The sequence below is a fragment of the Pseudomonas sp. GL_139_B genome, from assembly GCF_057834475.1.
Genome location: NZ_CM174403.1, coordinates 2,196,580 through 2,254,250, shown reverse-complemented (window position 1 = coordinate 2,254,250; position 57,671 = coordinate 2,196,580). Strand labels below are relative to the sequence as shown.

The 57,671-nt window shown below is 59.7% G+C and carries 50 protein-coding genes and 1 pseudogene (2 of these 51 only partly in view); 28 read left to right on the top strand and 23 right to left on the bottom strand.

Features of this window, described 5'->3' with window-relative positions; translation table 11 throughout:
• From AC3ISI_RS10400 to AC3ISI_RS10380, 5 genes are all read right to left on the bottom strand, one after another.
• On the bottom strand, positions 1-228 hold the start of the coding sequence (locus tag AC3ISI_RS10400) for a DUF1329 domain-containing protein (RefSeq protein ID WP_489336812.1). The gene continues 1,131 nt to the left of window position 1, outside the view; 228 of the gene's 1,359 nt are visible here — the first part of the coding sequence; the start codon lies at positions 226-228; its stop codon lies off the left edge, out of view.
• A gap of 36 nt (positions 229-264) precedes the next feature.
• Positions 265-2,271, bottom strand: coding sequence for a DUF1302 domain-containing protein (locus AC3ISI_RS10395; protein WP_489336810.1), 2,007 nt, complete (start codon positions 2,269-2,271; stop codon positions 265-267).
• A gap of 251 nt (positions 2,272-2,522) precedes the next feature.
• The gene (locus tag AC3ISI_RS10390) at positions 2,523-2,999 is read right to left on the bottom strand and encodes a 2,4'-dihydroxyacetophenone dioxygenase family protein (RefSeq protein WP_489336809.1); all 477 of its coding nucleotides are present in this window, start codon (positions 2,997-2,999) and stop codon (positions 2,523-2,525) included.
• 114 nt (positions 3,000-3,113) lie between these two features.
• Complete coding sequence (locus AC3ISI_RS10385; RefSeq protein WP_489337692.1) at positions 3,114-3,983, bottom strand: TauD/TfdA dioxygenase family protein; 870 nt, start codon at positions 3,981-3,983, stop codon at positions 3,114-3,116.
• Positions 3,984-4,254: 271 nt separating this feature from the next.
• Positions 4,255-5,307: an AraC family transcriptional regulator gene (locus AC3ISI_RS10380; RefSeq protein WP_489336808.1), complete on the bottom strand. Its 1,053-nt coding sequence runs from the start codon at positions 5,305-5,307 to the stop codon at positions 4,255-4,257.
• Between the two features lie 108 nt (positions 5,308-5,415).
• On the opposite strand from AC3ISI_RS10380, the gene AC3ISI_RS10375 reads away from it, so the two are divergent.
• From AC3ISI_RS10375 to AC3ISI_RS10345, 7 genes are all read left to right on the top strand, one after another.
• Entirely contained in the window at positions 5,416-6,438 is a 1,023-nt protein-coding gene (locus AC3ISI_RS10375) for an alpha/beta fold hydrolase (protein ID WP_489336807.1), read from the top strand.
• A 37-nt stretch (positions 6,439-6,475) separates the two neighbouring features.
• A complete protein-coding gene (locus tag AC3ISI_RS10370; protein WP_489336806.1) occupies positions 6,476-8,131 on the top strand; it encodes a 3-(methylthio)propionyl-CoA ligase in 1,656 nt (551 codons plus the stop codon).
• Between the two features lie 141 nt (positions 8,132-8,272).
• The gene (locus AC3ISI_RS10365; protein ID WP_489336805.1) at positions 8,273-9,589 is read left to right on the top strand and encodes an MFS transporter; all 1,317 of its coding nucleotides are present in this window, start codon (positions 8,273-8,275) and stop codon (positions 9,587-9,589) included.
• Between the two features lie 58 nt (positions 9,590-9,647).
• Positions 9,648-10,658, top strand: a complete 1,011-nt coding sequence (locus AC3ISI_RS10360; protein WP_489336804.1) for a YeiH family protein — start codon at positions 9,648-9,650, stop codon at positions 10,656-10,658.
• A 935-nt stretch (positions 10,659-11,593) separates the two neighbouring features.
• A complete protein-coding gene (locus AC3ISI_RS10355; RefSeq protein WP_489337691.1) occupies positions 11,594-12,466 on the top strand; it encodes a TauD/TfdA dioxygenase family protein in 873 nt (290 codons plus the stop codon).
• Positions 12,467-12,574: 108 nt separating this feature from the next.
• Complete coding sequence (locus tag AC3ISI_RS10350) at positions 12,575-13,054, top strand: 2,4'-dihydroxyacetophenone dioxygenase family protein (RefSeq protein ID WP_489336802.1); 480 nt, start codon at positions 12,575-12,577, stop codon at positions 13,052-13,054.
• Between the two features lie 105 nt (positions 13,055-13,159).
• On the top strand, positions 13,160-14,881 hold the full coding sequence (locus AC3ISI_RS10345; RefSeq protein WP_489336801.1) for a 3-(methylthio)propionyl-CoA ligase: 1,722 nt from the start codon (positions 13,160-13,162) through the stop codon (positions 14,879-14,881).
• A 91-nt stretch (positions 14,882-14,972) separates the two neighbouring features.
• Here the strand turns inward: AC3ISI_RS10345 and AC3ISI_RS10340 are convergent, their stop codons facing one another.
• Positions 14,973-16,016: an alpha/beta fold hydrolase gene (locus AC3ISI_RS10340; RefSeq protein WP_489336799.1), complete on the bottom strand. Its 1,044-nt coding sequence runs from the start codon at positions 16,014-16,016 to the stop codon at positions 14,973-14,975.
• 110 nt (positions 16,017-16,126) lie between these two features.
• Between AC3ISI_RS10340 and AC3ISI_RS10335 the strand changes: the two genes are divergently transcribed.
• The 3 genes from AC3ISI_RS10335 (at position 16,127) to AC3ISI_RS10325 (ending at position 18,803) form a co-directional block, all read left to right on the top strand.
• Complete coding sequence (locus AC3ISI_RS10335) at positions 16,127-17,152, top strand: AraC family transcriptional regulator (protein ID WP_489336797.1); 1,026 nt, start codon at positions 16,127-16,129, stop codon at positions 17,150-17,152.
• A gap of 208 nt (positions 17,153-17,360) precedes the next feature.
• Entirely contained in the window at positions 17,361-18,224 is an 864-nt protein-coding gene (locus AC3ISI_RS10330; RefSeq protein ID WP_489336796.1) for a TauD/TfdA dioxygenase family protein, read from the top strand.
• Between the two features lie 183 nt (positions 18,225-18,407).
• Positions 18,408-18,803 carry a hypothetical protein gene (locus tag AC3ISI_RS10325; RefSeq protein WP_489336795.1) on the top strand — a complete coding sequence of 132 codons (396 nt, stop codon included), beginning with the start codon at positions 18,408-18,410 and terminating at the stop codon, positions 18,801-18,803.
• A 35-nt stretch (positions 18,804-18,838) separates the two neighbouring features.
• Here AC3ISI_RS10325 and AC3ISI_RS10320 read toward each other — a convergent pair whose 3' ends face one another.
• Positions 18,839-20,299: an MFS transporter gene (locus tag AC3ISI_RS10320; protein WP_489336794.1), complete on the bottom strand. Its 1,461-nt coding sequence runs from the start codon at positions 20,297-20,299 to the stop codon at positions 18,839-18,841.
• Between the two features lie 479 nt (positions 20,300-20,778).
• Here AC3ISI_RS10320 and AC3ISI_RS10315 point away from each other — a divergent pair, with 479 nt between their 5' ends.
• Both AC3ISI_RS10315 and AC3ISI_RS10310 read left to right on the top strand, forming a co-directional pair.
• Complete coding sequence (locus AC3ISI_RS10315) at positions 20,779-21,141, top strand: DUF6124 family protein (protein WP_489336793.1); 363 nt, start codon at positions 20,779-20,781, stop codon at positions 21,139-21,141.
• Positions 21,142-21,806: 665 nt separating this feature from the next.
• Complete coding sequence (locus tag AC3ISI_RS10310; protein WP_489336791.1) at positions 21,807-22,277, top strand: MarR family winged helix-turn-helix transcriptional regulator; 471 nt, start codon at positions 21,807-21,809, stop codon at positions 22,275-22,277.
• A gap of 17 nt (positions 22,278-22,294) precedes the next feature.
• Here AC3ISI_RS10310 and AC3ISI_RS10305 read toward each other — a convergent pair whose 3' ends face one another.
• From AC3ISI_RS10305 to AC3ISI_RS10270, 8 genes are all read right to left on the bottom strand, one after another.
• The gene (locus tag AC3ISI_RS10305) at positions 22,295-23,539 is read right to left on the bottom strand and encodes a thiolase family protein (RefSeq protein WP_489336790.1); all 1,245 of its coding nucleotides are present in this window, start codon (positions 23,537-23,539) and stop codon (positions 22,295-22,297) included.
• Entirely contained in the window at positions 23,536-25,407 is a 1,872-nt protein-coding gene (locus AC3ISI_RS10300; protein WP_489336788.1) for a feruloyl-CoA synthase, read from the bottom strand. The genes AC3ISI_RS10305 and AC3ISI_RS10300 overlap by 4 nt, the downstream gene beginning before the upstream one ends.
• A 108-nt stretch (positions 25,408-25,515) precedes the next feature.
• Positions 25,516-26,964 (bottom strand): aldehyde dehydrogenase, encoded by a 1,449-nt coding sequence (locus AC3ISI_RS10295; protein ID WP_489336787.1) that lies wholly within the window; start codon positions 26,962-26,964, stop codon positions 25,516-25,518.
• Between the two features lie 68 nt (positions 26,965-27,032).
• Positions 27,033-27,863 (bottom strand): p-hydroxycinnamoyl CoA hydratase/lyase, encoded by an 831-nt coding sequence (locus AC3ISI_RS10290; protein ID WP_489336786.1) that lies wholly within the window; start codon positions 27,861-27,863, stop codon positions 27,033-27,035.
• A gap of 126 nt (positions 27,864-27,989) precedes the next feature.
• On the bottom strand, positions 27,990-29,207 hold the full coding sequence (gene mhpT, locus AC3ISI_RS10285) for a 3-(3-hydroxy-phenyl)propionate transporter MhpT (protein WP_489336785.1): 1,218 nt from the start codon (positions 29,205-29,207) through the stop codon (positions 27,990-27,992).
• A gap of 75 nt (positions 29,208-29,282) precedes the next feature.
• Positions 29,283-30,524, bottom strand: coding sequence for an OprD family porin (locus AC3ISI_RS10280; RefSeq protein WP_489336784.1), 1,242 nt, complete (start codon positions 30,522-30,524; stop codon positions 29,283-29,285).
• Between the two features lie 45 nt (positions 30,525-30,569).
• Entirely contained in the window at positions 30,570-31,352 is a 783-nt protein-coding gene (locus AC3ISI_RS10275; RefSeq protein ID WP_489336783.1) for an OmpA family protein, read from the bottom strand.
• 34 nt (positions 31,353-31,386) lie between these two features.
• Positions 31,387-32,955, bottom strand: coding sequence for a hypothetical protein (locus AC3ISI_RS10270; protein ID WP_489336782.1), 1,569 nt, complete (start codon positions 32,953-32,955; stop codon positions 31,387-31,389).
• Positions 32,956-33,433: 478 nt separating this feature from the next.
• Here AC3ISI_RS10270 and AC3ISI_RS10265 point away from each other — a divergent pair, with 478 nt between their 5' ends.
• The 7 genes from AC3ISI_RS10265 to AC3ISI_RS10235 all read left to right on the top strand — a co-directional run bounded on the left by AC3ISI_RS10265 (position 33,434) and on the right by AC3ISI_RS10235 (position 41,292).
• Entirely contained in the window at positions 33,434-34,153 is a 720-nt protein-coding gene (locus AC3ISI_RS10265) for a GntR family transcriptional regulator (RefSeq protein ID WP_489336780.1), read from the top strand.
• A 155-nt stretch (positions 34,154-34,308) separates the two neighbouring features.
• Entirely contained in the window at positions 34,309-35,898 is a 1,590-nt protein-coding gene (locus AC3ISI_RS10260) for a hypothetical protein (RefSeq protein ID WP_489336778.1), read from the top strand.
• Between the two features lie 28 nt (positions 35,899-35,926).
• Positions 35,927-37,246 carry an MFS transporter gene (locus tag AC3ISI_RS10255; protein WP_489336777.1) on the top strand — a complete coding sequence of 440 codons (1,320 nt, stop codon included), beginning with the start codon at positions 35,927-35,929 and terminating at the stop codon, positions 37,244-37,246.
• Entirely contained in the window at positions 37,233-38,387 is a 1,155-nt protein-coding gene (locus AC3ISI_RS10250) for a 2-hydroxyacyl-CoA dehydratase subunit D (protein ID WP_489336776.1), read from the top strand. The genes AC3ISI_RS10255 and AC3ISI_RS10250 overlap by 14 nt, the downstream gene beginning before the upstream one ends.
• Positions 38,384-39,694: a 2-hydroxyacyl-CoA dehydratase gene (locus tag AC3ISI_RS10245; protein ID WP_489336775.1), complete on the top strand. Its 1,311-nt coding sequence runs from the start codon at positions 38,384-38,386 to the stop codon at positions 39,692-39,694. The genes AC3ISI_RS10250 and AC3ISI_RS10245 overlap by 4 nt, the downstream gene beginning before the upstream one ends.
• Positions 39,691-40,884: a CaiB/BaiF CoA transferase family protein gene (locus tag AC3ISI_RS10240; RefSeq protein WP_489336774.1), complete on the top strand. Its 1,194-nt coding sequence runs from the start codon at positions 39,691-39,693 to the stop codon at positions 40,882-40,884. Before AC3ISI_RS10245 ends, AC3ISI_RS10240 begins: the two co-directional genes overlap by 4 nt.
• A gap of 285 nt (positions 40,885-41,169) precedes the next feature.
• Positions 41,170-41,292: a hypothetical protein gene (locus AC3ISI_RS10235; protein ID WP_489336773.1), complete on the top strand. Its 123-nt coding sequence runs from the start codon at positions 41,170-41,172 to the stop codon at positions 41,290-41,292.
• Between the two features lie 20 nt (positions 41,293-41,312).
• Here the strand turns inward: AC3ISI_RS10235 and AC3ISI_RS10230 are convergent, their stop codons facing one another.
• From AC3ISI_RS10230 to AC3ISI_RS10210, 5 genes are all read right to left on the bottom strand, one after another.
• Complete coding sequence (locus tag AC3ISI_RS10230) at positions 41,313-42,251, bottom strand: SphA family protein (protein WP_489336772.1); 939 nt, start codon at positions 42,249-42,251, stop codon at positions 41,313-41,315.
• A gap of 61 nt (positions 42,252-42,312) precedes the next feature.
• On the bottom strand, positions 42,313-43,506 hold the full coding sequence (locus AC3ISI_RS10225; RefSeq protein ID WP_489336771.1) for an acetyl-CoA C-acyltransferase: 1,194 nt from the start codon (positions 43,504-43,506) through the stop codon (positions 42,313-42,315).
• A 43-nt stretch (positions 43,507-43,549) separates the two neighbouring features.
• Positions 43,550-44,320, bottom strand: a complete 771-nt coding sequence (locus AC3ISI_RS10220) for a crotonase/enoyl-CoA hydratase family protein (protein ID WP_489336770.1) — start codon at positions 44,318-44,320, stop codon at positions 43,550-43,552.
• A gap of 1 nt (position 44,321) precedes the next feature.
• Positions 44,322-45,971 (bottom strand): (2,3-dihydroxybenzoyl)adenylate synthase, encoded by a 1,650-nt coding sequence (locus AC3ISI_RS10215; RefSeq protein ID WP_489336769.1) that lies wholly within the window; start codon positions 45,969-45,971, stop codon positions 44,322-44,324.
• Positions 45,972-46,064: 93 nt separating this feature from the next.
• A complete protein-coding gene (locus tag AC3ISI_RS10210) occupies positions 46,065-46,829 on the bottom strand; it encodes an SDR family NAD(P)-dependent oxidoreductase (RefSeq protein WP_489336768.1) in 765 nt (254 codons plus the stop codon).
• Between the two features lie 135 nt (positions 46,830-46,964).
• On the opposite strand from AC3ISI_RS10210, the gene AC3ISI_RS10205 reads away from it, so the two are divergent.
• Positions 46,965-47,594, top strand: a complete 630-nt coding sequence (locus AC3ISI_RS10205) for a TetR/AcrR family transcriptional regulator (RefSeq protein ID WP_489336767.1) — start codon at positions 46,965-46,967, stop codon at positions 47,592-47,594.
• On the opposite strand, the gene AC3ISI_RS10200 is transcribed toward AC3ISI_RS10205, so the two are convergent.
• The 3 genes from AC3ISI_RS10200 to AC3ISI_RS10190 form a co-directional block, all read right to left on the bottom strand.
• On the bottom strand, positions 47,539-48,843 hold the full coding sequence (locus AC3ISI_RS10200; RefSeq protein ID WP_489336766.1) for an MFS transporter: 1,305 nt from the start codon (positions 48,841-48,843) through the stop codon (positions 47,539-47,541). The genes AC3ISI_RS10205 and AC3ISI_RS10200 overlap by 56 nt on opposite strands.
• Positions 48,844-48,928: 85 nt before the next feature.
• Complete coding sequence (locus tag AC3ISI_RS10195; RefSeq protein WP_489336765.1) at positions 48,929-49,732, bottom strand: enoyl-CoA hydratase-related protein; 804 nt, start codon at positions 49,730-49,732, stop codon at positions 48,929-48,931.
• 1 nt (position 49,733) lies between these two features.
• Positions 49,734-50,573 (bottom strand): amidohydrolase family protein, encoded by an 840-nt coding sequence (locus tag AC3ISI_RS10190; protein ID WP_489336764.1) that lies wholly within the window; start codon positions 50,571-50,573, stop codon positions 49,734-49,736.
• An 86-nt stretch (positions 50,574-50,659) separates the two neighbouring features.
• Here AC3ISI_RS10190 and AC3ISI_RS10185 point away from each other — a divergent pair.
• The 8 genes and pseudogenes from AC3ISI_RS10185 to AC3ISI_RS10150 form a co-directional block, all read left to right on the top strand.
• A pseudogene (locus tag AC3ISI_RS10185) lies at positions 50,660-50,839 on the top strand (transposase); the annotation flags it as partial.
• A gap of 124 nt (positions 50,840-50,963) precedes the next feature.
• Positions 50,964-51,890, top strand: a complete 927-nt coding sequence (locus AC3ISI_RS10180; protein WP_489336763.1) for a LysR family transcriptional regulator — start codon at positions 50,964-50,966, stop codon at positions 51,888-51,890.
• Between the two features lie 124 nt (positions 51,891-52,014).
• Positions 52,015-53,304: a flavin-containing monooxygenase gene (locus AC3ISI_RS10175; protein ID WP_489336762.1), complete on the top strand. Its 1,290-nt coding sequence runs from the start codon at positions 52,015-52,017 to the stop codon at positions 53,302-53,304.
• A gap of 13 nt (positions 53,305-53,317) precedes the next feature.
• Positions 53,318-54,031: an SDR family NAD(P)-dependent oxidoreductase gene (locus AC3ISI_RS10170; protein ID WP_489267345.1), complete on the top strand. Its 714-nt coding sequence runs from the start codon at positions 53,318-53,320 to the stop codon at positions 54,029-54,031.
• An 85-nt stretch (positions 54,032-54,116) separates the two neighbouring features.
• Positions 54,117-55,466, top strand: coding sequence for an MFS transporter (locus AC3ISI_RS10165; RefSeq protein ID WP_489336761.1), 1,350 nt, complete (start codon positions 54,117-54,119; stop codon positions 55,464-55,466).
• An 8-nt stretch (positions 55,467-55,474) separates the two neighbouring features.
• Positions 55,475-55,867, top strand: a complete 393-nt coding sequence (locus AC3ISI_RS10160) for a Rid family hydrolase (protein WP_489336760.1) — start codon at positions 55,475-55,477, stop codon at positions 55,865-55,867.
• Positions 55,868-55,942: 75 nt separating this feature from the next.
• Positions 55,943-57,586 (top strand): acetolactate synthase large subunit, encoded by a 1,644-nt coding sequence (locus AC3ISI_RS10155; RefSeq protein WP_489336759.1) that lies wholly within the window; start codon positions 55,943-55,945, stop codon positions 57,584-57,586.
• 64 nt (positions 57,587-57,650) lie between these two features.
• Positions 57,651-57,671 carry the 5' portion of an SDR family NAD(P)-dependent oxidoreductase gene (locus AC3ISI_RS10150; RefSeq protein WP_489336758.1) on the top strand. The gene runs 816 nt beyond the window's last position, so the window shows 21 of its 837 coding nt (coding positions 1-21); its start codon is at positions 57,651-57,653; the stop codon falls past the right edge of the window.

Sequence of the window (57,671 nt, the reverse complement as noted above, 5' to 3'; positions counted from 1 at the left end):
AAAGGGGTCAGGACGCATAGTGTCGCCCGATTTGAAGCTGGCCGGTGCGGTAGTCAGGCCACCGGCATAGGCAGGAATCGACCCATCAGCGTTGCCGGCCTTTTCAGCGCCGACCATCGTCAGGCTGGTGCCCAGCTTAGCGGCTTCCTCGGCGGTTGCGGCCGCCTGCGCATGTGCGCCCAACGTCATGGCCAAGGAAGCGGCCAGTAAAGTTTTGACGAATTTCATGTTGTTCTCCTGCTTAGTATCTAAGCAATGGGTGTATCAGAAGGTGGTTTTCAGCGTCAGGTACACAGCGCCACGGTCTTCTGTGGTTGCGCCGCCTCCCGAGAAGGCCGAATAGCCACCGGCGTAGCAGGCATAGTTTTCGTTGCCACTGAAGGCGTTCGGGGTCGATCCATCGCCACTTCCGGCGTTGGCTGCACCGGTGCTGTTGCCGCTGACGTTGCACTTGTCAGTCTTGCCAAAGGAATCCACATACTTGAGATCGACAAAGTATTTGTTGTAAACGATGGCCCCGATGCCTGCGGCATAGTTGCCGGTGTCCTTGGCGCCACCGCCGACCACAGGGGAAACACCATCGAGGCCTACGTTGACGGACATCGGCGCGTTCAAGTCCACGCCCGGGAACACTTGGTACCAGGTCGGTGTGAAGTTGACGGCGATACCCCAGTTGTCCCGGGTAGGCGCATCGATACCGCGGTAAGTGCTCTTGCCTTTGTAGAGCGCCGAGTTCTTGTCATCGAGCTTGAGCAGATTGCTGTAATACAGTTCGGCGAGCAGCACGGCCTGGTCATACACCGGCGTCTTGGGCAGGGTCATCAAGCCGTTAAGCGTCCAGTGCAGCGTTTCGCCGGTGGCGCTCATGCTGTCGCCGTTGTGAGGGGCGTCGTAGATGACGCCGGTGGCTGCAGTGCGCGCCGGCAACAGGCCAAGACCTTGCCCGAAGCCCAGCGGGCTGGTGCTGCTGACGATGGCCGGGATACTGGCCAGCGGCATGTTTTCGCGAATGTTCAGGTCGCTGCCGACACTGATGCCGCCGAAATCCTTGGACAGGCTCAACCCGTAGATATCGATATCGTCGGAGTACGCCAGTTGATAGGTGGCGGTGCTCAACGAATTCAGCGTGTTGACAACAGCCGGCACCTGGCCCGCTGGACGCGTGCCATTGGGGTTGGCCGAGGTGACCCCGCGAGTGTCGAGCCAGGCCTGCGGCAGGATGTCCGAGGTCTTGCGGTAGTAGACACCGAGGGTGCCGTCCAACCACTCCGGTGACCACTTGGCCATTACGCCCCAGTCGCCTTGATTGCCAGGGGTCAGGTCATGACCACGAACCACGTTGGTCAATGCGTTGCAGGGGGCGACGCCGCAACCGAGCGGGCTGCCCGGCGTGATGGAGTTGGTGTTGCCCAGCAGGAACGACTGAGCGCCGAAGCCCACCAGGTCGGAACCGCCATAGTAGGTGCCCGCTTCCGGCAGACGCGCAGCATCCCAATTCAGGAAATACTGGGCCCCTACGGTCAACTCGGGGTTGACGGTGAACGACATCGACAGCTGGTTACGCGGGACGAACAGCTCCTTGGCTTCAGTACCCGGCGATGCGGCGAGCTTGGCAAGGTCGAGGCCAGACTGGCCGTAGCTGACCGAATGTACCGGGTTGAGAATGGTCTCGCCCCAGAACACGTTGTGCTGGCCGGCCTTGACGCTCAGCAGCGACTCCTCGCCCACTTCGGTGCTGTAGAACACGAAGGCATCGAGGATTTCCCCGGACGGACCGGTGTAGTAACGCTGGGCGTAGTTGCTCAGGTGCGGGCTGCCATTGCCGACGTTGTCGTTGGTGACACCGGCCAGGCGCGGGTCGTTGGCGACCAGGCCGGAGCGTGCATCATTGCCGTTGACGAACGGGTTGGAGTTGGACCCGGTGTTCTCATAGGCTTTGTCGTACCAACTGGCGGCGCTGACACGAAAGCCCATGTTCTGTTTGTAAACAACATCCATCTCGGTCAACAGGTCGACACGGTTGGTGATGTTGGTCCCGGACTTGCGGAAGTTGTAATCACCATCGTTGTTGTTCGGCGAGCCGAGCATGCGCTTGTCGGCGCTTTCGGTGCGTACGCCGTAGTTGTACTTGACGGTGTTGTCCAGGCGCACAGACCAATCCGGGCTACCGGTATCGAACTCGAACGCGTGGCCGGCAACCGGCATGATTGCAACGACAACAGCTATGGCCAGCGGACTGCGACGCAAGGTGAAGGGCTGACTGTGTTTCATATGGCTGGCTCCACTTTTTATTATTGTTAGGGATGCTTGGATCGACGAAACCCCGCCCACGACCTGACAAACAGGAATTGACCGGTCGACACCAGCGATCGCTGTTGTTGAACCTGACACCTGTTACCGGCAAGCAGCAGAAAGGACGTAGTTACCTGACACCCGAACAGTCACTTGAACTGCCCGGTCACAATGGGCGGCCTCGACGCCAGCTTCGTGGATAGCTATCGGTGTCGAGGGCCCGTTTCGCTTTAGTTGAAGGCCGTGAGGTCCTGGGGTTCGATATCGTTTGCCTCGCAATAGTCCAGGTAGCGCTGCAGTGAAGTTTTCCAGTTCTCGATGGCCATGACCTTGTCGTTTTCATCGACGAAGATGAGGTCTCCGCTCACGATCACCAGTGTCACCATGTAGTCACCGCCTTCAGTGCTGACCACTTCCGGCTGGTGAGTGGATGCGGCGGTCTCGTAGACAATGCTGCCCGGCCCGGCGACCCAGTCGTGCTCTTTATACTTCCAGTGGCCTTCCATGGTGTAGACGATGACGGTGCCAGAGTGATGGTGCTTGGGCAGTACCATGTCGATGGGCGCCTTCATCATCACGATGATTTCGCCACGAATCGGGTCGAGCTTGAAGTACTTGAGCAGGACGTTGTCTGCAAAAGGGGTGAAGGGAACCCAAGGCAGCGACTCGCCGTGCATGACGGCAGTTTCAACTTGTTGAAAAAGCATGACTATCTCCGTTTCTATTGTTTTTTCCAGAAGCTGACCGCTCGGTTTGACCGACGACGATGCGCGCCCTCGACCGATCCGGCACGAGGCGCAGACCTCTGGGAATTGGGTGAATCAGTTAAGAGGGGTACCGGTCAATGTCGCGCGCAGCATCTTGCGCGGTGCATTGCCGTAATCGGCTACGGCGTAGTGCTGGCACAGCAGGTTGTCCCACATCGCGACCGTGTTGGATCGCCACTTCAGGCGCACCTGGTATTCCGGAATCGCCGCCTGGGAAATCAGATAATTCAACAGATTATTGGCTTCCGGCTTGAAGTCCTGGCCGCAGCGGACGTCTTTGAAGGTGTAGAAGTTCGAGAAATGGGTGGTAAACGCCGAGTTGACGAACAACACCTTTTCGCCCGTCTCAGGATGGATAAGCACAACCGGATGCTCGGCGACGGGGTTCTTCGCGGCCATCGCGTGACGATCGGCGATCGGCATCTGGGCGAAAAAGGCGTGCTCGGCATCGTGCTTGGCGTACAAGCCATCAATTCGTTGTTTGATGGTGTCGGGCAGGCTTTCATAGGCCATCACCATGTTGGACCAAATGGTGTCGCCACCGGCCTCCGGACCCAGTTCGCAGCGTAATACTGCGCCGCGCGGAGGTGCCTTCTTGAAGGTGACATCGGCATGCCAAAGGTTTTCGCGGCTGATCTTTTCGACCATGTTCTGCTTGGTGGGGTCGAGATTGCGGTACAGCATCAGCAGCTTGTCCGCTTCCGGATGACTAGGTGCAACGGGATGGGCTTCCAGTTCGGCGAATTGCGCGGCGAAGTTCTGCTGCTCCATCGGAGTGATGTCCTGGTCGCGAAAGAACAGCACTTTGTGCTTGAGCCACAGCGCCCGGATCTCTGCGATCATTTCAGGGTCTTGGGCCGCGTCAGCCAGGCTGATGTTGCTGATCTCGGCGCCGATGTTCGGCGTGCACAGTTCAACCTTGATCGAATGTCGAAGAGCCGAAGGACGGACAATCGCCGGTGATGGCGATGAACTGTTTTGGAAAGCTGTTTTTTTTATCATTGAAATCTCCAGTCTCTGGCGTACGCCGGCATGCAATCGCACGCCCGGCAAATCAGACAGGATCAAAGCGAGCCAGTGGCACCGTTTCGGTTCCTTGGAGAGATGCTAGGGATTGCCGTCGCCCCGGCTTTTGCAAGACGGGACAACTTGTTGGCATTTTCGGACAACGAGGGCGGCTGGGTATCCGGCTTCGTCAAGGCTTCCCGGAAGGGGTCGGAGCGATTTGGGTGGACCCGGTTGCCGCCCGCGCACGATGCTGTATGGCCCACTCCGATGGGGACATGCTGAACTGATGACGGAACCAGCGAGAGAAGTCCGCACCGGATGAAAAACCCACCAGCCCCGCGATTTCGTAGAGCTTGCGCTTGCTGGTCAACAGGTACTCTTCGGCGAGTTCGACGCGCACCGCATTGACCACAGAAAGCCCAGTCTCGCCGACTTCCGCCAAGCGCCGATTGAGTGTGCGGCGATGCAACCCCAAGTGCTCGGCGACACGATCGATCGAACAGGTTCCGGTGGGCAGCAACACCCTTATGACCTGGCGCGCCTGATCCAGAGGCTCATCGCCCTGGTCCGTCAACTGCATGTCCAGCCAGCGCTTCACTTCTCGATTGAGCTTGGGTGTGGCTGCAGCAATGGGCAGGTCCACGTCGCGAGTCCGACAGACAATGCCGTTGAACTCCTGTCCAAAGTCGATTGCCGTTCCGAGCACGCGGCGATGAACGTCCAGCTTGGCTGGACGTTCGTGGCTGAAACAGATGTTCACCGGTTTGAAAGCATCGTGCGCCAGCGCCCGATAGGACCGAACAATAATACCTGTTGAGATTTCGACCACCTGGCGTAAAAGACCCGGGTACTTCTGCTGTATATCGACATGCAGAAGCACCAGACCCCCGGCGTCTTCAAGGCGCAAATGCACACCAGCGTTATGAAGCCGCATATAGCGCGCAGACGACTCCATCGCCGCGCGCAGGGTGGGTTCCTCGCGCATCATCAGGGCAAGCATGCCAAAGTCGGCCAAGTCTCGGCGCTCAGCCATCAACAGGCCGAAGGCTTCCTGGCCGGAAAGCCGGGCCGACTCTTCCAACAGCCAGCAGACCGAATAGCCGTTGATCAGAAGATTCGGATCGTCAAGCACGCGGGGTGGCAATTTGGCCAGCCGCAACATCCGGAACGGGTCCAGCCCGACTGCGTGGGCGATGGACGCGTAGCCGGTCAAACAGGCACTGCGAATCAGGCTGGACATGCGATCACCCCGTCCCGTTTTGATAAGTTGGTGTCCTGAATAGCCAAACTCAACCACCCCTATCTCGTCAAGCTCTTCTCATACAACAACAAGATGACGAGTACTGCGATGAATTTGGAATATTTCCAGGACCAGCCCCTGCGGGACGTTGACGCTGCGCACGCGTTCGCTCACCACTTCGTTGAGATCAACGGCATCCGGATGCACTACGTCGAGGAAGGCCAGGGCCCCCTGGTCATCCTCCTGCATGGATTTCCTTACCTTTGGTACATGTGGCGCCGACAGATCCCGGCCTTGGCCTCTGCTGGTTATCGGGTGGTTGCTCCTGACCTGCGAGGTTTCGGCATGTCCGACAGCCCAGCTGTGGTCGAAGCCTATGACATGAGCCAAGCGGTGGGTGACATCGTCTGCCTGATGGAGGCCCTGGGCGAAACCTCTGCGATCGTCGTCGGCCACGACCTCGGTGCCTGGGTAGCCCAGGCGTGCGCCATGCTGCGCCCCGATCTGTTTCGCGCACTGGTCATGCTTAACACGCCAGTGCCTCCGCGCGGCCGGACCAGGCCCACGGACGGGCTGCGGGCGATGGCCAAGGGCAAGGGCTACCACCACCTGTACTTCCAGCAGCTGGAAAAGCCAGACCGTGAACTGGCCGCCGACACGCGCAAGACGTTGCGCAGCATCTTCTACTCGGTCTCGGGCGATGCGGTCGGTGCCGAGCGCTGGCGCCTGTTCTTCGAGCCGGACGAGCCCATCCTCAATGCTTTCACCGACCCTGTCGTGTTCCCCGCCTGGTTGAGCCCGCAAGCGATTGACTACTACGTGGATGAGTACACCCGTGCCGGTTTCACCGGCCCCCTGAACTACTACCGCTGCCGCGACCGCAACTGGGAGATCTCCGCTTTTCTCGATGGCGCAGTGATAAAGCAGCCCAGCATGTTCATCGGTGGCGCCAACGATCCCTCCATCGAGCCGCCACAGATTCGCGGACTGTATGACCAGCTCGAAACCTACCTGGTCGGGCTGCGCAAGAAGGTGCTGCTGCCCGGTGTGGGCCACGCCGCGGCGGAAGAAACGCCAGAGCAGATCAACGCGTTGCTTCTCGAGTTCCTCGAACAACTGGACGACAACTGAGTCGGTCCCTCGTTGGCTATACGCCAAGGTATTTCACATGAACAACAATAAGACGGTGTCCAACATGAATGGACTGATGCAGCAACAGCAGCTGCTTATTTCGACACTCCTCACCCATGCCGAGCGCCACCATGGCGACCAGGAAGTCGTCTCTCGCCGCGTCGAAGGCGATATCCATCGACAAACCTATCGCGACCTCGGCCAGCGTGCACGCCGCCTGGCCAATGCCCTTGCCACGCTCGGCGTCAGCTTCGGTGACCGTGTCGGCACGCTCGCCTGGAACGGTTACCGCCACATGGAGCTGTACTACGCCGTATCCGGTTCGGGTGCCGTGCTGCACACGTTGAACCCACGCCTGCATGCCGACCAGGTGCAGTGGATCGCCGACCACGCCGAGGACCGCGTCCTATTTTTCGACCTGACCTTCCTGCCGCTGGTGGAGTCCATCGCCGACAAAGTCTCGACCATCACCCGTTTCGTGCTCATGACCGATCGAGCGCATATGCCGGCGGTTACCTCGATCCCCGATCTGCTGTGCTACGAAGATTTGATCGAAGCCCACACCGATGACTTCGTATGGCCCACCTTCGATGAGACCAGCGCATCGTCGCTGTGCTACACCTCCGGTACCACTGGCCATCCCAAAGGTGTGCTTTACAGCCACCGCTCGACGCTTCTGCACACCTACGCCGCCGCCCTCCCCGACACCTTGAACTGCTCGGCGCGCGACACCGTCCTGCCGGTGGTGCCGATGTTCCATGTCAACGCCTGGGGTTTGCCGTACTTGGCCTGCATGGTCGGCGCCAAGCTGGTTTTACCCGGACCGTTGCTCGACGGCGCATCGCTCTACGAGTTGTTCGAGACAGAGAAAGTCACCCTGTCCGCCGGCGTGCCGACCGTCTGGCAAGGTCTGCTCGCCCATGTCGAGGCAACCGGCAAGACATTCTCGACCATGCGCCGGACAATCATCGGCGGTTCAGCCTGTCCTTCGGCCATGATGGCGGCCTTCGAGGACCGCTATGACGTACAGGTACTGCACGTCTGGGGCATGACCGAGCTAAGTCCGCTCGGGACCGTTTGCACCCCCAAGGCCAGGCACCTCGCCATGGACAGCGCCGAACGCCGCGTCCTGCAGGCCAAACAAGGCCGGGTCGTGTACGGCGTCGACATGAAGATCGTCGGCGATGATGGCAAGGAACTCCCCCGCGACGGCAAAACCTCGGGCGAACTGATGGTGCGCGGTCCCTGGATCATCTCTTCTTACTACAAGAGCGACACTGGCGATTCACTGGTGGATGGCTGGTTCCCGACAGGCGATGTCTCGACCATCGATGCCGAGGGCTTCATGCAGATCACCGACCGCAGCAAAGATGTCATCAAGTCCGGAGGTGAGTGGATCGGTTCCATTGATCTGGAAAACATCGCCATGGCGCACCCGGCGGTTGCGATGGCCGCCTGTATTGGAGCCCACCACCCGAAGTGGGATGAACGCCCGCTCCTGGTCGTAACCCGCAAGCCCGGTAGTGAACTTTCGCGCGACGAACTGCTTGGCTTTTATGAAGGCAAGATCGCCAAATGGTGGACCCCGGATGACGTGGTATTCGTCGACAGCATCCCGCTGGGCGCGACCGGCAAGATGTTGAAGAACAAGCTTCGCGAGATGTTCCAGGACTACCGACTGCCCACCGCCTGAGGGTCGGCCTCCCTCAACGCACTCGGGCGGGTAGTAACACGTTCCCATGCTTGCCCGAGCCGCTCGCGACTCAAGGCCCGGTTCACGAGTCCGATCAGGACCGTCCAATAACAACAAGAAGCGCAGATACAAGGAATCGCCATGAATGTTCACCACGCCCTTGCTGACACTATCGAAACTTCAACCGCCAGCACGCCCCGACTGTATGCCTGGTGCGTATTTGCACTCAGTTTCGGTCTGCTGATTTCAGACTACATGTCGCGACAAGTGCTCAATGCAATCTTTCCTCTACTCAAATCCGAGTGGGCACTGAGCGACTCCCAGCTCGGCCTGCTGAGCGGCATCGTCGGTCTGATGGTGGGCCTGTTGACCGTACCCATGTCAATAATGGCCGACCGCTGGGGACGGGTCCGCAGCCTGGTGCTGATGGCCGCGATTTGGAGCCTGGCTACACTGGGCTCCGGCTTTGCACACAATTACCAACACATGCTCCTCGCCAGGTCGTTGGTCGGCATCGGCGAGGCAGCCTATGCCAGCGTCGGCATAGCTGTGGTGCTTTCCGTCTTTCCCAAGCAGATGCGTGCGACCCTTATCAGCACCTTCATGGCTGGCGCCATGTTTGGCTCCGTACTGGGCATGGCGCTGGGTGGCATCATCGCCGCGCACCTGGGCTGGCGCTCTGCTTTCATCGTCATGGCGACATTCGGCCTGACGCTCGCCATCATCTATCCACTGGTCGTAAAAGAGCGGCGCCTTGGCAACTGCACTCAGACCGCAATCCAACACGCCGAAGCAAACGGCAAGAGTCCGCTGCGTTCGCTGTTTGCCAGTCGTTCGGTCATCAGCGCCTATATCGGCAGCGGCCTGCAGATGTTCATCGGCGCCTCGTTGATAGCCTGGCTGCCCAGCTACCTTAACCGTTACTACCACATGGGCACCGATCGGGCTGGCATGATCTCCGCCATCCTGATCCTGGCGGGTGGCGCCGGCATGATCCTCTGCGGCATCCTCAGCGACCGCCTGTGCCGCAAAGCTCCCGAACGCAAGATTTCCCTGGCCGTCGCCTACTGCCTGATCACTAGCCTGTTGCTGTCAGTGGCCATGCTGTTGCCCCCCGGAGTGGCACAACTGGTCGTCATCGCTCTGGCCATGCTGGTGGTCACTGGCACCTTTGGCCCCGCCGGCGCCGCCATCGCCAACTTGACCCACCCCTCGGTGCACGGCACGGCCTTTGCCATTCTGGCCTTGGCCAATAACCTGCTTGGCCAAGGGCCCGGCCCCTATGTCACCGGCCTGCTGGCTGACGCCTTTGGCCTCGATCGCGCTTTCCAGTTGATCCCGCTGATCAGCATCGCAGCAGCCCTCGTGTTCTGCTACGGCAAGCGCCACTACCAACGCGATATCCAGAAACTGATGCCGACAGTCGCAGGTGCGACGCCGGCCGGAAGAATGTCATGAACGCCCCCATCAAACTGCCCGTAACACAACCACTGCCCTGCCCCCAGGAGAGTCTTGCATGAGCTCCGCAACCATTGCCTCGCTGGGGGTACGTAGCCAATTGCTGATGCCCGGCTTTATCGTCAGCGCCATGGTCGCCACTGCGGCCACGTTCCTCTCCGAGCACTACGGTGCGCCGGTGATGCTCTTCGCACTGCTACTGGGCATGGCGATGAATTTTCTATCCGGTGACGGGGTGTGCAAGCCGGGCATCGAGTTCACCGCGCGCGCGATCCTCCGGGTCGGTGTTGCGTTGCTCGGCATCCGCATCACCCTGGAGCAGATCGTTGCCCTTGGCTGGCAGCCAGTGGTGATGGTGGTGACGCTGGTGGTGGTGACCATCCTGGTGTCCATCGTCGCGGCTCGCGCCATGGGCTTCAGCACCTTGTTCGGCCTGCTTACCGGCGGTGCCACCGCAATTTGTGGCGCGTCGGCGGCCCTTGCCCTGGCGGCAGCGCTGCCCAGCCATGAGAAGAAAGAGCGGGCGACGCTCTTCACGGTCATAGGCGTTTCGGCGCTATCCACCATGGCAATGATCCTTTACCCGATGATTGCCCAGTTTTTCAACCTGAGCCCGCTCCACGCAGGCTTTTTCCTCGGCGGCACCATACACGATGTCGCCCAGGTGGTTGGCGCCGGCTACGGCATGTCACACGAGACCGGCGACAGCGCCACGGTGGTGAAACTGATGCGCGTGGCGATGCTGCTACCGGTGATTCTGTGTGCGGCCATGATCACCCGCGCCCGCGGCGTCGAACCAGGCAGCAAGCGACCACCGCTGCTGCCATGGTTCGCGGTGGGATTCGTAATCCTTGCCGCAGTCAACAGCACCGGGTTCATTCCACAGATGGTTCAGGATGCCGGCAACAGCCTGTCACGCTGGTGCCTGGTGATTGCCATCAGCGCACTGGGCATGAAGACGCAGCTCAAGGAGCTGGCCTCGGTGGGGATCAAACCCATTTTATTGATGGTGGGAGAAACCGTATTCCTTGGCGCACTGGTGCTGGCAATGCTGCACTGGGCCATGTAGACCGAACCCCTGCGGGGTCATCGACGCTCTCGTCAAACAGAGCTTTTTGCCGCGTCGGAGTTGTGTACCAGCTGCTCCGTTACGCGGCATTTTTTTGATCGCTATTTGCTGAGAAAGGCCTGTCCCGAGCTTCCAGAAATGTTCATTAGCTTGACGACGAACTGAGGCGGCAGACCGCAACAATCAACAGCGGCGACATGACCAGAGAATAAAACATGCTGGTGGCACAGGCGCTTTCGACAAGCTCGAACAGCGCGCAGTGCCAGCACACACACCGCGCGCCCTCTTGCTGTAATGCGTTGCAATCCGCAGAATTCAAGGCCTGCAAGGCCATTCAAGAATCAACCAAAGTCGAGGATTAAAAATGGCGATTTAGACCGTTTTTAGCGTCCCGGCGATGCTCACCCTCGATGTAGAGAGCAGTACTTTGCGGTAATGGCTCAGGTTGACCGGTGTTAGATCCGGAGATTCTGGTAATCCTCTAGAACCCTTACAGAACAAGGCCTGCAAGGTCTTTCAGAAAACAACCATAGGTAAGGATTTAAAAACGCCTATTGATGCGTGCCAAATTCCATCTGCGGGCCAAACCTGCGCTGCACACGACGAAAAGCTACATCTTGACCGACAACAATCGGCCAAAAGTGGACCGTCCGACCTACCTCGCAGCAATGTTCGTTCCCTTCCTCCCGCGTCCCAGAATGCGAAGAATCTGTCCCGTTGCGCTCATAGCCTTGCGCCTGAAATCACTACTGTAGGACCACCCCCCTCAATAACTGGCAGGGGTCAGGTACCTACACCGGATGCTCATATAGCGCACCGCCGTACAGCTCGGATTGGAGACAACAATGACAACAGTCGCCGCAGCCCAAGACACTCCTTCACCCCTTTCCCCCTCGGCACCCGCCATTATCCGGTCGTCAGTGCGCCAGCATTCGATCAAGGTGGAGATTTGTTCCCCCGCCATCGGCGCCGAACTCAGCAACATCAATCTGGCCGATGCTGCCCAAGACCCTGAACTGATCGCGGAAATCCGGGCGCTGTGGTTGAAGCACAAAGTGCTGTTCTTTCGCGACCAGGACATCACCCCCTTGGAACAACAGCACTTCGCAGCGCAATTCGGCGAGCTGGAAGGTCATCCCCTGGCACCGAGCCATCCGGAAGCGGACAAGCTGTTGATGCTGTACCGCAATCTTGACCCGAGCAAGCCCAAGACCTTTGTTGAAAAGGCCAGCCGCGAAAACCTCTGGCACACCGATGTCACGTTCAAGCCGGCTCCGCCTCGCGGCGCGATATTGCGCTGCGAACAGGGTCCTGAATCCGGCGGCGACACCTTGTTCTCCAACATGGTGATGGCTTACGAAAACCTGCCCGACACCATCAAGCAACGGATCGAAGGCCTGTTCGCAAAACACAGTGCCGAGCACTCCTTTGGTGCCCAGTTGCCGCGTGAACAACGTCACGCCATGGCCCTGAAGACCCCTGCGGCGGAACACCCGGTGGTGCTTATCCATCCTGAAACGGGCGAAAAAGTGCTGTTCGTCAACTCGGCGTTCACCACCCATTTCGCGAATTTCTTCAACTTCGAGGACATCCGCTACGGCCAGGACTTCATGCCGGAGGCTCATCATTTGATGAACTACCTGACGTCTCAGGCCGCGATTCCCGAGTACCAGGTACGTCTGAAGTGGCGAACCAACACGGTTGCCATGTGGGACAACCTGCAAGTCCAGCACTACGCAGTGGCTGACTACGGCAATGCGCCCAGAAAGATGCTGCGCGCCACCCTCGCGGGTACCCCGCTCACCTGATTCGAACCGTCTCCCCAGAGAAAACCAGGACACCCGACCCTCAGAGATTGTCGGGCGATCCTGGCTGCCGACGAATACTCGATCTGAACCGCATCAATGGAGATAAACATGCTCTACGAACACGTCGACACCGCAGTCATCGATGGCGAATCGCTGCCGTGGGTACCCTTTACGCCCTATGCGGAAAACGTTCTGCTGAAGTACTTCAAGCTTGACCCGATTCGTGGTGAATGGATTGTCATGATGAAGTCGCCGATTGACATGCAACTGCCCAAGCACCATCACACGGGGACGGTGATGGTCTACACGATCGAAGGCCAGTGGAAATACAAGGAACACGACTGGATCGCCGGTCCTGGCAGCATCGTGTATGAGACGGCTGGATCGACTCACACGCCTGAAGTCGTCAGCACGGGAAGCACAGACGGATATGTGCTCACCCTGGTTCAGGTCAATGGCGATCTCGCGTTCCTGGACGGCAACGACAACATCGTCGCGCTCGAAAACTGGAAATCAGGACTGCATCGCTATCTGGCTTATTGCGAGCAGCATGACATCGCACCGAAAGACCTGACGGCATTCAACTGATCTGGATTTCAAGGAATCCCGGCATACCCGGAATCAAGGGACAGCCGGGATTGTTATCAGATCAAAAAATTCAGCGGAGAGAACAGGCTGTGTCGGTTCGTGATCTTGACGCGCAATCTGACAAGTGCCCGGCCGCCTGCTCGCTCCCTAATCACAAAAAATAAACGGAGCGCTGTCATGAATGGCCTGATGATGCAAAAGCAGCTGTTGATCTCCTCGCTCATTGAGCATGCGGACCGCCATCACGGCGATACGCAGATCGTGTCCCGCAGGGTGGAGGGCGATATCCATCGCTACAATTTCCGTGACTGTCACCGTCGCGCACGCCAGCTGGCCAGCGCGCTGACCGGCCTGGGTGTCAAACCCGCCGACCGGATCGGCACGCTGGCCTGGAATGGTTATCGTCACCTGGAGTTGTACTACGGCGTGTCCGGTATGGGTGCCGTTGTGCATACCATCAACCCCCGCCTGCATGAAGACCAGGTCGCTTACATCGCCAATCACGCCGAAGACCAGTACATCTTCTTCGACTTGACCTTCTTGCCGTTGATCAAGACCATCGCCGGTCGCTGCCATACGGTCAAGGCGTTCATCGCCATGACCGATCAAGCGCATATGCCGAAAGACACCGGCATCGACAACTTGCTGTGCTATGAAGATCTGGTTCAACAGGCTTCCTCTGACTACGCCTGGCCAATTTTCGACGAGAACGCCGCCAGTACGCTCTGCTACACCTCTGGCACGACAGGCAACCCGAAAGGGGTTTTGTACAGTCATCGCTCATCGGTGCTGCACACCTATGCGGCCGCACTGCCTGACGCCCTGAATTGCTCAGCGCACGATGTGATTTTGCCCGTTGTGCCGATGTTTCATATCAACGCCTGGGGACTTCCCTACATTGCCTGCATGGTTGGGGCAAAGCTTGTACTTCCCGGACCTGCCCTGGATGGAGAATCGCTATTCGAACTGCTCGAAGCCGAGCAGGTGACACTGTCCGCCGGCGTCCCGACTGTGTGGCAAAACCTTCTTGGTTATCTGGAAAAAACCGGCCAGCAATTCTCCAGCATGAAACGCAGCATCATTGGTGGTGCCGCCTGCCCCCCGTCCATGCTGCACACCTTTCAGGACACCTACGGCGTAGCGGTATTGCACGTCTGGGGGATGACTGAATTGAGTCCAATCGGAACTGTCGGCACCCTGAAGGCCAGGCACGTTGAAATGTCCCCGACAGAGCGTTTTGCCGTGCAATCCAAACAAGGCCGAGCGGTGTTTGGCATCGACATGAAAATCATTGACGCTGACGGCATGGAGCTGCCTTGGGACGGGGTGACTTCTGGTGACCTGTTGGTGCGTGGACCCTGGGTGGTGCGCGATTATTTCAGGAGCGAACGGGACAGTTCGCCGCTGCTTGAGCACGCAGGTCAAGGATGGTTCCCGACCGGCGATGTGGCGACCATCGATGTCGATGGCTTCATGCAGATCACCGATCGCAGCAAAGACGTGATCAAGTCAGGTGGTGAATGGATAGGTTCCATCGAACTGGAAACCATTGCGATGGCCCATCCGGCCGTTTCCCAAGCTGCCTGTATTGCCGCGAAACACGCAAAGTGGGACGAACGCCCCCTGCTGGTCGTTGCCAGGAAACCGCAAGCAATGCTCACACGCGAAGAATTGCTCGCCTTTTATGACGGCAAGATCGCGAAGTGGTGGACGCCGGATGATGTGATTTTTGTCGACATGATTCCATTGGGTGCCACGGGCAAGATCCAGAAAAATCGTCTTCGAGAGCAGTTCGGCGATCATCTGCTGGTCAAAGCCGCCGGCTGAGCACTGCATGGGATTCAATCCTGAACCGTTCGAATGTCAGCATGCATGGCCGCGAGTGATCGCGGCCATGCACAGTGCAATACGCTCGTTCCTAACGTTCCATCTGTTCGAGAAACTCAATGAGCAATTCGTTGACTTGATCGGCGCTTTCTTCCGCGGCGCTATGGCCCACGCCGGTTAGCAGTACCTTCTTCTGTAGTCCGGGTAAATAGGTGTCGAGCTGCTCGTAGAGACCACGGATCTCGGCTGGTTCGAGTGATGGGTCGGCAGCACCACCGATGAACATACTCGGCTGGCGCACCACCGCACCGTCGAGAAACGCGGTGATTTCCCAATTCCGATCGCGACAGCGATAGTAGTTCAGGGCACCGGTAAATCCTGTGCGCGTGTATTCGTCGACGTAGTAGTCGAGCGCCCGAGCGCTCAACCATGACGGGAACTCGCCCTTTGGCTCTGTGAACGCGTTGAGAATGGGTTCACCTGGCTCGACAAACAGACGCCAGCGTTCGGCCCCGACAGCGCTGCCAGAGATCGAGTAGAAAACGCTACTCAAGGTTCTTCTCGTATCGCTGGCCAACTCGCGGTCCGGCTTGTCGAGCTGCTGGAAGTACAGGTGGTGGTACACCCTGCCCTTCGCCATGGCCTGTAAACCTACGGTCGGTTTGACCTTGCCGCGCGGTGGCACCGGCGTATTGAGCATCACCAGGCCACGGAACAAATCCGGCCGCAGCATCGCCGCCGCTTGGGCCACCCAGGCGCCCAGGTCGTGCCCGATGATCACCGCGGACGTTTCGCCCAGAGTCGCCATCAAGCCCACCATGTCGCCGACTGACTGACTCATGTCATAGGCTTCAATGGCATCGGGGCGATCCGTTTGACCAAATCCCCGCTGATCGGGGACCACAACTCGATAACCGGCCTCGGCCAACGCCACGATCTGGCGCCGCCACATGTACCAAAGGTAGGGGAAACCGTGCAGCAGAATGACGAGCGGACCTTGCCCCTCGTCGATGTAATGCATGCGAATGCCGTTGAGCTCGGTAAAGCAGTGGTTGAATGCATCGGGGTCGTCAGCATCGATTGGCTCCATTGCAGCAAGCGGCTGACCGATGCGCATTGCGGTGCGCGAATCCATTATCTACCTCCATATTTTTGTCGTTGTTGGCCCGAAGGTAGCCGTGACAAGGTGTCCTGCACTAAGCTTCGCAGGACACAATCTTGTGAAATTGGGACATGAGGGGATGCATGTACACCCTGACGCGCAGTGCCAGCCTTACCGACTATGAGCAGGTTGCCCGTTCAGTGGGGCTCGATCCTTTTCGCATGCTGCATTTGGCCAAGTTACCGGCCAGTGTTCTCGACGATCCGAACATCATGATCAGCATCGATTCGGTGGGGTGGCTGCTGGAGGAGTCAGCCCGTCTGTCCGGCCAGGAAGCCTTCGGGTTGTTGCTCGCGGAAACCAGGCACCTATCCAACTTCGGCATGTTGGCGCTGCTTATCCGCGAAGAACCGACAGTGCGTGCCGCCTTGCAATCGTGCGCGCGCTACATGCGGCTGCATAACGCTGGGGTGGAGTTGCGGCTTGAAGATGCAGGCGATCTGGTGCTACTGCATGTGGGTGTGAATATGCAGGGACATCACGGGGTCTGGCGCCAGGCTATCGAACAGTCGACTGGCATTGGCCTGCGGACGTTGAGCGTGCTGACGCGCAATATGTTCCGCCCGGTAAGGGTCAGTTTTACTCATGAGCGCCCTTCCAGCCTTGACGTGCACCAACGAGTGCTGGGTGCCGCTATCGAGTTTTCCCAGGAATTCAATGCCATCGTTTGTCGCGCACGCGATCTGGACATGCCCATTCCGGCGGCTGACCCAACGTTGCATCGCGAGGTGAAGCGATCGCTGGACCAGCAGTTGGCTAATTTGCGCGACGAGCCGGCGCAGCGGGTACGGCAGATCGTCAAGATGCTGCTGCCAAGTGGACTGTGTTCTGTCGATGGGGTGGCCCAGCATCTGGGCATGCATCGACGCACTCTTAACCGACACCTGGCGGCCGAGGGAGAGAGTGTCACAACGATCATCAATGCTGTACGCGCCGAACTCGCCGAGGAGTATCTGGCCAACAGCAAACGCCGATTGTATGAGGTGGCCGAACTTCTCGGATTTTCCTCGGCCGGTGATTTTTCACGCTGGTTCCGCAGCCAGTTTGGCAAGACGCCCTCGAATTGGGTTGCCTGCTACCGGGAGAGCAAAGCCTCACCGACGCTTTAACCCGCGTACTGTCCCAATACGCGAAGAAAATGTCCCGCCATGCCCATGACTCGCCACTCGTACTTCCTACTATGGGCCTGCGGCCATATCCCGCCCCGCCGCACCCACAAAGATTGGACCAACAATAACAAGCGCCGCCGTACATCAAGGCACGATGTCACCTGCCCCCGCCCACGGCCCGGCCAAGAACCATCGAAATGGAGACGCAATGCGAGTCGAACAATTGACCTGTGCCATCGGCGCGGAACTGCACAATGTGAATCTTGGCGACGCCGTGCGCGATGACGACTTGTTCAACGAGGTTTATGCGGCGCTATTGAAATACAAGGTGCTGTTCCTGCGCGACCAGGATCTGGACAAGCTCTCTCGCCGCGATCATGAAGCATTTGCCATGCGTCTCGGCCAACTCGAAACCCACCCGATGCTCCCCAGTCACCCGGAAGCTCCTGGTCTCGTACAAATCTATAAGACCCCGGAGAATCCGGCGGATCGCTACGAGAATGCCTGGCACTGCGATGCCACCTGGCGTGAATCGCCGCCGATGGGTGCCGTGCTGCGCTGCATCGAATGCCCGCCTACAGGGGGTGACACCATGTGGGCCAACATGGTGCTGGCTTATGACAAACTGCCCACCGATGTGAAGCAAGAAATCGATAGCTTGATCGCCAGTCACAGCTTCAACGCTTCCTTCGCTGCCGCCATGCCCAAGGAAAAGCGCTTGGCGATGAAGGCGCAATACCCGGATGCCGAGCATCCGGTCGTCCGTACCCATCCCGAAACTGGCGAGAAGGTGCTATTCGTCAATGCCTACGCTACGCATTTCGTCAATTACCACGCCCAAGGACGTGTCCGTGTCGGCCAGGACTACAACCAAAAAGGTGTCGACCTGCTGAAGTACCTGATTAGCCAGGCCTACAACCCCGAGTACCAAGTCCGCTGGCGCTGGAAGAAAAACAGCGTGGCGATATGGGATAACCGCTGCACCCAGCACTATGCGGTCATGGATTATCCGCCCTGCCATCGCAAGATGGAGCGCGCGGCCATCATCGGCGACAAACCCTTCTATCAGTAACACGATCCAGAGCCCGGTGACGCTTGCGAGCGTCTCCTTTGGGCCGGATTCTGCCTCCCCCGAACTTTTCCCTGTTTGTCGGTCTATGTGAATAGGCACATTCGCTCGGTAAGCACGCCCCCACAGGCTTGCCTCAGCCAGATGGCCACACGCCCACTTGTCAATCAGAGGTTGTCTTCGCTCATGAAATTCCATGTCCCACGGATGGTGCTCTTCGGCCTGTTCGCGTTTGCGGCAGTGAGCTCGGCATCAGCAACACAGATGAAAACCTCAACCCCTGTTTTCGCCACCGGCGTCACAGCCGTTCAAACGCCTGTCCAGGCTGCTGAGAACCCTTGGCCGAGCTTGGCCAGTATGGCCGGCCAGCAGACAGGGCCGTTGCTTGCCCATGACGACCGCTACTGGCATGACGGCCGCTGGCACGATCGTAGAGACGATTGGCGTCGAGACGAATGGCGCAGGGAAAACTGGCGTAGAGAGCAAGCCCGCCGAGAAGATGAACGTCGTGATTGGGAGCGCCATCAGGACCGGGCCATGCGGCAGCGTTACGAGGACGAGCATCGTTATTATCGTCGCTGATCACTGAAGCACAGGGCTGGGGGTCGTGATCCCCCTCAATCCCCAGCCTGCGACATCGGCCTGGCCACCTGCTCCAACGCCTGACGCTCCGCCGCCACTCCCCAAACCGCTTGCACCCCCGCCGCCACGCACATCAGCGCGGCACCGATCAAATACCCAATCAACAAACTGCTGCGCTGCTGCGTCTGGATCAGTTGACCAAACAGCGTCGGCCCGATGATGCCGCCTAAGCCAGTGCCGAACGCGTAAAACACCGCGATGGCCAAGGCGCGGATTTCCAACGGGAAGGTTTCTGCCACCGTCAGGTAGGCCGAGCTGGCCGCTGCCGAAGCAAAAAAGAAGATCACCATCCACGCCGCCGCTTGCTGGGTCACATCCAGCCAATTCTGCTGGAAGGCATAGCCACTGAGCGCCAGCAAAATCCCGGACGTCGCGTAGGTGAAGCTGATCATCACCCGTCGACCGATCACGTCAAACAGTCGCCCCAACAGCAGCGGCCCGCAGAAATTGCCCAGTGCCAAGGGCAACACATACCAACCGACCTGCTCGGCCGGCACCTGGTAAAAATCGGTGAGCACCAGCGCATAGGTGAAGAAGATCGCGTTGTAAAAAAACGCCTGCGCGGCCATCAGCGTCATCCCCACCAGTGCCCGGCGCCTGAAGCTGATGAACAGCGTATGAAAAATCTCCGCCAGCGGCGTGTGGTCCCGCGCATGCAGTCGCAGCGGTTGGCGGGTCACGGGCGGCAGTTCATAGCCTTGTTCGCGCAAGCGCGCTTCGATGCCTTCGACGATGCGTTGCGCCTCACCGTGCCGACCATGGATCAGCAACCAGCGCGGGCTTTCCGGCAGCCACAGGCGCATCACCAGAATCACCAGCCCCAGCGCGGCGCCGATGCCGAAGCACAGACGCCAGCCCAGATCGCCGCCGACCACGTGCGGGTCCAGCAGGACAATGGCCCCGCCGGCGCCCAGCGCTGCGCCTAACCAGAAAGTGCCGTTGATGGTCAGATCAACCCAACCGCGATAGCGTGCCGGCGTGAACTCCTGGATGGTCGAATTGATCGCCGTGTACTCGCCGCCGATGCCCATGCCCGTGAGGAAGCGGAACAACAGGAAGCTTTCGAGACTGAAGGAAAACGCCGTCGCCGCCGTGGCGCCGACATACAGCCATAGCGTAATGAAGAACAACGTGCGCCGCCCCAGGCGATCGGTCAGCCAGCCGAACAGCAAGGCACCGACCACGGCGCCGGCGATGTAGATGCCGCCGGCCAAGCCAATATCGACGTTGCTCATGCGCAGCTCGGGGCTGTTTTTCAGCGCGCCGGATACCGAGCCGGCCAGCGTCACTTCCAAGCCGTCGAGCAACCAGGTGATGCCGAGCGCGACTACCAATAGCGAGTGAAAACGGCCCCACGGCAAACGGTCCAGGCGGGCTGGAAGATCGGTTTCGAAAATCGCGCCGGGGTTGCGGCTGTAGAGCTGTTGGTGGGACATCGCCACTTCATTGTTATGTGCGGGGCTTTGAGAGTTAGGAGTTAGGGGCAGGATCGGGAGTTCAATTGCCCTGCCCTCGTTACGTGGATTCTTGCTGGACTGTTGGTGCGCTTAAACAGGCTTTAGGCCGCGTGTTTAAAGACACTCGGTGTAACGTCCTAACGGCTACAACGCCTTGCGCCATCGCCTACGGGTAAGACAGAATCCGCCGGCTTGTGCGGCTGCGGGGTGGGCTATATCGTTTTCCGGTCACTGCAAAACAGTGATCGGGTTTGGTAGCCCGCCTCGAAACAAGCGCATGACAACACCTTTTGCAGTCTCCTTTTTGGGACTCAGCTTTATGGTGGTCATGCGTGGGGCTCCTTTGTGAGCGCCGGGTTTCCTGTTTCGACCGGTCTACCAACCCACGCATGGCCGCCACCCTTCGTTTGGTAGCGAGGGTGATGGCTCCTCTTTGTTATTCGAAACAGGATTCATCTATGTGCAAACCAACACCCAACCCACCGGAAACCGATCCTGCATCGCCCTACGAATCGCTCGATTCGAAAAAATTCCACGAAGCGGCCGAACGCGCCCTCGACCACTACCTCAACCCGGCTGCCCAGATCATGGCCAGCACCCACGAACCCGAACCGATGTTCCTCGCCAACCCCAAGTACGACACCGAATCCCTGCTGGTCAACGCCAGCGAATCACTGGGGTCGGCTACGACCATGCTCAGCAATCTCGCGGCGCTACTGGACAACTCAAACCGCAAGACCCTACTGGGGATTACGCAGGTGGTGATGCTGGGGGAATTGGCGGTGAATCAGGCGTTGGATAAGGTTGAGTTGAAGGAGTAAATGCGAGCCTCTGTGGCGGGGGCTGAGTTCTCGCCACAGAGGGGGATGGAGTGAGTCGGCATGTGCATGTATGACTTATCGGCTTTTGGGAAAAGTCGGATCTGAACTGACTGCTATCGGCCAGAAGCAGACGTTCAATACATCCGCTTTCAAGTAAATGGCTTCGCGCCCCTATAAATCGAACACTGCGACAGCCGTAACGAAGCCCACCGAGGAATGGCGAATTTTGTAGGGGATGCACGAAACCCCAGATAGCGGGCTCCCAAACCAAGAAGACGAACCTACCCAACTTGCTCGGCGCTCTAGCTTTTCCAGCAAGAGTGCGCGATGGCTGCTCGTCCCTGGCCTGCCAGCATCCACGAAGATGATTGGGTCCAAAAACAGTCTGGATGTCAGGGGCTGAACGTTTGCGTGAAGGCTACAAGCTGAACCTGCAGAATAACGCTCAGTCCATCGGACATTGCCTTGAGCTCCTGGGCTGTTCGCACGATTTTCACCTTGGGCTGCCATGATCGGCGGCTTCGGCATGATCATGACCGTCCTGATCGCTTTTCTCAGTTACGCTTAACTGCCCAGCCCATAACCGTATGCTGTTACCCACGCTGGCCACTGGAAGATTAGTGCGGCAAAATGCTTAACACAGTTAACTTAAAAGAACCCACAATATGAGCAGCCCTTCCAGCCAAATTGACACCTCCTCCAGTGAGACCGGCAGCATCACGGACACCTGGCTGGATTCCCTGATCGGCTATGCGCTGCGCCGTGTACAACTGAAAGTATTTCAGCACCTGGTCGGTAACCTCGCCCAGCACGACTTGCGTCCAGCACAGTTCACCGCGATGGTGATCATCGAGAGTGAGCCCGGCCTGATGCAGGCCGACCTGGCCCGCCAGTTGGCCATCGAACCGCCGCAATTGGTATTGATGCTCAATAAGCTGGAAGTCCGCGGGTTGGCACGACGCGTACGCGCTACCCAAGACAAACGCGCCTACGGTTTGTTTCTCACCAATGCCGGCCTGGTCTTGCTGGAACAGCTCAAGGCAATTGCCGTAGCCAGCGATAACGCAGCCACGGCAGCCCTTGATGAGGATGAGCGAGCCCAACTGTTGAGGTTACTGCGCAAGATCAACGATTAGCGGCTGGTTGCGAGACATCAGGTGCTTTTGCGGTAGTCGGGGTTTTCAATCAGCAGAGCCATGCCCTGGCCGCCACCGATGCAGGCGGCGGCGATGCCGTATCGCAGATTGCCTTCGCGCAGCTGCCGGGCCAGGGTCAGCACCAGACGCAAACCGGTCGCGGCCAGAGGATGCCCAAGGGCGATGGAGCCGCCACGCAGGTTCAGACGTCCAGGATCGAGTTCCAGCACCTGGGCCACGGCCAGAACCTGAGCGCCTTGGGCTTCGTTGATCTCCAGCAAGGCGATGTCATCCAGCGTCAAACCCGTACGCTGCAGCAGCAGAAGGATCGCCGGTGCCGGGCCGATGCCCATGATCTCCGGTGCCACCCCTACCACGCTGCTGGCCAGCAGGTGAGCCAGCGCCGGACGTGTGCAGGTGGATGCGCGACCGACCAGCGCCGCTGCCGCCCCATCGACTACGGCGCAACTGTTGCCAGCGGTCTGCACACCGTCGTCGTGAATGGCCGGGAGGCGCCCCAGCGCTGCCATATCTGAAGGCCTTGGATGGCTGTCGTGCTCGACTTTGTCGACCCGCCGCGCCAGCTTGATGCCTCGGCTGTGATAGCCATCCAGCTCGAAGGTCTCGTTGCTCAGCCCCACGATTTCTCCCGCCAGCCAACCGCTGTCACGTGCCTGCAAGGCACGCTGGTGACTGTCCAGAGCATAGGCATCCACCTCATCACGACTGATGCCATGCTCACGAGCCAGACGTTCGGCGGTGGCAATCATATCCACGCCCGGTGCGGGATCGTAGAGTGCTTCCCACAGGAAATCCTTGAACTCTACCGGCGCACCGAGGCGAAAACCTCCACGGTGGCCATAGGCGGCGACAGGATTGCGCGACATGGATTCGGTGCCCACGCATAGAGCCAGTTGCGTGCCGTCACGCAGTTGTGTGCCGGCTTGGCGCAACAGTTCCAAGCCCGTGCCACAGATCCGTTGAACGGCCAGCGCCGGCGCAGTCTGCGGCACGCCACTGTAAAGGCCGATATGGCGCGGCAGCATATAGGCATCGAAACTGGCCTGAGCCATGGAACCGGCCAGCACACTGTCCACCTCCGCCGGATCGCGTCCGGCCCTCAACAGGACGGCGCGACCAACCTTGATACCCAGGTCGATGGGCGAGACCTGAGCCAGATCTCCATTCAGGTCGACCCAGGGTGTACGCACGGCTTCAATAATCGCCACATCGTCGAAGGCGGTGAATTGACCGCTGTTCATAGGCATGTCTCGGCACGCAGGATCGATTCGTCTTGTCCGCCATACAGCGCCTCGACTTTTTCCGCACGCCACTTCAACACGGCGCGCTGATTAATCGAACCCTTGTCGGTAATTTCGCCACGATCGATGGACGGCGGCGTATCGAGCAGAGCGATCCACTCCAGGCGAGTGGCATTACCCGTGGCCTCGCCGTTGAGGCGCTCCAGCCAGTCCGAAAACCATTCGCGCACTGCCGGGCTGGCCAACACCCCGGCGTCACTGATGCCGGCACCGGGCCCGGCCAGGCGACGGCACTCGGAAAGCCGTGGAAACACCAGCAGGCCCAGGCACCCGCGGTCCGGCGCGGCGACCACTACGTCCTGCACATAGGGCGAACCCTCCAGCACGGCACGGCTGCGCAGCGGGCCGACACTGACGAACACGCCAGAGGACAGCTTGAAGTCCTCGGCAATACGTCCGTCGAACATCAGCCCGCGCTGCGGATCTGTCGGGTCGACCATTTTTAGCGCATCACCGGAACAGTAGAAACCATCCTCATCGAATGCCTCTTCGCTCTGCTGCGGCGAGCGCCAGTACCCAGGCATGATGTGCGGGCCGCGAAAGCGCGCTTCCAGCTTGCCATCGATCGGCACCAGGCGAACCTCGCAGCCGGGCGCCGGCACGCCAACATAACCGGCCTTGGACAATGGATCGGTGCTGAAGGTGCAGGATGGCGAAGCTTCGGTCATGCCCAGCCCGGCCGCGATACGAATGCGCTCGCCGCAGTGGCGCTCGGCAACCTGGTCAAGGCGATCCCAGATACTTTGCGACAGCCCGGCAGCGGCAAAGAAAAACAATTTCATCCTGGCGAAGAACGTCTCACGCAGTTCGGCATCGGTCTCAAGCGCATTGACCAGCTCTTCCCAGCCCTTGGGTACCGTGAGGTACGCAGTCGGCGAGATTTCGCGCAGATTGCGCAGGGTCTCGGCGATCCCCTGAGGCGTGGGCTTGCCTTCGTCCAGGTAGAAGGTACCGCCGTTGTACAGCACGATACCGACGTTATGGCTACCACCGAACGTGTGGTTCCACGGCAACCAATCGACAAGGATCGGGGGCTCTTCGCCGAACACCGGGAAGGTCTGTAGCAGCATCTGCTGATTGGCGCAGAGCATGCGCTGGGTGGTGACCACTGCCTTGGGCAGCTTGGTCGACCCGGAGGTGAAGAGGAACTTGGCGATACTGTCCGGTCCGGTGGCGGCAAATGCCGCTTCGGCCTCAGCGCCACCGGGCTGCTCCAGCAAACTGCTGAACGCAATGTTACGACGTCCGGCGATCTCGCCACGCACTGAAATTACCGGCACCTCGGCTGGCAGCACGGCGTCGATGGCACGCTGGTAGGGCACGCTATCACTCGCGAACACCAGTCCAGGCTGCAGCAAATCACAGATATGGCGCAGCTTGCCGTGATCCTGGGAGAGCAGCGAATACGCCGGCGACACCGGGCAATAGGGAATGCCGGCGTACATGGCACCGAGGGCAATCTGCAAATGCTCCAGGTCGTTGCCGGAAAGAATCACCAGCGGCCTGTCGGCGCTCAAGCCGAAACCGAGCAGCCCTTGGGCGATGGCACGTACCTTGGTAAGCATCTGCGCGTAGCTGATACGCTGCCACTCGCCGTTCTTGTCACGTGCGGCAAAGAAGGTCTGTTGCGAACGAACCTCGGCCCAATGCACCAGGCGGTCAAGCAGGCGATCAGGCCGTGGCGCCAATGACTCCAGCGAACGTATATGGAGGATGCCCTGGTGTTCGCTGACTTCCACAGCCGGTTGGCTGATGGATACCTGGCGATAGCGCGGTCTTGAATCGGAGTTCACCTTGCGTTTCTCCATCCGGGCGGCACGGGCCGCCGCTATTGTTCTTGTTCTAACGACACGTCGCAGGCCCCCCTCCTAAAAGAATAGGTGACATGCGAACGCAGGGATGCACGAGCCGGTCGGCTATATAGGGTAATGCCGCGGGCCGTTCTGCAGGGTCACCCAACGCAACTGGGTGAACTGCTCAATGGCCGACTTGCCACCGAAACTGCCGTAGCCGCTGGCCTTGACCCCGCCGAAGGGCATTTGCGCCTCGTCGTGCACGGTTGGCCCGTTGATATGGCAGATGCCCGATTCGATTCGTTGGGCCAGTGCAAGCGCTCGACCGGTGTCGCGGCTGAAGATTGCCGATGACAGGCCAAACTCTGAGTCGTTAGCCAGGCGCAGTAAAGCTTCGTCACCCTCGGCACGCAGCACGACAGCCACCGGCCCAAAGGACTCTTCGGCGTACAGACGCATGGCCGGGGTCACGCCATCGAGCAGTGTCGCCTGCATGATGCTGCCTTCGACCTGACCGCCGGCGACCAGGCGTGCACCTTTAGCCACGGCGTCCTCGACCAGTGCCTTGATACGCTCACCGGCCGAAGCGTCGATCAACGAACCCAACACCGAATCACTGGCTTGCGGAGCTCCCGCATGCAAAGTAGCGATCTTCTCGGCCAGTTTGGCGACGAAGGCATCAGCGACCCGACTGTCGACCACCAGGCGTTCGGTGGACATGCAGATCTGCCCCTGATTGAAGTAGGCACCGAAGGCAGCGGCCTCGACTGCTGCGTCCAGATCAGCGTCATCCAATACCAGAAACGGTGCCTTGCCACCCAGTTCCAGCAGGGCCGGCTTGAGGTGCCGGGCTGAAAGCTCGCCAATGATCCGCCCGACCTTTGTCGAACCGGTGAAGTTAACCCGGCGCACCGCCGGATTGGCGATCAGCCGCTCGACGATGATCGCGGCATCTGCCGGAGCATTGCTGATGACGTTGACCACACCGTCGCCCAGACCGGCGTCCTGCAGGACCTGGCCAATCAAATGATGCACCGCCGGGCTCAGCTCGGACGCCTTGAGCACTACGGTATTGCCACAGGCCAGCGGCATGGCGATGGCGCGGGTGGCGAGAATCACCGGGGCGTTCCACGGCGCGATGCCGAGGATGACACCGCAAGGCTGACGCAACGCCATGGCGAAGCTGCCAGGTACGTCGGAAGGAATCACCTCGCCATTGATCTGCGTAGTCAGCGACGCCGCCTCGCGCAATATATTCGCCGCCAGTTTCACGTTGAAGCCGTACCAGTCAGCCATGGCCCCGGTTTCACCGGCGGCGGCGATGAACTCGCCAGCCCGCGCCTGCATCTGTTCGGCAGCCTTGAGCAGGCGCGTGCGCCGCTCGTTGGGCGCCAGCGCGGCCCACACCGGGAAAGCAGCCTGAGCCGCGGCAACTGCCGCATCGGCGTCTTCAAGTGTGGCCGCGGCGACCCTCGATACCACCTCGCCGGTCACCGGATTACGGCGTTCAAACGTTCGCCCATCACGGGCAGGGCATGACTGACCACCGATCAGCAGGGGCACGTCCAGCATGATGATTCCTCTTTATTGTCTTTATCGGGAATAAAATCGGCGCCGTTAAACAGCGCCGAGTAAAGCAATCAGCGCTTGTAGGCTTGCAGACCTGGCTTGATGCTCTTGTCATCGAGGAACTGCTTCATGCCCTGCTCGCGGCCGCCTTCTTCATCGAGCAGACGCGACTGGTCAAGCTTGGCGTACAGGTAGTCTTCGTTCTGTTCCCAGGTCAGCTCGCGGCAGCGCTTGAAGCCGTGCTTGGCCGCACGCAGTACAACCGGGTTTTTCTCCAGCAGGTTGCGCGCCAGTTCCAGAGTTGTCTCGCGCAGTTGCGCCAAAGGTACGCTTTCGTTGACCAGGCCCATCTCGGCGGCTTTCTGCCCGCCGAAGGTTTTGCCGGTCATGATGTAGTACAGCGATTGACGGTGACCCACGGTATCAGCCATGGCCTTGCTTACCAGGTTGCCTGGCGGAATGCCCCAGTTGATTTCCGACAGGCCGAAGGTCGCTTCGTCGGCACAGATCGCCAGATCGCAAGCCACCAGCGGGCTGAAGCCGCCACCGAAGCACCAGCCGTTGACCATCGCGATGGTTGGCTTGGTGTACATGCGCAGCAGGCGCCACTGCCACTGCGAGGCCTCGCGACGGATTTTCTCCTGGAGGATTTCCGGGCCGGCATCCACTTCGCGGAAGTATTCCTTCAGGTCCATCCCTGCGGTCCACGCCTCGCCGGCACCCGTCAAAACCAGTACGCGAGCTTCGGCATCCTGCTCCAGCACATCAAGAATCTCGACCATTTCGCGGTTGAGCGTCGGGCTCATGGCGTTGCGTTTTTCTGGACGGTTGAGGGTGACCCAGGCGATGCCTTCTTCCACATCTACCTTCACGGTTTGCCAGCGATTTTCGTATTTGCTCATGGGATTGCGCTCTCGTTGTTCGTTGTCGATGGACAGAAATTAACCGGGCAAAGTAGTTATGTCAATTAACTATTATCTTTATTCATCATTTTTGATGCACACGCAACAGGTGCCTGATCGGCTCCGCTAGCGGGAGGAAGTTGAAGCCATTGACGCATCGGCAGTCGCGCGCCGGCTCATGCTCAGCAACACCATTGCAGCGATGACCAACCCGGGTGAGGCCGCTAACAACACGCCTGCCGTCCCCGCGCCAGCGGCGAGAATCTGCCCTGCCGCCAAAGGGCCCGCGACCGAACCAAAACGTCCCACGGACACGGCAGCACCTACTCCGGTAGCTCGAACCGAAGTGGGGTACAGCGCGGGAGCCAATGCATAGAGCACCAGTTGTGCAGCGAGCATGAAAAGCCCTGCGGCGAACCCGGCAATGGCCATCGCCAACATGCCTGAAGCCAGGCCAAGACCGGCCAGGGAGAGAAGTAACCCGCCATAAGTGAACAGCACCACGGCGGTGCGACTACGACGATCCAGCAATAAGCCGCCAAGCAATGAACCGATGGCCCCACCGACATTGAACAGCATCTGCACCGTGCCGGCCTGGGGCTTGCTGAAGCCCTGTTCGAGCAGCAACGAAGGCAGCCAGTTGAGCAGCATGTACATCACGGTGAGCGTGAAAAAAAAGCTCACCCATAACGCAACGGTTCCAGCGACGCGCCCCTCGCCAAACAGGGCATGCACCGTGGACGGCCGAAAGGGTACGGCTATCTGGTGCTGCTCGCGAAAAGCCCGCGACTCGGGCAATAGCATCGCCAGCAGCGGTGCAATCACGAGGGGCACCAGACCACCGACGATGAACACCCATTGCCAGTGTTCACCACCAAGCATGCCGGCCACTGCGGCGATGGCGCCGCCCAGCGGTACACCGCAGTACATGATGCTGATGGCGGTCCCGCGACGGCGCTCGTCCACCGCTTCAGCGCACAGGGCAATCAGGTTGGGTAACGCAGCACCCAGGCCCAGTCCGGTCAGGAACCGCGCCAGTAACAGTCCGCTAAACGTGTCGACGTAGGCCGTCCATAACGAGAAAATGCCGAAAATGATCACGGCGCCGAGCAGCACCCGCTTGCGGCCGATTCGGTCTGCCAGCCAGCCACCGAAGAAAGCCCCGGGCAGCAAGCCGATGATGCTGGCGCTGAACATCCAGCCCATCATTTTCTGATCCAGTTCGAATGCCTGACGGATGCCCGCAGCGGCGATGCCCGCCGATTGCAGATCCAGCCCTTCGATTAATGCAACACAGAAGCAAAGCAGAACGGTCAGCGTCGAGCGACGCGAAGGCGTGTTCATGGCAACCTCGATTTATAGCTTTTATGTTCAAGTTCGCCGAGACAGGGATGCCACGGCGAAATCCGGCACGCGCCATCACCACAGGTTCAGGTTGTATCCCACGATGAAGCGGTTTTCATCGATATCGGTGGTCAAGCCGCTACCAGAGCGATACTTGACGTTGCGAAAGCGCAGGCTCACCCCCTTCAACGGACCGTCCTGCACGACATACATCAGGTCCGCATTGCGCTCCCACTCTTTGGCGTCGTCGCTTTTGGCCGTATGGATATCGGTGCCCTTCACATAGCGAGTCATGAAGGTAAGGCCGGGGATCCCCAGTGCCACGAAGTTGAAATCGTAGCGGGCTTGCCACGACTGCTCGTTCTCCAGCGTGAACCCGTTGTAGGTGATCAGGTTGACCATGTAGGGATCGCTGCCGGACATGAATGGCATGTTGCCGGTGCCCTTGATCGACTGGAAGGCGCCAGTGAAGGTATGAGGGCCGACGCTCAGGGCCATCAACCCCATGGCGGCATGGTTATCCAGTGCACCGCCGCGGGCCTGTCCGTCCTCGGTGTTTTTGAAGTAACGGAAATCCGAACGCAGGCCCACACCTTCAGTGATCGAAAAACGATGAGTAAGGCCGACGTAATGCTGCTGGTAGGCGTTTTCAAGTTCGCCATAGTAGTAACTCAGCGCCAACCCGTTGTGCAGATCGTAAGTACCGCCAACCAGGTTGAAGTCACCCGTTTCGGCCTTGTTGTAGCCATACGTCAGAACATCCCGGCTACTGGAGTTACGTAGCGTCACTTCGGTAATTTTGCCGGCATTCAGGGTGAGACCCGGCAGCTCGTTTTCCGAGGTGATCATCCCGCCGGTAAAGTTGCCGGCGAGCATGCGCGTATCGTTGTACTGGACGACCGGCAAGGTCGGTTGCAGCGTTCCCACTGCCAGTGTCGTTTTGGATATACGTGCTTTTGCGGTCAAGCCCAACAGGCTCCACTCGTCGTCGGGATTGCCCTTGGAGTCCACTGCCAGAACACCGGTATTGCTGTTGCCGGGAGTGGAATCGAGTTTCAGACCCAGTTGCCCAAGCGCGTCGGCACCAAAGCCTACCGGGCCGTCGGTAAATCCGGATTTGAACTTCAGGGTGAACCCCTGCCCCCAGTCCACCGCGTCATGGGCGCCCGAGCGGAAATCGCGATTGATGTACATGTTGCGCAGTTCAAGGTTGGCTTTGCTGTCGTCAATGAAGTCCGCCTGCACGAATCCACTGAACGCACCACTGGCAAGCAAAATGCAGTGGTAAGGCACGCACCTTTCCAGGGCTTTGATCATTGTTATATCCCTTGAGGTCTTTTATTAGAGGTGTGGTTTACGGGGTTACGGAACGATGTCGATGGTGACGCGGCGTCTGGAGGCCATCTGCAACCGGGCCTCTGGCAGAGCCGCCGGTTTCAGGTTTTGCTGAAGCTGGATGGATCCTGGCTCGACACCCAAACGACGCAGTGCTTCGGCGATCATCCGGGCACGCTTCATGGCGATCGCCGACTGTTCAGCCTGTTTTCCTGCGGACACCACGGCGCCGACCGTATCGGCGAAACCGGTGACGGTGACGCGACTGGCCTTGCTGGTGGTGGCATAGAGAGCGGCGCGCTCTACCATCACATCGGCGCCTTGATAGACGATGAAATCCGAGTCGAAGTTGAACAGAACGTCAAAGCGCTGCGCCGTGAAGGGTGGTTCGGGCAGTGTGCGAGGCACCTTCACCGGCATGATTATTTCATTCGGCAATACCGCCACGACGCCGAGATAGCCATCAGCCGGCAGCATGCTGCTCTTGCAAGGCGCCTCAAGAACCGAGTTGCTGACCGGATCGAGCATCACTGCGCCACATCTGTTGGTCTGCTCCTTGGCCACCTGCGCCTCGATCAGGGACTGATGGTTGAACAGCGGTTTGGTTCTGGCCGAGGAGATGTCATAGCGCACCCCCGTCGCCAGATCAGTGATCAACCAGCAGCCCGATTTACGACCATTGTCAGTGTCGCGATAAACCGGGCAGGAGACGAAACTGAGTGTCTCGCCGTCGGCGGCCAGGCAACCTTCCCAAGTCCACAGGCCCATGCAGAAAACGATTAACAAGGTACGCAGTCGTGATGTGTTCATGCTTCACCGTGCCAAATGAATAAGTAGGGTTGCGTCACAGCGTGCTCAGGAAATTCACCAGGTCCTGTTTCTCCTGCGCCGAGTAGCGGATGTTGTAGCGCCGGTCGTAGTACTCGATGATCTGCGCCAGGTTTTTTGCGGAGCCGTTGACGAAATAGGGGGCCCTGGCGGCCAGGCCACGCATGGACTGGATGGTGATCTTGCCAATGTCGATGCAGCGGCCCGTGGTCAACGCGTAACCCGGGTCACTGGTGTAAACCACGCGACCGAGGAACGGATGTGGTGCGTATCCGGCCTTGCACGTCAGCTTGAACAGAGGGAGGTGCGGAGCCTCGGATGCGAAAGGCTCCGTGGTGGTGCCCAGGTCCACTTGCCCCGGGGCGATATCGTTGCCGACACGCGTGGCGTTGTGGCAAAACGCGCAGGAATCACGGGTCGGGTTGCCGAAGTTGTTGGAGTTGATGCCGGCACTGTCGGTGATGAGGAAGGTTCGGTTGCGGAAGATATCGATGCCGCGCGCGACCGACTCGCGGAACGCTTGCTGAGCAGCGTCTACCTTCTCCCCGGCGGCCGGCGGATCGAACCACGTGGAAAACTCTGCCCACATCGGATTCTTCGCCCGCTGATTGAGTACACCGGCCTCTGACTCGGCGAGTGTCCAGGGACCACCCTTCGCACCCTGCGCCGTCAGGCTGCCACCGACCTTGTCTGTGCTCTGCGCGCTGTACACCGACATCAGAAATTGCTGGATACGATCGACTTCACCATCGCTCAAGCCCGCATGCGCCCCCAGATGGTTGGCGTGAGCATCCCTTGCCTGATCGCGAACACCGGCAAATCGTGCGTCGGCCATCAGGTTTCCGCTGATCAGCGCACCGGTAACAGGCGCACGGGGCAGTGGCAGACCCGTCTTGGGCTCAAAAGAGAAACCGGCCGCCAGCACATACTTGAGGTTGGTCGCAGGGCGCGGGCGACGATAAACGGAAATCTGCTTCGCTTTGCCTTCCAGGCCATATTGCTCATCCAGATTGCAGCCGGCCGGATCGCGCACGACTTCAATGGTGAACTCAGGCGTCACCGGCTTGCCCTGGAACGGCTGGGGCGGCCAGGCACGAGCAACACGAAACAGACCATGCTCAATCAGCAGCGAATGAGACGCTGGGTCGTCTTGTGGGAGATTTGGGCAATTGGAGCCGTCAACAGAAGCAAACAAGGGGTCCTTGCCTTGGGTAATCTTCCACTGGGCTTGTGCGCTATCGGCAGAAAGACTCATGCCATCCGCTGGCTGATGACAGGACACGCAGGCCCGACCATTGCTGCCGACAGGCTCAAAAAATGGATGGCCCTTGGTGTTCACCTCACCTGAGGTGATCAGGGTGGCGACGGTGCCGGTACGGTCTTCGTATTCGCTCAAGGCGGGAAGTGTTGCTCCGGAGCCGGCTTTCCACCAACGATGGGAATCCATCAAATTGGAGATCCCGCCAGGCTGGACGGTCGCCGGCGTACTGCCACTCGCCGCGGGATCAATGGAAGCTGCAGCGCTGAAGTAGCTGACCACGAGCAGGCCAGCGGCAAAAGAGCAGCGAAAAAGATGGGTGTTCATGATCGATCTCTTTTTGTTCTTATGACGAGATTCAGGATTACCAGGCCAAATGGGCGCGGCAAAAAAAGATTAATAGGATTAACTAAAATCCTGCAATGCCCTCCGGTCGTTGATTTTTCCTGATAAACATCCTGATCGCTCTAGATCGGGCGTTGGTGCGAAATTAAATAATTAACATCATTAATTTAACGTTCGATTATCGGACATTTTTGTTGCGCAGAATTGAATGAAGGCTTCAGAGAGGTCGCGAGTGGCCTCGACAAAGTTGACATCCTGGCCAACGGCCTTGCGCCGCCTGCGGCAAATAATTAGCTGACATTTGTCGGTTGGATCCGCACAATTGTGAGTGCTCCTGACTTCACGCAGGACACCTGAGAGCAGTGCTGCGATTGGCGCTGTCCCTGTCAATAACAACAGACGGACGCCCGGTCGCAATTAGCACCAACGGCAGACAACCGTCCCGCAGCTAGCAAGGCTCATGACAGAACAACTCATAACGCTCTCCAGCGAGAGCTTGAAAGAACTGGCCGTCGAACGGCTGCGCAAAGCGATCCTTTCCGGTGAATTGGCGCCAGGGGCCAAACTGCGCATCAACTCCATGTGTGAACGATTCGGCCTCAGTGCCACCCCGCTTCGCGAAGCCATGTCGCGCCTGGTGGCCAATGGGCTGGTGGAAGTGATCGACCAGAAGGGTTTTCGAGTAGTCCCCCTCTCGTTGGAGGATCTGCAGGATATTCAGCTCCTGCGCGAGACGATTGAAGTTCGGGCATTAGGATTGGCGATCACTCATGGCGATCTGGTGTGGGAATCCAAAATTCAGTCGGCGTTGCACATCCTGCAAAATCTGGACAGAAATGAAATCCCCCCCTCCGGCGAGGGTCAGGAACATTTCGATATCGCGCACAAACGATTCCATCACGCCCTCCTCTCAGCCTGCAATTCACCGCGATTGATGGCCTTGCACAACGACCTGCATGATCAGATCTATCGCTACCGAATAATCCTGCGCTTGATCCCGAGACAGCGTGATGTGTCATCACAGGATCATCGCAAGCTGGCGGAACTGGCCATTGCGCGAGACATTCAGGGTGCCCAGGCGGCGCTTCTCGAGCATATCCGCTTGACCCAGATCGCTGTGTCCCACCTTTCTCCCGAACAATGGGACCGGACCATCAGCCTCCTCGCCAAGAAGATCTAAACGATTGCTTCGCCATGGGTACAGTTGCGCCCCAACAAAATAAATTTATTTTGTTGATTTGAATTTATTTTTGGATATCCTCTGCCCCATCGTCACTGCGGCACCGCCTCGCTGACACAGCAGATCTCTACTAAAAATAAATACAGAGATATCCGATGCACACAATTGACCATGCGCGGCATTCGTCCGAGCGGCGACGCAACGCTTCAGCCTTGATCATGATGGGAGTGACGGCGGCGATCATGCCGGCAGCACACGCTGCAACCCAACCCGACGCCGCAGCCCTGTTGGAACGCATCGAGCAGATCCAGCGTGATAGCCAGCGGCAGATCGACCAACTCAAGCAGCAAGTCGCGACCCTCGCGGCACAGGCCACTCCCGCACCGGTTGCGCCGCCTGCCGCAGGCAGGCAGCCAGACGCTGTGGCGCAAACGCAGGTGCCGGCACCGGCGCCCAAAGCCAAATCCGATGCACAGCAGCCAAGCAGCGATCGCTACGTCACGCGTGGCAATCAGCCGGGTTTTATCCAGATTCCGGACAGCGAAACGTCCTTCAAGGTCAGCGGCCGGCTCTACGTCACCAACACGTATGACTTCACTGGCTTCACCAACGGCAACAGCAGCAGCCCAGGTCCGGCGCCAGGCAACTTCGCGCCCAATCGCATTCCGGTTCCGGGTTTTTCTGCCGCCTACAAGCAGGCAGGTAAAGCTCCAGGCGGTTATGCGCTGCAAGCTTATGGTTCGGGTATTTATGTGGAGACTGCACGCGATACCCAGTTCGGCCTGCTCAAGTCACTGGTCGCCCTCGATGCCGTGCCACCCCCTCAGGTTCCGGTGAACCAGTCGACCAGCAACAACGTGACCGTGCGGCTGCAACGCGCCTACGTAACACTCGGGCCGTGGCTCATCGGCCAGGATTTCCCCAACTTCACGCCGAGCTTCCGTGCCGACACAGCCGACCCCGGGCCAGTGCCAGGGGTCGACTGGATGTTGCGGGCGCCGCAGATCCGCTACACCTTGGGGCTGTCGAAAAACACAGACCTGAAGCTTGCCCTGGAAAACCCTGACACCGACGTTGCCTGCTATTCGGGCGGCGCCAAAGATCGCTACAACTGCGGCACCGTGCCCACTGCCACCGTGCCCGGCACGGTCGGCAACACCTCACGCGGCAACAACGGCATCGGTTCGCCGCTGCTCCCGGTGTTCTCGGCCAAGCTGGAGCGTTCGTTCGGCGCCCAAGGCCTGCTGTCGGGCCACGCCATGGTGCATCAGCTCAATGTCGATGACGGTGGTGGCCATAATGCCAAGGCCAATGCCTGGGCACTTGGCACCGCGGCCTGGTGGCGGGTGGGGTCGCGTGATCGGGTGTACGGTCACTACTTCTTCGGCAATGGCCTGGGACACTACAGCGGCGACTACTACGGCTACTCAGGCATCTATGACGGCGCCAGCAAACTTGAGTTGCCAAGACAATGGTCGGCCATGTTGGGTTACCGCCATTACTGGACCGATTCCTTGCGTACGAGTCTGACCTATGGCAAGTCGCAGATGAGCAGCAACAGCATCCTGCCGGACTTCACCGAGGGCTACGTCAAGAGCCTGGAGTTCGGTGCACTGAACACCAATTGGGAGCTCGGCAGCGGTATCAACCTGTTCGCCGAATACGACTGGGGCAGGCGCACCATGCAGACGGACCAGAGTGGCGAGGGTGAGCGGATCGCCACCGGTTTGCGCTACTTCTTCTAACAAAAACCCTCCTCCAGGGAGAAGCACAATGTTGGACACAAGCCTGTCGGCTATCGAAAAAAGTACGCTGGGAAAGATCTCCAGACGCCTGGTCAGTTTCATCTTCGTCCTGTTCATCCTGAACTCGATCGACCGCGTAAACCTGAGTTTCGCAGCCTTGCAAATGAACTCGGACCTTGGACTGACGCCGATCCAGTACGGCATGGCCGCCAGCATTTTCTTCGTCAGCTACCTGCTGTTCCAGATCCCCAGCGTGATGTTGGGGCGCAAGGTCGGCGTGCGGGTATGGCTGGGGTTGATGCTGGTGGTCTGGGGCCTGGGGGCCACTGCGCTGGCCTGGTGCAACAGCCTGGTCGAGCTTTCGGCCTTGCGCCTGCTGATCGGCCTCGCCGAAGCGGGGTTCGCACCACTGACCCTCTACTACTACAGCTGCTGGATTCCCAAGCGTCATCGCGGCCGGGCCACCTCGAAAAACGTCCTGGCCATCGCTGTGTCCATCGTCATCGGTGCACCGCTGTCGGGCTGGTTGATCGACTCCTTTCATCAGGTGTACGGCTTTGCCGGGTGGCAATGGATGTTCATCGTTGAGGGCCTGCCGACGGTACTGCTGGGCGTGATGACATTTTTTTATCTGCCCAATCGTCCGGCAGACGCGCGCTGGCTGAGTGCTCAGGAGCGCACCTGGCTGGAGGGCGAATTAGCCAAGGAGCGCGTCGAACTGGAACGCACCGGACTGACCAGCTTTATAGCGGTCCTGACCAATCTCAGGGTGTGGGCCTGCGCTGGCGCGTGGTTCAGCCTGACCATGGGCGTCTACGGCGTGATTTTCTGGTTGCCGCAGGCGATCAAGCAGTTGTCCGCCCACAGCGTGTTTGTCGTCGCGACGCTCAGCGCTTTGCCGTGGATCGGAGCTGCCGCCGGCATGATCTACAACGCTCGCCACTCCGACCTCGCTCAGGAGCGCTACTGGCATGTGATTATCCCCGCGCTCATCGGCGCTGCCGGCTTGGCCGCCAGTGTCAGCCTGAGCGCCGGTTTGCCGGCCTACCTGATGCTGATGGTCGGGTTGGCTGGCCTGGGCGCTGCTCAAGCCGTGTTCTGGACCATACCGATGGCCTTCATGGCAGGCGCTGGCGCCGCCGGAGGGTTGGCGCTGGTCAATCTGATCGGCAACACCGCCGGTCTCGTTGGCCCAAACCTGATTGCCTGGTTGCGCACTACGACTGGCACCTTTTCGTCGGCGGGTTACCTGCTGGCAGGTTTTCTCACATTGGGAGCGGCATTGTTGTTTGGCATGAGTCGCGCCAAAGGTCCACAGCCTGCGGGAGACAGTCATGTCGTCCATTGAGTCAGCATTGCAACTGTTTACCGAAGCGTGGTCTGGCCGACACGTCGCCCCGCAACCCGCCGCAGTCGCCTACTGTGCACTCGGCGCGCCATTGGAGCTGGTGCAGGCGGCGGGGCTTTCGTCGCGACGCCTGTTTCCCGATCCGACAAGCGACACCCCGCTTGCGGATATCAGCATGGAGGAAATCTTCGACGGGGCCATTCGCTCGCTGTACGAACGAGCCCTGCGCGGTGATTGCCAAGCGACCGGCCTGCTGCTGATCCCGCGGTTCAGCGAAGGTTACTTGCAACTGTATTACTACCTGCAAGAGTCCTTGCGTTGGCAACCTGCACCCAGCCTGCCGCCGCTGCACCTGTTCGATTTGCTCAAGAGTCCAAACTGGTCGACACGTTGCTACGTGAAAAGCCAACTGTTGACCCTGCGCGAGACACTTCAAACCTTGGCCGGGCGTCCCATTACAGATGCCGACCTGGCGCAAGCGATCAAACAAAGCAACCAACAACGCCGTCTGATGCAGCAAGTTGACGAGCTGCGTCATTGCCAACCCTCACGCTTGACCGGCAGCGACTGGATGCGCATTACCGCGACTGCCGGCCTCTTGCCAATCGACGACCACATCCAGGCTTTGGAACATCTGCTGGCCGCAGCCAGTGACTTGCCGGCGCTCAACGGTCCAAGGGTCCTGATCAAAGGCAGTCCACTTGATGATCTGGGCCTTTATGAGGTGATCGAATCACTCGGCGGCTGTGTGGTGGCGGACGATCATGGCAGCGGCAACAGCCTTTTTCACGGGGCAATCGACGAGCATCAACCCTCAATGGATGCCCTCGCGCAGTACTACCATCGCGACCTGCCAACCCTGCGCACACTACCCGCGACACGTGACGATGAACGCCTGCTGAACCTGGTGCAGCGCAGCGGCGCACAGGCCGTGGTGTTTTATTTCGAGGAAAACGACGACACCCTCGGCTGGGACTATCCCCGTCAGAAACGGCTGCTCGATGCCCAGGGTATCGCCTCCATTTGCCTGCTCGATCAATCCTGGCGCCAGCCGGATCGCCCCGTGCAACGAGCGCAACTACAAGCCTGGTTGCACAGCGTGCCGACCTCGCCTCACGCCTGCCCGCAGGAGCTCGCATGACCGCTGCCCGACCTCAAGAACAGCAACGCCTGGCCAGCACCCTCGCCGCCGGGGAAAAACAGAAAGCGTGGTTCAAGGCCTTTCGCCAGGACGTCTTGGAAAACGGGGCGCCCTACGTCATAGCGGACGCTGTGACCCCCCACGAAATTTTCCACGCCATGGATATTCCTGTGGTGGCGGTGCCTTGGTACGCCTCGGTCATTGCCGCAAAAAAGCAGTCGCCCCACTACTTTGATCTGCTGGAGCAAGCGGGCTATCACAGTGGACTGCCACGCTACACCAGCCTGCCCATGGCCGTGACCCTGGAAAACGATTCGCAGAACGCCCCGTACGGTGGATTGCCCAAGCCAATGCTGATGCTTGACCGCCTGCGTGGCGACTATACCCAGCGCATCACTGAAGCTTGGGCCAAGCTGTTCAACGCGCCGGTCTTTCAGCTGGAAAGCTCAAGCGCCGTTTCGGTCCCGCGTGACTGGCACCTGCGCGTGCAACACGATTGGGAAGCGTTGTACGGAACCGCGCGACTGGATTATCAAGTCGAGCAATTGCAGAGCCTGATCCGCCTTACCGAAACACTGAGCGGTCGAGAGTTCGATGCCTCACGCTTCGTCGCAGAAATGCAGCGGATCAACGAGGCCGGCGAGTTGGTTGCGGAGATACGCGACATGCTGGCCAAGGCTCGGCCGTTACCCATTCCGTTGACCGAACAACTGGGCAACGTCATGGCCGCCACCTGGCACCGCGGCAGCACATGGGCGGTTGAACACCTGCGACGCTACCGCGATGAAGTCGCTGAGCGCATCGCCGCCGGTGCGGCAGCCTGCCCGAATGAAAAAATACGCCTGCTGTGGCTGAACAATGGGTTGTGGTTCAACACGGCCTTCTATCGCGCCTTCGAGGTCAAATATGGCGCGGTGTTCGTCTGGTCGATGTACAGCGACTTTCTATCCGACGGCTACCGCCGCTATTTCGACCCCGCCGACCCACAGATGGCCCTGCGCGCCCTCGCCTCGCGGCACATCGACATGAACGAGCAATTGCACCTGCCCCCGGCCATGGCCGACTGGATCGTCCATCAGGCCCGCGATTTCGGCGCCGACGGTGCGGTGATGCTGGTCCCCAAAGGGGATCGCATGTCGGCCTACGGCACCCGCTTTGCCAAGCTCGCTCTGGAGCGTGCTGGCATCCCCGTATTGGAACTGCACGCCAGCATGGTGGATGAACGGCTGTGGGACGACCAGGAAATGACTGAACAGGTAGCCACTTTTATCGAACAACGCCTTTGTGGCCGGAGCCGCTGCGCATGAAACCCCTTGAAGGAATCAAGATTCTCGACCTTTCCCACGCTGTGGCCGGGCCGCATTGCACCCATCAGCTACGCCTGCTCGGCGCACGCATCATCAAGGTCGAAAAACCCGGGGTCGGTGACGACCTGCGCCATTACACCGAGCATGCGGGGGCCGCGGGCCTGAGTGGTCCGTTCATCACGTTCAATTCCGGTAAAGAGTCTTTATCGCTGGACCTGAAGAATCCCGCCTCACGCGAGATCATCGAGCGCCTTGCCGCTCAAGCCGACGTGGTGGTGGAGAACTATCGACCGGGCGTGGCCGACAAGCTGGGCGTGGGCTGGAACACGCTGAAAGCGATCAATCCCAAACTCATTTACTGCTCGATCTCGGGCTTCGGCCAAGGCGGCCCCATCAGCCATTGGCCAGCCTATGACCATATCGTCCAAGCCATGTCAGGGATGATGTCGATCAATGGCGAGGCTGACCAGGGACCGCTGAAAGTGGGCATCCCGATCGCCGATATTTTCTCGGGTTACGTGGCAGCGTTTGCGATTATGGCAGCGCTGTTCCAGCGGGTTGGCACTGCCACAGGGCAATGCATCGATGTGTCGATGCTCGACGCCACGCTGCTGCTGCTCAACCCTCAGGTGGTCAATTATCGGCTCAGCGGCAAAGCGCCAGCCCGTACCGGGAACGCTGGATTCAGGCTGGTGGCGACCGCCGGCACCTATGCCACTGTCGATGGCCACATTGCGATCGGCGCCAATCACCCGCCGCAGGTCGCCAAGCTGTTCGACGTATTGGGCGTTCCAGAGTTACTGGAAGACGAACGCTTCAAGGACCACACCGCGCGCGTCACCCATGGCGCAGCGCTGACGGCGATCCTGGCCGATCTGTTCGCACAACGCAAAGCGCAAGAACTGGAATTGTCCCTGACCGCAGTGAACGTGCCCGCCGGACGTGTGCGCAGCTTGCCGCAGGTCGTCGAGCATGCCCATTTGCTGCAGCGCGGCACCTTTATCAACACATCGGTCCCTGGACTGGATCAGGACATCGCCACCGTTGGCGCGGGTTTTCGTTTCGAGCATGACGGGCCGGCCGTTAGCGGAACGGTGCCAAACGTCGGTCAGCACAGCGAGTCGATATTGGCGGAGGTCGGCTACAGCCACGAGCAGATCGGGGCGTTCCAGCAGGCTGCGGTTATTTGAGTCAGCCCCCTCGACACTGGCCGCGCAATCGATGAATTGAAAAGGGAGGCCTTTGCCTCCCTCATCCAGAAGCGGATTGTAAAGCTCATGCCTGCGAACGTACCAAAGAGAGAAGTATTGGCCACTACGAGGCAATTATGATCCACCGTTAGCGCCGATGGGCCGTCAACCTCTGCGGTTCGTCAATTGTATCGAGCTTATCGTGCGACAGCGGTGGTGCTGATCGGCCAACTGTTCGCAGTACATCAGCACCCACTTCGACCCACACCCGGACATCAGGGTGCGATGAATTGCGCTCCTCACGAGTTACGGATTGTCGAGGACGGCTTGCAGCGGGTAATGCGCAGCCTTGGCATGATCGACGAGCCTGCGCACATCCGCTTGCGTAACCTTGAGCTTCGGCCTTGACAGGATCAACTCACATTTTTCTAAAACGGCAACCGCGCCTGCAACCACAGCCGTGTCCCTTCGGACTTGTTCTTCGCCCCAAACTCCTCCTGCAACTTGGCTACCACGGCAAAGTCTTTGCTGAAGCGGTACATAGCGTAGGGCCCCAAGGCATCGACCGAACCGCGGTTACCGTTGCCATTGACCGAGGTTCCATCACGGCGGTCATCGGTTGTCTGCTGGTAGATGTAGCCGTTGATGCCGGCGCTCAAGGGTCCGTTGAAGCGATAGCCCGCGCTGAATTCAAGCGTGAGCTCATCGCCCGAGCGATAGTCGGTCTTGTCGTTTTTCGAGTTGATGCCGTAGCGCAGTTTGGCGCTGGCTTCCCAGTGCTCGGTGGGAAACCACGTCGCGGCATAGAAAGGTGCGACCTGGTAGTAGTTGCGCCCGGTGTTCACCGGCTCATCCTCGTCATAGTCGCCGGTGGGCAGGAAGGTTTCGATACCGGCGGTCTGGTGCAAGGTCTTGCCGTGCCAACCGAGCAGCACCGGGGCAAAGCTGAGGTCGGCCAGATTGGTAGAGGTGCCGCCCTTGTCCAACGGTGCCAGGGGCGCAGGGCGGGCAACGTCCAGGGTCAGGTCAATCGTGGGCGCCGCCAGTGCCGCTCGGGTTTCGACATTCGCGCCCAGCCATTTCACCCCGGGCCAAACATAGCTCAGGCGCAGGGATACGCTATCGGACCTGAGGCGATAGCGGGCAATGCCGGGGTTATCGTGACCGTCGTTACCTTTGACGTGGGTGGCATCGTAATGGGTGTAGTACAACAGCGACGTCAGGCCTTCGGGCAACATCAACCCTGACATATTGGTTTCCACCCCCAGCGGGTAGGAGTTGCCGTTGCCCTCGGTGGCGCTGACGGCACCGTGGAAACACAACAGCAAGCCGGCGGCCTGCAAGGCGCGAACATGAACAGCCTTCATTGAAAGTCCCTCTTTTTGTTGTTGTAGAGACGCAGCAAACAGCAATGCCCGGGCTTAACCGTCAGTCATGGCACACCTCGAACAAGCCAGCGACGCCCTGCCCGCCGCCTACGCACAGGGTCACCACGACATGGCGAGCCCCCCGGCGCCGCCCCTCAAGTAAAACGTGCCCGGCCATGCGCGCACCCGACATGCCGTAGGGATGCCCCATGGCGATGGCCCCGCCGTTAACGTTCAGCCGCTGCATCGGGATTCCCAACTGACGCTGGCAATACAGCACCTGGGAGGCGAAGGCTTCGTTCAATTCCCACAGGTCGATGTCATTGATGCTCAACCCGTGGCGGGCCAACAGGCGTGGTACCGCCAGCACCGGGCCGATGCCCATTTCATCCGGTGCGCAGCCTGCACTGGCAAAGCCTTTGAAGATCCCCAAGGGTTTCAAACCCCTCGATCTCGCCTGCTCGGCGCTCATCAGCACACAGGCCGCCACGCCGTCACTGAGTTGCGAGGCGTTGCCGGCAGTCACGGTTCGCTGTCCACCCTCAAGCACCGGTGCGAGCGCAGCCAGTTGGGCACGCTGTGTGCCCGGTCGATTGCATTCGTCTCGGTCGATACGCAGGGGCTTGTCGTAATACTCGTAACTGGCCTTGTCCACGGCTTTGGAGATGACGTCCAGCGGTACGATTTCTTCATCGAACAGTCCGTCGCGCTGGGCCTGAGCCATACGCTGCTGGCTGAGCAAGGCGTAGTCATCCTGGTCGCTACGGGAGATGCCATAACGACTGGCCACTCGCTCAGCCGTCTCGAGCATGCTGATATAGGCATCAGGTCGATGCTCCAGTAGCCATGGGTCTTGACCGTAGTGCTCGTTGGTCTGGGCGTTCTGCACCAGACTGATGGACTCGCCACCCACCGCCAGCATTATCGAACTGCCATCCAGCTGGATACGTTGCGCGGCGCTGGCAATGGCCTGCAGCCCCGACGCACAATGGCGGCTGACGGTCTGCGCCGCGACGCTGTCCGGCAACCCGGCACGCAAAGCGCTGAGCCGGGCAATGTTCTTGCCCTGGGTACCCTCGGGCCGTCCACACCCCATGACCAGTTCTTCGACTTCGGCGCCCTGGGTCCGGGCACGCTCGAGCACGGCCTGGATAATCGGCGCGGCCAGGCTGGGCATCGGGGTATGGTTGAACGCGCCACGATAAGCCTTGCCAATGGCCGAGCGGGCGTAAGCAACAATCACTGCGTCTTGCATGAGAAACCTCCGGCCGAACGCCGCGTGCAGCGTCCGGCTGCGATCAAAGCGCCTGCACGATGGCCTGGTGGGCTTCGGTGTGATGGGCCAGTGCCTGATAGGCAGCGGACAATTCGAGCAAGGGTTCCAGGCGAGTGTGCTGCCCTTCGCGCAACAGCTTCTTGGTCAGCCTCAGGGCATGCCCGGGGTTGGCCGCGATCCGTCGGGCCAGGTCCTGGGCGGCCGCCAGCAAGTCATCCGCCTCGACGACGCGCGACACCAGGCCATATTCGAGCGCCTGCTGCGCGGACACCGTCTCGCCGGTAAACGACAGTTCATAGGCCTGCGACAGATTGTTCAGCGCCCGGGGCAGTAGCCAGGCGCCGCCGTCACCGGGCACGATGCCTAGGCGGACGAAGCTTTCGGCGAATCGCGCCTGGTGCGAGGCAATGCGGATGTCGCACATCAAGGCCAGGTCGCAGCCGGCGCCAATCGCTGCGCCGTTGACGGCGGCGATGGTCGGCACCTCAAGGTGGTAGACCGCCAGCGGAATCTGCTGGATGCCATGCCGATAGCCGTCGCGCAGTTGATAAGGATCACCGGCGAACAGCCCCGCCCGCGCTTTCATGTCCTTGACATTGCCACCGGCGCAGAATGATTTGCCTGCACCTGTGAGGATGACCACCTTGACCGCAGGATCACGGTTGATGCGCGCGCAAACCTCCGTGAACCCGTCGAACTGCGCCTGATGGCTCAAGGCGTTGTGCTGCTCGGGCGCGCACAACGTCAGGGTGACGATGCCGTCTTCGAAGCGGTACTCGATAAAGTCGCTCATCTCAGGCCGCCTCGATCTTGAGCTGGGCGCTGACGCGCTCCACCAGGTCTTTCTTGGAGACCTTGCCGAAGGTCGACAGCGGAAAACTGTCCACCAACTCCAGGCGCTCCGGCAGTTTGAAACGGGCGATTTCATGGCTCTGCAGGTAATTGACCAGGTCTTCCAGGCTTAACTGCGCAGCGGGCTTGAGGATCACGAAGGCGCACATTTTTTCGCCCAGCACCGGGTCGGGCATGGCCACGCACGCCACGTTCGTGACGGCCGGGTGAGCCAGCACCAGGTTCTCGATTTCTTCGGCGGAAATTTTCTCGCCGCCGCGGTTGATCAAATCCTTCTTGCGCCCTTCCACCACATAGTTGCCTGAAGGCAGTTCGCGCATCATGTCGCCGGAGCGGTAGAAACCGTCGGGGGTAAACGCCCGCGCGTTATGCTCCGGCGCGTTGAAATATCCGCGCAAGGTGTAAGGCCCCCGGCAGCACAGCTCGCCCGGCGTACCCAGCGGCACCGGTTGATCATCCTCCCCGAGCAACAGGATTTCGTCGTCTTCACACACCGGCCTGCCCACCGATTCTCGGCGGACATCCAGCGGATCGTCCAGGCGCACGAACATCAACAGGCCTTCGGCCATGCCGAAGTTTTCCTGCACCGTGCAGTTGTGCAAGACCTGCTCGGTCAAGGCGCGAGTCTCCGGTTGCAGGCGCTGACCACCGGACTGAATCACCCGCACGCTGTCCAGATTGAAGGCCTCGACCCGCGGATCGTTCATCCACATGATCAGCAGGGCCGGCACCACATGGATATGGGTGACCTTGAAGCGCTCGATCAAGGCGAACACCTCTTCAGCCCGGGTGCTGGAATGCAGCACCACCTTGGCACCGCAGAGCATGAAGCCCTGCAAGCCTGGGCACGCCAGCGGCAAGTTGTGGGCAATGGGCAGTACGTCCAGCAACACCGAGTGCTCATCAATGCCCGTGTATCTGGAGGCCAGCCGCGAGTTGCAGACGTAGTCGTTGTGCGAGCGCGGGATCATCTTCGGGATGCCGGTCGTGCCGCCAGACAATAGAAACAGCGCCGGGCTGCACGGATCGATTGCAGCCTGGATCGCCTCGATCTCCGCGACATCGCGAGAGGGCTCAAGCGCCAGCAGATCGTCCAGCGAGACAAAACCGTGCGCCGCGCTGCCAAGGACAAATTTGCGCCGGATGCTGGTGGTATCGGCCTGGACGCGGTTGACGATATCGATGAAATCGCAGTCCTTGGAGCGGTCCGCCGTGATGGTTGCAGTGGCACCAGACAACTCGACAAACTGGCGCAACTCGCGGTATCGGTGGGTGTGCAGCGCCAGGATCGGCCGCACACCGATTTTCTGCAGGGCCAGGTAAACGAAGACGAACTCCAGCACGTTGCCCAGTTGCAGGACGACGATATCGCCCGGCACCAGGCCGGCATCCAACAGGTTCAAACCCAGGCGAGTAGCGACCTGGTCAAGCTCGGCGTAGCTCACTTCACGGGACGCATCGCACACGGCAATGCGCTCGCCGTACTGGCGGCACACCGCCTGGAAGGTATTCGCCAGGGTCTGGTCCTGCCAGTAGCCCTTGGCGCGATACTGCTCAACGAACTTTTCTGGAAACGGCACGAATCCCATCATGGAAATGTCCTCGATGTTGTCGTTATTGTTGGAAGGAACACGCAGGGCCAGAGCGCAGCACTGGCCCGGAAGAGTTAGCCCTGAAGAGTCCGCTCAGGTGGTCTTGGCGAAGCCGCCATCGATGACAATGGTTTCGCCGGTGACAAAGTGCATGTGCTCGATCAGGGTGAGCACCACTTCAGCTACGTCCGGCATGGTCACGCAGCGCTGCAGGGGCGTGGCGCGCGCGCGGCGGGACATCAACTTGTCGTAGTTGTCGCCCAGCATCCATTCCATCCACTCGCCTTCCATCCAGCCCGGGGCGATTGCATTGACTCGCACCTTGGGGCCCAGTGCGTTGGCCAGGGTCTGGGTCATGCTGATGACAGCCGCCTTGGACGCTGAATACGGCAGCGGCTGGGCACCGGGGCGCATGCCCACGATCGAGGCGGTGTTGACCATGCACGGCCGGGGTGCCTCGAACAGCAGGGCCTTGGTGTGCTTGGCGATCAGGAACAGGCCGCGCACGTTCACGGCGAATACCCGATCCCAATCTTCCACGTCGATCTCGTCGAACTTTTTCGGTGGCGTATCGATGGACACGCCGGCGTTGCTGCAGACCACGTCCAGGTGGCTGTATTGCTCGCTGATGGCGGCGACCATGGCCTTGACACTATCCTCATTCGACACATCGCACTGCAGCAACATCGTCCGCGCTCCGGCTGCCTCGCAGGCCTGCACCGTGGACCTGGCCGAGGCTTCGCTGCGGCTGTAGTTGACGATCACGTCATAGCCGGCCTTGGCCAGTGCCACGGCCACCGTGGCGCCAATGCCGGATGCGGACCCTGTGACCAGAGCGACTTTCTTGGATGGGGACATGTTCGACCTCGTTGTTGTTTTTAAAAGAACATGTTCATTTTTAGACATGATCATATTGTTTGTCAAGGCCCCGACCATCACTTAAGATGAGGTCTTCTCGAACCCCGACAACACCAGAAAAATCAAAGGTCTGACATGAACGTGAAATCGAATGCCCCGCTGGGTTTGCGCGAACGAAACAAGCTCGACAAATTCCTGCGAATCCGTGCCGCATCGAAAAAACTCTTCACCGAGAACGGCTTTGAGCCGACCACGACGCGGCAAATCGCCCAGGAAGCAGATGTAGGCCTGTCGACCCTGTTTCTGTACGCCACCGACAAGCGCGACCTGTTGTTCCTGGTGTTCAACGACGATCTCGACGAGCTGACCACACGGGCTTTCGCCGACTGCCCCGCCGACCGTCCACTGCTGGACAACCTGCGCAACGCACTGCGGCATTTCTTCGTGTTTTACGGACAGGACAAGGTGATCTCACGGGACCTGACCCGCGAGATCACCTTCTATACAACGGGGATGCAGAGCGAGCGCTTCCAGGCGACCCGAGCGCGCACCATCGACTCGATCTCGACCCTGCTCGCGCATGCCCGGGCCCTTGGAGAAGTGCGCTGCCAGGAAGACGACAGCATGATCGCCAAGACCATGTTCTATCTGTTGGCAGCGGAGATTCGCATGTGGTTGGCGGACGACTCGCAGGATCCGGAAGATGGTCTCAATGAGCTGATGAAGCGCCTGCATCTGATAATGCACGGTTTGCAGGCGGCCTGATCACGGGCCCCTTCTGCTGCGCATGGAGATCCGGATAGCGGCCGACACAGAGCATCAATACACAGGCCACCACCATGCAGCCGGCGAACAACAGCAGGACGGCGTCGTAACTGCCATTCAGGGTCTGACCAACGCCCATCAACAGCGGTCCGAAGGCGGTGCCCAGACAGAACAGACCGAACAGGTAGCCGTAGATTTCACCAAAGGCGCGCAAGCCGAAATAACGAGCGATCAGGTAGGCAATCAGGTCCACCTCCGCGCCGACACCCAGGCCAATCAGGGCCGCGCAAAACATCGCCGTGCTGCCGCTGGCGCCGCTGTAGAGCAAGAGAATGCCGATCACCGGGCCGATGAAGAAAAACACGGTGACAAAGGGCGCAAACAGATAGTCGAGCAAGTACCCCGCGCCCACGCGGCCGACGATCAGCGCGATGCCGATGATCGATGCGATGCGAGCGGCTTCCTCGGCAGGTACTCCGCGGTCGGTGAGCAGTGGCACGAAGTGTACCGAGCAGCCGTTGATCGCCAGGGCTGCGAGGAAAAACGCCACGCCGATCAGCCAGAACGAGCGGCTGCGTAGCGCCTGCCCCACGCTCAGGCCAACTTCGTCCGGCGCATGAGGCACGCCGTCCACAGTGGGCTGGTTGTCCGGGAAAAGCCCCAGGTCAGCAGGCTTGTTCTGCAGTTTCCAGGCAACACCAGCGGCGCCGAGAATAATCACCAGACCCATCACCACATACGCCAGGCGCCAGCCCAGTGCGGCCACCGCATGCTGCGCCAGCATCGGCAGTAACGCCGCACCGATGCCGATACCCGCCATGCTCAAACCCAGGGCCAGGCCACGACGGCGGATGAACCAGCAACTCACTGACATGGCATAGGCCGTGGGTGTGCCGCCGGTGGACAACAGGCCAATTACGCAGAACGCCAAATAGAAAAGCACCAGGTTGGCAGGCAAGAGGCCTAGCGACATGATCCCGACGCCGAACAACAACAAGGCCGGAATTGCCACTTGGCGCGCCCCCTTGCGATCAATCAGCCGCCCGATCCAGGGCGTGCACAATGCGGCCGTAAGGATAGCGATGGTCAGCCCCAGTGACACTTGCGAGCGGCTCCAGCCGAACTCGGCGCCCAAGGGTTTCATGAAAATGCCGAACGTAAATACCAGGATGGGGCCTTGGCTGACGATCATCCCCGTGATCGATGCGATCACGACCCACCAGCCGTAAAACATGCGCGACGTATTCATTGCCTGTCACCTGTGATTATTTTTATTCAGGTAACGGTACCGCCGTCTGAGCGTACCGTATCGGGTAGAAACCGGCTGCAGTGCTTCAGCATCCTCGCCATTGCGGTCGACGTTTTTCGGCAAAGGCACGCGGCCCTTCGAGACTGTCTTCGCTGGCCTTGCGCCGCTCTTCGGCGTCGTAGCGCCGGGCCACAGCGTCGGCCAGCGGCAGGTCAAGGCCTTGCATGGCACATGTCTTGGTGGCGCGCACCGCCAGTGGCGCACAGGCCAGAATGTCCGCCACCCACTGCTCGACAGCCTCATCGAGCAGGTGCGCGGGAACCACTTCGTTGATCAGGCCAAGCTCGTAACCCCGTTGCGCGGTCATGGCTCGCCCAGTCAGCAGAAATCCCATTGCCGCCTTCAGACCGATCTGCCGCGGCAGGCGATGTACGCCGCCAGCCGTGGCAATCAGCCCACGCCGGGGCTCGGGCAGGCTGAGCCGGGCATGTTCGGCGGCGACGATGATGTCGCACGCCAGGGCCAGCTCCAGTCCACCGCCATGGGCCGAACCGTTGAGCCGTGCAATCAGCGGCTTGGCCAAACCGAAGCGATCGGTCAGGCGTGTGGTGCGCTGCCATAACGCCGCTTCAGCCTGTTTTTGCGCTTCATCGGCGACGGCCATTTCAGCCAGTTGCTTGAGATCGCGCCCGGCACTGAAGGCCTGGTCGCCCTCCCCGGTCAGCACCCCGAGCCACAGATCGGGGTCAGCCTCCAGCTCATCGCATGCCAGGCTCAACTGATGGTAGGTGAGCGGGTCCAGCGCATTGCGAACCTGGGGCCTGTTGATGCGGATATAGAGCACGTGCCCGCGCCGTTCGGTCAGCACATTGTGCTGCTCGCTGCCCATGTCAGAGGCCCAGCACGCGTTCGGCGTTTTTGTGGAAGAACAGCTCCAGCACTTCATCGGAGTAGCCCAGCTCATTCCACTCCTTGAACAGCCGCTCGTGGGGAATGCTCGGGTAGTCGCTACCAAACATGACCTTGTGCTTGAGTCGCCCGCGAATATCGCGCTTGAGCGCCTCTGGCAGGTATTTGGGCGCCCAGCCGGACATCTCCCAGAACACATTGCCCTTGTGCAGTGCACAGACGGTGGTTTCGTCGATCCACGGATAACCCGGGTGCGCCATGATGATGGTCAAGTCCGGGAAGTCCGCCGCCAGGGTATCGATAGACGATGGGTGTGCATGCCGGGTCTTGGCCCCGAAGCCACCGGGCAGGCCTGCGCCCATGCCGGTCATGCCGACGTCGATCATCACCGGCACCTTGAGGGCGTTGATTTCTTCCCAGAGCGGGTAATAACGCTGATCATCGACACTGAAGTGCTGCATGATCGGATGGAAGTGGAATCCAAGCATGTCCAGGTCACGGATCGCATGCTTGGCTTCATCGATCGCCACCTGCCCCATGGCCGGCTCCACGGCCCCCCAGGCCTGGATGATGCAGTCGTGTCGATCCCGCATGCCGGCCACATAGTCATTGTCACACGGCACAGTGTTGATGGTTGCCCGCAGATCCAGTGCCACCAGTACCGCCTCGATGCCGGCGCTCTGGAACTCGGCAACCACTTCTTCCTCGGTCTTGGCCTTCCAGTCTCGGTGCCAGTATTCCGCAAGAGCCTTGACGTAGGGCCCCTGGCAGTCGATCCAGCGTTGGGTGTTGGGGTAGCAGTGCAAGTCGATTCGGCGCATATGATCGCATCCATTATTGTTGTTGATCATTTATGAACGTGTTCTTTATATGACCGAGTTCAGCTTATGTCAAGCGTCCGACACGAGTGTCTGAGAGGCGAATTCGTTTATTTAGCGAGGTTCAAAGATTGCGCGTTCTTCGCAGCATTGATCGGTGTCTCGATCTGAGCGACTTGCGCCATTACCTCGCCGACTTCTGCAGCCCGATTGAGCGTCCCTCGATTGATCCCGAACGGATGATCCGCATGCTGATGGTGGGCTATTGCTGCCGAAGCGGTCACTCCGCAAGCCCAACCAGCTCCAACAACTTTTCACTTACCGGTCCGTACCTGCTTCGCGATAAAGCCGAACTGTGTCATGTTGGTCTCATACCGGACAAGGATCCGTTCCATGACACTGCAACAACTCCACTACTTTCTCGCCGCCATTGAACACGGTACGTTTTCCAAGGCAGCAGAAAGCCTGCACATTTCACAACCCTCCCTCTCCGAACAGATCCTGCGGCTGGAAGAGCACCTGGGTACGCATGTATTCATCCGCACCAACCGCCGACTGATGCTCACCGAGGCCGGACGACGATTGCAGCCCTTTGCGCAAGGCATGGTGAGGTCGGCGCGCCAGGGTTATGAAGCGGTGCAAGCAGTACGGGAGCTATCGGGAGGCGTGGCCAGTTTTGGCACCTTCGGCACGGCGCACCACTACTTCCTCACCGACCTGATCGAACAGTTCCGCACGCAGCACCCGGACATGCGTATCAAGATCGTCGGCTATAACTCTTCGGAAATTGCCGAGCTGGTGAGCCAGGGCGAGATTGAAGCAGGCTTGGTCATGCTGCCGATCAAACAGCAGAATCTCGCGGTGAGCGAGCCGGTATGGTCGGCCCAGGTGGGATACATCAGCGCCAATCCGGAACGCCTCAAAGAACCAAAAACCATCAGGGACCTGGCAGTAGCACCGTTGATCCTGACGGAGGCACGCTGGAGTACCGGTGATCCCATTCGCCGCTTGCTCGCACAGCTGGCGGCCAAGGGGGGCGAGGTTCTGGACCCGATCATCGAAGTCGAGCACCAGATCACCGGCTTTGAACTGGCGGCACGCGGGCTGGGTGATGTGATTGCCACGCGCCCCATCCTGCATCAGCTGGGCTTCAATGATCGCCTGGGCTGGGTACCGATCAACCCACCGATCTTCGAAGTATTTGGCTTCATCCACCGCCACGACACGCCCATCTCGCCGCCCACGCGGGTGCTGATCAACCTGATGCGCAGCCACTTGAGCCGTATCCAGAGCATGTATGCCCATTTGGAGTCCATCTAGCCATAGGCAACACCTATAGGACACACATGGCTTAGCCCATTCATCCGTCCATTGCCTGGACGGATACTCAAACCACGGACGCCAACAACAGGCGCTTCCAACGTTCGAGGAATGGGGAGTCATAATGTCCAATCAATCGCACTACTGCATCATTGGCGCCGGCGCTGCTGGCCTGGCCGCCTTGAAGACCATGACCGACGCCGGTTTCCATGTGGACTGCTTCGAAAAGTCCGGGAACATCGGCGGTCACTGGAATACCGACTACGATGCCCTGCACCTGATTACGCCGAAAAGCAGTTCCTGCTTTGACGGGTTCCCCATGCCCGCAGACTACCCGGTGTACCCGAGCCGCGATCAGGTCAAGGCGTACATGAATGCCTACACCGACACCTTCGGCCTGCGTGAAAAGATCACTTTCAACACCGAAGTGCGCAGCCTGACCCCGCTCGGCGGAAACGGTGAAGCCGGCTGGCAAGTGACGCTCGCCGATGGCACCAGCAAGCGCTACGCCGGCGTGCTGATCGCCAACGGTCACCTTTGGGATTGCAAGATCCCCGAAGTGGGCCAGCGCTTTACCGGCGTGTCGATTCATTCCGGTGAATACCGCAGCGTCAAGCAAGTGGAAGGCAAGGTGCTGGTCGTCGGCTTCGGCAACTCCGGCTGCGACCTGGCGGTGGATGCCGCCCAGGCCCGCCTGGACACGACTATCGTGATCCGTCGGGGCCAACTGTTCCAACCCAAGACTATCTTCGGCGTACCTCGTGGCGAGCTGCCATTCCTCGGGCAACTTCCGCCTGAACAGCAGAACATGGTCATGAACATGCTGATCATGGCCAGTGTCGGCACCCACAAGAACTACCCGGGCATGCCGGCCCCCGAAACCTACGACCTGGATGCGCAGCCACCAGTGGTCAACACCCTGCTGCTGTACTGGATCCAGCACGGTCGCATCAAGGTTGCTCCCGGGATCGAAAACATCGAAGGCAAGACTGTGACCTTCTCCGATGGCACTTCGGCCGATTACGACACCATTGTCTGGGCCACCGGTTTCAACACCCGCTTGCCGTTCCTCGATGAAAGCTTGCTGCACTGGCGCGACGGGGTTCCGCTGCGTACGGCAGCCATGACACTGCCGACCAACCTGGAAGGCTTGTTCTACATCGGCCTGGGCGCCCCGCGTGGCCCGCAATGGCCGGTGTATTGCGACCAGACCAAACTGGTCATGCGTTTCCTCGACCTGCGCGCTGCCGGCATGAAAGGCCTGGCCGCCAAATTCGCCAAGCTGCAACCGGCCGAGTCGCGCATCGATATCGTCAAGCGCGAATGGCTGAGCAATTACCAGGACACCCAAAGCCAACTGGATGTCATGGAGCTGTCGCTACCTGCCAATGCACCTCTCCCTCAACTGGCCTGATCGGATAACCACCATGAACAATGCACCTCACTCCAGCGTCATCGTTACCGGTACTTCTTCGGGCATGGGACAGGCCGTCGCACAACGCTTTCAGGATGAAGGCTGGCACGTCGTTGCCGTTGACGTCACGCCGAGCAAGCAAGCCGCCAGTGCCCTCTTCTCGCCGGTCGTCGGCGACATCACCCGCGAAGAAGCGCTGACCAGTGCGGTCGATGCGGCGCTCGATGGCAAGGCTCCGTTGCGCGCCATCGTCAACGCTGCCGGGATCTTCCCGACGTCGTCGCTGGAAAGCTACAGCGAGTCGCTCTACCGCAAAATTTTCGACATCAACGTACTAGGCTCATTGAACATCGCCCGCATCGGCACACGCCACCTGAAGGCGGCCGGCGGTGGCTCGATCGTGTTCTTTGCTTCGGTTGATGCGTTCACCGTGTCGAAGAACCAGCTGTTGTACAGCGCCTCCAAGGCAGCAGTGGTTGCGATGACCCGCTCGCTGGCCATCGAACTGGCCGATCACAACATCGTAGTGAACGCCTTGGCTCCGGGCTGGGTCGACACTGAAGGGACCCGTGCCGGCGGTCGAATCGAAGCCGCCATCGAGTCCATCCCGCTCAAACGCGCGGCGCGCGTTGAAGAAATCGCCGACTGGGTCTGGCAACTGAGCGCCAAACCCTCCTACATCACGGGCGAATCGCTGTGCATCGCCGGTGGTGTGTTCATGCGCTGACCCGAGCGCAGGCCCCACGCGCCAGACGTGGGCCTGCTCCCCAATTGACTGCTGCCTCACTACAAATATTAAAGAGGGCAATATCATGGGCGAAGTACAGGCTACCGCGATCCCTGGGTTTTCCAGCAACCGCACTCCTGCTGAGCAATCGCGTAAACGCCTGTCAAAAGCCGTCGTCGGCGTGACGCTTGGCAACATGGTCGAATGGTTCGACTTTGCACTGTATTCCTCGTTGGCGGGCATCATCGGCAAAACCTTTTTCCATGATGACAACCCGACGACGCAATTGATGGCGATCTACGCCACCTTCGCCGCAGGCTTCCTGATTCGCCCGCTGGGCAGTCTGGTCTTTGGCCCTATCGGCGACAAATACGGCCGTCGCACGGCGTTGTCCCTGAGCATTTCATTGATGGCCATCGCGACTTTCGCCATCGCCCTCATCCCGAGCTATGCCAGCATCGGCGTGTTTGCTCCCATTTTGCTGATTCTCATGCGCCTGCTTCAGGGCCTTTCCACCGGTGGTGAATACGGCGGTTCCTGCACCTTCATCGCCGAACACGCTCCGGACAAGCGTCGCAGCTATTTCACCAGTTGGCTTGAGTTCGGCAATATCTCCGGCTTCCTGCTGGGCGGTGCCGTCGTCAGCCTGTTCACCCTCGGTCTCGGCGAGCAAGCCATGACGCAATGGGGCTGGCGCGTGCCATTCGCCATTGGCGGCGTCATCGGTTTGATCGCGCTCTACCTGCGACTTGGCCTGGAAGAAACGCCCGTTTTCAAGGAAATCCAGAAAATTGACGCGCTGGAGAAATCGAGTTCGGGTGAAAAAACCAGCCGTTTCAACCTGCTGATCAACGAGTGGCCGCAACTGCTCAAGTGCATGGGCCTGGTGACCGTATTCAACGTCACCTATTACATCGTGCTGGGCTACATCCCCGGTTACCTCGAAAACGTGCTCGGCTACAGCAGCAGCTTTGCGTTGTCCCTAGGGCTGGCGGCCACCTTGTTCATGCTCGTGCTGATCCCGGTGTCGGGTCACCTGGCGGACCGGATCGGCCGTAATCGCATGATCATCTGTGGCTGTGTGTTGCTGATCGTGATGGCGTTCCCCTGCTTCATGCTGCTGCACACCGGACAAGTGGGCTTTCTGTTCGCCGCCCTGCTGACCCTGACCCTCGCCCAGCTGTTTTTTGAAGGTGCGATGCCAGCGACCCTGACTTCACTGTTCGGTGCGCGCGTGCGCTACAGCGCCCTGGCCCTCAGCTACAACATCGCCGTTTCGCTGTTCGGCGGCACCGCACCCTTGATCAACACCTGGCTGATTTCCACCACCGGCAATCAGATGATTCCTGCCTGGTACCTCATCGCCGGTGCTGTGGTCGGCCTGATCTCGATCCTGTTCGTCAAAGACTCCACCGGTAAACCCCTCCCCAAATGAGACACGACATGACCAGCAAAACTGCATCACGGCAAAACATTTCCTCGGGTGGCCAATACGAGGCCGTGTTCGGTTACTCCCGCGCCGTGCGGGTAGGCAACCATCTGCACATCTCTGGTACCTGTGCCTCACCCGAATACGAACACAGCAACGCCTATGAACAGGCGCAGGCGATTCTCGGAACGGTGAAAAAGGTGCTGGCCGAAGCCGAGATGAGCGTTGAAGACGTAGTGCGCACCGTGGTCTACCTGCGCGACATCAACGATGCCGCCATCGTCGCCAAGGCCCACAGCGAAGTGTTCGACGGCATTCGTCCGGCCAGCAGCCTGATCCAGGTGGATTCGATGCTGCGCCCTTGGCAGAAAGTCGAAATCGAAACCTACGCCATCGTCGCCGACTGACAGTTCCAGCTGTACCACAGAGGCCGCGTCCCCCTGTCGCGGCCTTTTTTTGACCTCAAGAAAGCTGAGCCCATCATGATCAAAGCCGCAGAATTAGTTGTGAAGTGTCTGGAAAACGAAGGGGTGGAGTACATTTTCGGTATTCCTGGTGAAGAAAACCTCGACCTGCTGGACTCCCTTTCTCGCTCTTCCATCAAGCTGGTTCTGACCCGCCATGAGCAGTCTGCCGGCTTCATGGCTGCTACCTATGGCCGCCTGACCGGCAAGACCGGGGTGTGCCTGTCTACCCTCGGCCCGGGCGCGACCAACCTGGTGACCGCCAGTGCCTATGCCTACCTGGGTGGCATGCCGATGATGATGATCACCGGGCAGAAGCCGATCAAGAAATCCAAGCAGGGTCGTTTCCAGATTCTCGACGTGTGCGCCATGATGGCGCCGCTGACCAAGTACACCCATCAGTTGGCGTCGGCCGACAACATCCCGTCGCGCATCCGCGAAGCGATTCGCCTGGCCGAAGAAGAAAAGCCGGGCTCGGTGCACCTGGAACTGCCCGAAGACATCGCCGCCGAGTTCACCGAAAGCACGCCCATCGCCCCAAGCCTGAGCCGTCGTCCGGTGGCCGAACACAAGGCAATCAGCGCGGCTGTGGCCAAGCTCGAAGCGGCACGCAGCCCGGTACTGGTGATCGGCGCTGGCGCCAACCGCAAGATGACCGCGCGCGTCTTGCGTCAGTTGATCGAGAAAACCGGCATCCCGTTCATCACCACGCAGATGGGCAAAGGCGTTGTGGATGAGCGTCACCCACGGTTCCTCGGGAACGCGGCGCTGTCGGCGGGCGACTTCGTCCATCGTGCGCTGGAGTCCGCCGACCTGATCGTCAACATCGGCCACGACGTCATCGAGAAACCGCCCTTTTTCATGGTGCGCGGTGGAACCGAAGTGGTGCACATCGGCTTCCGATCCGCCGAGGTCGACCCGGTGTATTTCCCGCAGATCGAAGTGGTCGGCGATATTGCCAACGCGGTCTGGCAAATCAAGGAAAGCATCGAGGTGCAGCCCACCTGGGACTTCGAACGCCTGCTGACCATTCGCGAAGCCAATGAAGGCCACGTTGCCGAGGGCAGCGACGACGCGCGCTTCCCGGTGTACCCGCAGAGACTGGTAGCGGACCTGCGTTCGGTGCTGCCGTCCGATGGCATCGTTGCCCTGGATAACGGCATCTACAAGATCTGGTTCGCCCGCAACTACAAGGCCTACATGCCGAACACCGTGTTGCTGGATAACGCGCTGGCGACGATGGGTGCCGGATTGCCCTCGGCCATGGCTGCACGCCTGGTCTATCCCGACACGCCGATCGTGGCGGTGTGCGGTGACGGCGGCTTCATGATGAACAGCCAGGAAATCGAAACCGCCGTGCGGCTGAACATGAATCTGGTGGTCATTATCTTGCGCGACGACGGCTACGGAATGATCCGTTGGAAGCAGCAGCAAATGGGTTTCGCTGACTATGGTCTGGACTACGGCAACCCGGATTTCGTGCGCTACGCGCAGAGCTACGGCGCCCACGGCCACCGCGTTGAAAGCGCGGAGAGTTTCGCCCCGCTGGTCGCCGAGTGCCTGCAAACCCCAGGCGTGCACGTGATCGACTGCCCCGTGGACTATTCGGATAACGAGCGCATTTTGCTCCATGACATCAAGACACTCAGCGGCAGCCTTTGACTCTTGGCCTGGCTCGCCATGCGTGCCAGGCATGGACCTTCGATGAAAAAAAAGGAGATTCACAATGACAACTCCCTCCACTCTT

Coding starts and splice junctions, on each gene's coding strand:
- AC3ISI_RS10260 (WP_489336778.1), top strand. CDS start 34,309: ATGCACACAATTGACCATGCGCGGCATTCGTCCGAGCGGCGACGCAAC.
- AC3ISI_RS10370 (WP_489336806.1), top strand. CDS start 6,476: ATGAACAACAATAAGACGGTGTCCAACATGAATGGACTGATGCAGCAA.
- AC3ISI_RS10210 (WP_489336768.1), bottom strand. CDS start 46,829: ATGTCCCCATCCAAGAAAGTCGCTCTGGTCACAGGGTCCGCATCCGGC.
- AC3ISI_RS10270 (WP_489336782.1), bottom strand. CDS start 32,955: ATGAACACCCATCTTTTTCGCTGCTCTTTTGCCGCTGGCCTGCTCGTG.
- AC3ISI_RS10250 (WP_489336776.1), top strand. CDS start 37,233: ATGTCGTCCATTGAGTCAGCATTGCAACTGTTTACCGAAGCGTGGTCT.
- AC3ISI_RS10230 (WP_489336772.1), bottom strand. CDS start 42,251: ATGAAGGCTGTTCATGTTCGCGCCTTGCAGGCCGCCGGCTTGCTGTTG.
- AC3ISI_RS10320 (WP_489336794.1), bottom strand. CDS start 20,299: ATGTCCCACCAACAGCTCTACAGCCGCAACCCCGGCGCGATTTTCGAA.
- AC3ISI_RS10160 (WP_489336760.1), top strand. CDS start 55,475: ATGACCAGCAAAACTGCATCACGGCAAAACATTTCCTCGGGTGGCCAA.
- AC3ISI_RS10310 (WP_489336791.1), top strand. CDS start 21,807: ATGAGCAGCCCTTCCAGCCAAATTGACACCTCCTCCAGTGAGACCGGC.
- AC3ISI_RS10315 (WP_489336793.1), top strand. CDS start 20,779: ATGTGCAAACCAACACCCAACCCACCGGAAACCGATCCTGCATCGCCC.
- AC3ISI_RS10215 (WP_489336769.1), bottom strand. CDS start 45,971: ATGATGGGATTCGTGCCGTTTCCAGAAAAGTTCGTTGAGCAGTATCGC.
- AC3ISI_RS10220 (WP_489336770.1), bottom strand. CDS start 44,320: ATGAGCGACTTTATCGAGTACCGCTTCGAAGACGGCATCGTCACCCTG.
- AC3ISI_RS10330 (WP_489336796.1), top strand. CDS start 17,361: ATGCGAGTCGAACAATTGACCTGTGCCATCGGCGCGGAACTGCACAAT.
- AC3ISI_RS10340 (WP_489336799.1), bottom strand. CDS start 16,016: ATGGATTCGCGCACCGCAATGCGCATCGGTCAGCCGCTTGCTGCAATG.
- AC3ISI_RS10305 (WP_489336790.1), bottom strand. CDS start 23,539: ATGAACAGCGGTCAATTCACCGCCTTCGACGATGTGGCGATTATTGAA.
- AC3ISI_RS10375 (WP_489336807.1), top strand. CDS start 5,416: ATGAATTTGGAATATTTCCAGGACCAGCCCCTGCGGGACGTTGACGCT.
- AC3ISI_RS10155 (WP_489336759.1), top strand. CDS start 55,943: ATGATCAAAGCCGCAGAATTAGTTGTGAAGTGTCTGGAAAACGAAGGG.
- AC3ISI_RS10380 (WP_489336808.1), bottom strand. CDS start 5,307: ATGTCCAGCCTGATTCGCAGTGCCTGTTTGACCGGCTACGCGTCCATC.
- AC3ISI_RS10170 (WP_489267345.1), top strand. CDS start 53,318: ATGAACAATGCACCTCACTCCAGCGTCATCGTTACCGGTACTTCTTCG.
- AC3ISI_RS10295 (WP_489336787.1), bottom strand. CDS start 26,964: ATGCTGGACGTGCCCCTGCTGATCGGTGGTCAGTCATGCCCTGCCCGT.
- AC3ISI_RS10165 (WP_489336761.1), top strand. CDS start 54,117: ATGGGCGAAGTACAGGCTACCGCGATCCCTGGGTTTTCCAGCAACCGC.
- AC3ISI_RS10175 (WP_489336762.1), top strand. CDS start 52,015: ATGTCCAATCAATCGCACTACTGCATCATTGGCGCCGGCGCTGCTGGC.
- AC3ISI_RS10180 (WP_489336763.1), top strand. CDS start 50,964: ATGACACTGCAACAACTCCACTACTTTCTCGCCGCCATTGAACACGGT.
- AC3ISI_RS10335 (WP_489336797.1), top strand. CDS start 16,127: ATGTACACCCTGACGCGCAGTGCCAGCCTTACCGACTATGAGCAGGTT.
- AC3ISI_RS10190 (WP_489336764.1), bottom strand. CDS start 50,573: ATGCGCCGAATCGACTTGCACTGCTACCCCAACACCCAACGCTGGATC.
- AC3ISI_RS10235 (WP_489336773.1), top strand. CDS start 41,170: ATGAATTGCGCTCCTCACGAGTTACGGATTGTCGAGGACGGCTTGCAG.
- AC3ISI_RS10275 (WP_489336783.1), bottom strand. CDS start 31,352: ATGAACACATCACGACTGCGTACCTTGTTAATCGTTTTCTGCATGGGC.
- AC3ISI_RS10245 (WP_489336775.1), top strand. CDS start 38,384: ATGACCGCTGCCCGACCTCAAGAACAGCAACGCCTGGCCAGCACCCTC.
- AC3ISI_RS10255 (WP_489336777.1), top strand. CDS start 35,927: ATGTTGGACACAAGCCTGTCGGCTATCGAAAAAAGTACGCTGGGAAAG.
- AC3ISI_RS10390 (WP_489336809.1), bottom strand. CDS start 2,999: ATGCTTTTTCAACAAGTTGAAACTGCCGTCATGCACGGCGAGTCGCTG.
- AC3ISI_RS10350 (WP_489336802.1), top strand. CDS start 12,575: ATGCTCTACGAACACGTCGACACCGCAGTCATCGATGGCGAATCGCTG.
- AC3ISI_RS10360 (WP_489336804.1), top strand. CDS start 9,648: ATGAGCTCCGCAACCATTGCCTCGCTGGGGGTACGTAGCCAATTGCTG.
- AC3ISI_RS10290 (WP_489336786.1), bottom strand. CDS start 27,863: ATGAGCAAATACGAAAATCGCTGGCAAACCGTGAAGGTAGATGTGGAA.
- AC3ISI_RS10280 (WP_489336784.1), bottom strand. CDS start 30,524: ATGATCAAAGCCCTGGAAAGGTGCGTGCCTTACCACTGCATTTTGCTT.
- AC3ISI_RS10200 (WP_489336766.1), bottom strand. CDS start 48,843: ATGAATACGTCGCGCATGTTTTACGGCTGGTGGGTCGTGATCGCATCG.
- AC3ISI_RS10300 (WP_489336788.1), bottom strand. CDS start 25,407: ATGGAGAAACGCAAGGTGAACTCCGATTCAAGACCGCGCTATCGCCAG.
- AC3ISI_RS10195 (WP_489336765.1), bottom strand. CDS start 49,732: ATGGGCAGCGAGCAGCACAATGTGCTGACCGAACGGCGCGGGCACGTG.
- AC3ISI_RS10205 (WP_489336767.1), top strand. CDS start 46,965: ATGAACGTGAAATCGAATGCCCCGCTGGGTTTGCGCGAACGAAACAAG.
- mhpT (WP_489336785.1), bottom strand. CDS start 29,207: ATGAACACGCCTTCGCGTCGCTCGACGCTGACCGTTCTGCTTTGCTTC.
- AC3ISI_RS10395 (WP_489336810.1), bottom strand. CDS start 2,271: ATGAAACACAGTCAGCCCTTCACCTTGCGTCGCAGTCCGCTGGCCATA.
- AC3ISI_RS10265 (WP_489336780.1), top strand. CDS start 33,434: ATGACAGAACAACTCATAACGCTCTCCAGCGAGAGCTTGAAAGAACTG.
- AC3ISI_RS10225 (WP_489336771.1), bottom strand. CDS start 43,506: ATGCAAGACGCAGTGATTGTTGCTTACGCCCGCTCGGCCATTGGCAAG.
- AC3ISI_RS10240 (WP_489336774.1), top strand. CDS start 39,691: ATGAAACCCCTTGAAGGAATCAAGATTCTCGACCTTTCCCACGCTGTG.
- AC3ISI_RS10365 (WP_489336805.1), top strand. CDS start 8,273: ATGAATGTTCACCACGCCCTTGCTGACACTATCGAAACTTCAACCGCC.
- AC3ISI_RS10325 (WP_489336795.1), top strand. CDS start 18,408: ATGAAATTCCATGTCCCACGGATGGTGCTCTTCGGCCTGTTCGCGTTT.